This window comes from Nonomuraea sp. KM88, from assembly GCF_052245635.1.
Taxonomy (GTDB): domain Bacteria; phylum Actinomycetota; class Actinomycetes; order Streptosporangiales; family Streptosporangiaceae; genus Nonomuraea.
The window spans coordinates 674,085-729,928 of sequence record NZ_JBQQCC010000001.1; the positions used below are offsets into that span (position 1 = coordinate 674,085).

The window sequence follows — 55,844 nt, forward strand, 5'->3', positions numbered from 1 at the left end:
AGGCCCTGCGCCGCGCCGGCTCCGGCGGGGCGCTGGTGCTGGTCAGCGGCACGTACGCGGCGCTGGCCGACGCGGCGGCGGTGCGGCGGCGCTTCGACCGGGTGGTGTTCGTCCGCGTCGGGGATCCGCGCGACGGCGGGCCGCCGGCCGCGGCGGGGGTGACCGTCCTCGAAGCCGGCGACCTCGACGAGCTGGCGGCCGCATGGCCACGCTGACCACCCCGCCACGGACGTCCTCCGCCCCCGACGCGGCACCGGCCCCGGCGGCCGCCGGATCGCCCGCGCGCAGGGCGGGGTCGGCGGTCGTCGTGGCGCTGCTCGTGGCGACGGCCGGGCTGGCGTTCGACGGGGTGTTCCCGCCGGCCGCGCTGCTCCCCGTCGTCGCCCTGGCCGCCGTGGCGCCGTGCATGCTGTCGCTGCTGCTGTCCGGGCGGTTGCCGCTGTGGGGCACGATCCCGGTGAACGTGCTGGCCTGGCTGGTGGCCGTGTCGGCGACGCTCTACCGGGCGGAGGCGTGGCTCGGGGTCGTGCCCGGCCCGGCCGGTGCGCGGGCCGCGCTGCTCGGCGTGCGCGACGCGACCGGCTGGCTGCTGACCACCATCCTTCCCGCCGCCCCGGACAGCCCGGCGATCGTGCTGGTCAGCTTCCTGGTGTGGGCGGGCACGACGGCAGGGTGCGAGCTCGCGCTGCGGTCCGGGGCCGTCCTGCTGCCCGCCGTGGCCGCGCTGCCCGTGCTCGCCGTCGCCGTCGTGCTCGGCGTCGCGGGGACCGGCTCCGTGGTGCCGTACGCGGCCGTGTTCGCCGGGGTCGCGCTGCTGCTCGCGTTGGTCAGGGCGGGCCGGCCGGCGTGGACCTGCGCGGTGGGCGTGCTGCTGGTGGCCTGCCTGGTGCCGGCCGCCGTCGTGACGGCGCCCGTCCTGCCCATGGCGGATCGCCCGTACGACGTGCGCCGGCTCGTCGAACAGCCCCCGCCGCGCCCGATCTCCGGCGTGAGCGCCCTCGACCAGGTGTCGGCGTGGCTGCAGCACCCCCAGCGCGAGCTGTTCACCGTCAGCACCGACTCCGACGCCAACCTGCGGCTGGCCGTCCTCGACACGTTCGACGGCGTCACCTGGGCGTCGAACGCCGGGTTCGTCCCCACGGGCGGGCGCGTGCCCGGCCAGGACGGCGCCCGCGACACCGTACGCCAGCGGCTCACCCTGCAGCGGCTGCCCGGCCCGTGGTTGCCCGCGGCCGACCGTCCCCTGCTGGCCAAGGGGGCCGGCATCGTGGTCGACCCGGCCACCGGCATGCTGGCCAGCGCGCAGGCGGGGGAGGGCATGACGTACGAGGTGACGTCGGGGGTCCGCCGCTACGTCTCCGGCGAGCTGCGGAACGTGACCCCGCTCGCCGACCCCGCCCTGGTCAGCCTGCCGGACGGCCCCGGCGGAAGCACGCCACCGCAGCGCGCACGGTTCGCCGAGATCGCCCACCGCGCCACGGCCGGGGCGCAGGGCCCGGCCCAGCAGGCCGCGCGGCTGGCGACCTACCTGCGCGAGCACGCCGAGAACGACGTCACCGCGCCGCCCGGGCACGGTTACCGGGCCATCGAGTTCTTCCTGACCGAGTCGCGCAGGGGGACGACCGAGCAGTTCGCCGCGTCGTTCGCGCTGCTGGCCCGCTCGATCGGCCTGCCCAGCAGGATCGTCGTCGGCTTCCGCCCCGGCAGGGCCGCCGAGGGCGGCGTGCGGCAGGTGCGCGGCGGGGACGTGCTCGCCTGGGCCGAGGTCGGGTTCGAGGGGATCGGATGGGTGCCGTTCTACCCGACGCCCTCGCGTACGCGCTCGGGCCAGGGCGGCGACGTGGCGGAGGGCACGCCGAAGCAGGCCAAGGAGATCGAGCAGGCGATCAACAGCGACGCCTCGGAACCCGAGCCGACGCCGACGGCGGCCGGACGGCCCACCCCGGCGCCGACCCCGGAGCCCGCGGAGCGGGACTCCCCGGCCGGGCCGCTCGTCTGGGTGGCGGTGGCGGCAGGCGTGGTACTTGCGTACCTGCTGGCCGTCGCCGTCGTACCGCCTCTGCGGCGGATGCGCCGCCGCCGCGGCTCCTCACCCGCGGCCCGGGTGACTGGCGCGTGGCGGGAAACCGTGTTCCGGCTGCGCGGAGCCGGGATCCCGCGCTCCGGCGCGTTGACGGCGCGCGAGGTGGCCGTACGGGCCGAGTCCGTGCTGGGGGAGCCGGCGCGGGAGCCGCTGACGGCGCTCGCCGACCTGGCGAACCTCGCGACGTTCGGTGACGCGCCCGTGGACGAAGCCGACGCCGACCTGGCCTGGCGGCACTGCGCGGAGGTCGACCGGCTGGTCAGGAAGCGGCCCTGGCTGCCGGGCCGGCTCGCCCGCCGCCTGTCTCCCCGATCCCTGCTCGGCTGAGGCTGCCGGCGGGGCGGTGGAGCGCCGTCAGGATGGGGGCGGGGTGGCCGGGGGGAGCACGATGGGAGGCTGGGTCTCGTCGTCATGCCCGCGCGGGTCCGCCTCCGTGGCCCCGCGGATGCACAGCGCCGGCGACCAGGCGACGGACGAGGGCTGGCCGAGGGCGACCACGGCGCCGACCTTGAAGCAGTAGCCGGTGGCCGGGTCGAGGCCGCCGACGGTGTACGTGCCGGCGTCGCCGGTCGCCGACATCAGGCGATCGCCAGGGGCCTGCTGCACGACCGTGGGGTAGCCGCTCTTGCGCACCGCCCTCCAGGCCAGCGTCACCGTGGTGCCGTTGTCGGCGACCACCTTGAGGCTTTTCGGACGATACCTGGCGGCGTCCTTCGGGTCGGTGACCGGCCGGTCGGCGGGCGGCGACGTCGCCGGGCGTGACCGCGCGCGCGACTCCTCCGGCTGCGAGGTCCGGCCCGGCTGTGCGTCCGGATGGGAGGTCTGCGGGACGGCCGACGGTTGCCGGTCGGCCCGAGGCGGGGTGACGGGGTCCGGGTCGCCGGGGGCGGTGGCGGCCACGCGCTGCCGCTGCTGCACCTCGGTGCCGGAGCCGCCGCTCATGGCCAGGGCCACGCTGCCCACGCCCACGAGCACGGCCAGCGCCGACGCGCCCGCCACGAACAGCGGAGCCCTCCTGCCGGCGGGCTGCTCCTGCGGGGGCGCCTCCTCCGAGGGGACGTCGGGAGGCGGCGGCAGGAAAGGCTGAGGACCGGCGGGCGGCCTCACCTGCGAGCGGTCGTGGTCCACCGTCCAGACCAGCTCGCGGGGGGCCGAGCGCTCGAACCTCTCCGGGGCCTCCTCACCATCCGCCGCCACGGCGTACGGCCGGTCGGCGGGGCGGCGGGGCAGCGGCAGGTCCAGCCCCGGACCGGACGGGCCCCCGCTGAGCGGCGCCCCGGCACCTCCGGCGGGCGCGGGCGGAGGGCCGGGGGCCGGGGCGGACGCGGGCGCTCGTCCCGTGGCGCCGACGGTGAAGGCGGCCAGGTCCGTGGCGGCCGGGCGGGCGGCGGGGTCCTTGGACATCGCCTTGGCCAGGAGATCCGCCAGCTCGCGCGGCACCCCGGCGGGAAGCGGCGCAGGGCTCTCCGTCAGCACCCCGAGCGTGAACTTGGCCGTGCTCGCCGGCCCGTCCAGCGGGAACGCGGGCCGCCCCGCGAGCAGCTCGTACACCATCGACCCGAGCGCGTACACGTCGGACGCGGGCGAAGGCGCGCGGCCCTCGAGCTCCTCCGGCGAAGCGTGCACCGAGGGCACGGTCCCGTCGGGCAGCTCCACGATGGACATCAGCGCGGACATGGCGAACCCCGTGAGTGCCACCCCGCCGGGTGTCACGATGACGTTCTCCTGCTTGACGCGCCCGTGCACGCCGCCCACCGCGTGGGTGGCCGCGAGCGCGCCCGCCACCGACCGCAGCAGCCCCGCCGCCTGGGCGGGCGGCATCGGCAGGCTCCGTCCGGGCCGCTCGGCCAGCGTGAGACCCTCGTGCACCGGCGTCACGAGGTACGGCCGCCCGTCCCCGGTCGCCCCGACCTCCAGCACCGGGATGACGCCCGCGTGGGCGGCCAGCGCCTCGGGGAAGCCGAATCCGCGGACGATCCGCTTGAGCGCCCGCCTGTCCACCCGATGGCAGGCGAGCGTCCTGACCAGCACGTCGGCCCCGGCCGCCGCGGGCCGCGCCAGGTGCACGGCCCAGGGGCCGTCCTGGCCGGCCCGCTCCAGCAGCCGGTAGCCGCGGACGCGCTCGGTGATCACCGTCATGCGATCACGGACGGGCCGCCCATGTCATCGGTCTCGAAGGCCTCGTCCTCCACCAGCGGGAACGTGGCGCGTTCCCGATCCCGCCCCTGGCCGCCCTGCCCGGCGCCGCCCATCATGGGCGGGATCATGCCCATCGGCATGCCGGCCGCCCCGGCCCGCCCGCCGGCCGGGGGCGGCGCCGTCGTGCTCCCGAGCTGCGTGGCGGGGGCGCTGCCGGAGGGCGCGCTCGGCCCCGTGGCGGGGGTGCTCCCGAGGTTCTGGGGCGAGGTCTGCGGTACCGCGGACAGGTCCGTCGGGGAGGGGGTCTGGGGCAGGTCCGGCGACCTGATCTCGGGGGTCTTCAGGTCCGGAGTCCTGAGGTCGGGGTTCCGGGCGGCGTCCTGCAGTGACGGGTCCTGCAGTGACGGGTCCTTGAGCGACGGATCCTGCTGTGACGGATCCTGCTGTGACGGATCCTGCTGTGACGGATCCTGCAGGGACGGATCCTGCAGGGACGGGTCCTTGAGCGACGGGTCCCGCAGGGACGGGTCGTCGAGGCCGGGGACGTCCGGGCCGCCCAGCCCGGGCGTGCCGCCGAGACCGGGCGACTCGTACGGCGAGCCCAGACCCGAGTACGGGCCCCCGATCGACCCCAGGCCCGGCTGCTGGCCGAACGGGCCGTACTCGCCGGTCATGCCGGTCTGCGGCGCCCTGGACCGCTGCTCGACGTAATCGCCCATGGCGTTGTACGCCTCGCCCATGAAGCGGTTGAGCTGCCGCAGGTGGTGCCGGGCGAGGGCGTGGGCGTTGGTGTCGGTGCCGAAGAAGTCGCCGACCGAGTCGTCGAGCCCGACGCCCCCCGTCCTCGGCACGTTGTCGTGGAACCAGGGGAGCACCTCCTCGCCGTACCAGCGGAGGGGCTCGCCGACGGACCGGGCGGCGAAGGCGATGCGCGCGAGGTCCTTCTGCAGCTCGCCGACGGTCTTGAAGACCTGCTCCAGGGTCTCGCCGCCGAGCGTCTCCGCGATGGACCCGGCCTGCTTGTGCAGCAGTTCCACGGACTCCTCGCACATGTCGGCGATCGCCTTGTACTGCCGGCCCGCCTCGGCGACCCGGTCCGGCTCGGTGCTCTGGATGAGCGCGGAGACACCGTCGCTGCTCTCCGCGTCGCCGTTGCCGTCGCCGCCGACGGGCATCGTGTCCTCGATCTGCGGCGCCCTGGTGTCCTTGAGCGGTTCGACGTAGTAGTCGGTCATCGTCCCCTCGTCGCTGCGCGGGATCAGCCGCCGGTGGCGGCCTGGTCGGCGTTCTTGGCGGTCTTGACGGTCTCGTCGAGCGCCTGCAGCACGGCGGCGTACACCGAGTAGACGCGCTCGACGGCCGAGCCCAGCGTGAGCTGCGCCCTGTCGGTGGTCGCCTTGAAGTCGGCGGCGGCCTGCCAGGCGCCGAGGTCGCGCTCGCTGAGCGCGGCGAGGGTGAGGCGCACCTTGAGGCTCTGCCCGCCCGTCTCGCCCTGCAGGCGTTCGAGATCGCGCCGGAGCTGTTCCACCGGGGAGGTCGGCAGCGTCCTCCCGGAGGCGGGGTCCTCGTAGGCGCCGACCTCGATGAAGAGCTCGTCCTTCGCCGTGCCCGGGTCGATGCGGTTGCGGGCGAGCAGGTCGGCGTACTCCTGCTGGGCCGGAGGGGCGGGCGGCTCGGCGGGGTAGTCGCCGTTGCGGCGGAAGTGGATGTGGTCGGCGTACGCCTCCTCGACGTTGCCGGGGCCCTCGGTCCGCTCCGTGGTGAGCCCGGTTTTGGGGGAGGTGTAGCTGTGCACGTCACGCTGCTCGGCCGACAGGCCCAGGCCCGCCCTGGGGTCGCCGTGCGCGTCGCCGCCCTCGGCCTGAGGTGTCCCCACTGTTCACTCTCCACGTCGACGAACCTGCCGACACCTGCCTATCCCGGGCCCGACCTGGCAAGGCCTTATTTCAAGATATTTATAAGAGAGTGACCACAAAACGGAAATATCGCCAGACTCCGTACTGTGCCATTTCCCTGGACCGGCGCCACGGCCATCGGCCTGGCACTCGCCCTCAGCCCCACCCCCTCGCCCGCCCCCACCCCCGCGACCACTCCCGTCGTGCGCTGCGAACCCGAGCCAGGCGTGGCGGAGGTCACCGGCGAGCCGTGGCCGCAGCAGCGGCTGCGGTTCGAGCGGGTGTGGCGGCTCACCAGGGGCGAAGGCGTGACGGTGGCCGTGGTCGACAGCGGCGTGGACGCCACGCACCCCCAGCTGTCCGGAGTGGTCGTCCGGCAGGAGGATCTCACCGGCACCGACAGGCGCGACTGCGTCGGCCACGGCACGGCCGTCGCCGGGATCATCGCCGGACGTGACCTCACCTCGCGCGGCGTGCCCGTGATGGGGGTCGCGCCCGACGCGAGAATCCTGTCGATCAAGCAGACGGAGGGACGCTCCGGCGACGTGGCGAGGCTGGCCAGGGGCATCCGGCGGGCCGCCGACCTCGGCGCCGACGTGATCAACGTGTCCGTGCAGGCCCAGGACCACCCGGACCTGAAGGCGGCCGTGACGTACGCGCAGGACAAAGACGCGGTGATCGTGGCGGCCGCGGGCAACGTCAAGCAGGACGACGGCGCCGTCGCGGCGGCCTACCCGGCGGAGTATCCCGGAGTGATCGCGGTTGGCTCGGCCTCGCCCGACGGCGCGAAGTCGGAGTTCTCCAACGGCGTGACCCGCATCTCGGTCACCGCCCCGGGAGCCGGGATCACCAGCGCCTGGACCGGCGGCGGCTACCGTACGGAACTGGACGGCACCAGCTTCGCCGCCCCGTTCGTGTCCGGCGTGGTCGCGCTGGTCAGAGCCAGGTACCCCGAACTCGACCACTGGCAGATCAAGCGCAGGCTGGAGCGCACGGCCGAGGGCGGAGGCGCGGCGGGCACCGGAGCCGGCCTGATCAACCCGCTGCTGGCGGTCACCTCGGTGACCCCGCCCACCGGGGAAAGGGCCGCCGCGCCGCCGATCGTGCTGGCCAGAGCGCCGGTGCCGGACGCCCGCAAGCAGGCCATCGCCATCGGGATCGCCGCGAGCGCGCTCGGCGCCACCACGCTGGTGGTCTTCCTGGCGCTGATGCTGCCCAGAGCCCGTCGCCGGGGCTGGCGCGCGGGGAACGCGCGGGGAGCACAGTGACACTTACAGGAAAGTTGAAAGGGTGGCCCGCCTCGTCCGCCCCAACTTACGTTGATCGGAAAGTACGGGAACCCGGTCGATTTCCGGGCCACGAGACCGAGAGGTGCACGTGCCAGAGCCCACACGTTATGAGGCGGGCAGCCAGCACAGCGCCGCAGAACGCGCGCTGATCGCCCACCAGAACATCATGCAGATCCACAACCGGCTCACCCAGATCCCGGCGACGCTCGGCGGCGCCTGGCAGGGCCAGTCGGCGACCGTTTTCACGCAGGTGCTCAACGAGTGGAACCCGCAGTTCAAGAGGGTCATCGACGCGCTGCACACGATCGCGGAGAACCTGAAGGGCTCGGGCATCCAGTACGACGAGGCCAACACCAACGCGAGCGACGTCGCAGCCCGGCTCAAGGCCGCGCTGAGCGCCGGCCAAGTCTGACGAACGGAGAATCACCATGACCGGTGGCGGAGAGATCATCCTCGCGAACTTCGACGAGATGGATGAGATCGCGGCGGAGCTGGGCCGGGCCTACGCGAACCTGACCGGCGAGCTGACCGACCTGGAAAGCGACCTGAAGATCCTGGAGACCTGGGACGGCGCCGCCAAGGACGTCTACCTGGCGGCCAAGAGCGAGTGGAACAGCGCGGTGGTGTCCATGGGAGACACCATGCAGCGTTTCAGTCCCGCGCTGCAGGACGCGACGCAGATCATGCGGGACGCCGAGCACGCCAACATGCGCCGCTGGGGCACCTGAGCCACGGTGGACGAGCCGCTCATCGACCCGGCCACCGCGGGTGACACGGTGAGGTGCAAGCCTGAGGTGCTCCTCGACGTGGCCGGCAAACTGACCAGGGAGCTGCTGCCCCGGCTGGAGGCGGCCAAGCACCAGGTGCCCGATCTCTCCCCGGCGGCTCCCGGCGACTGGGACATCGCCCAGGGGTACGCCGGCACGGTGGTCCGGGCCAGGGTGGCCACCTGCGACTCGCTCGACTTCGTCATGGAGCAGGTCCAGCGGGTCGTCGACGACCTGGCGGAGACCGCTGGCACCGTGCTGGACGCCGACCAGCGGGCCGGCGCGGCGCCGGGCAAGGAATAGAGGAAACGCGTTGCCGGAACCGAAGCCGATCAGGAACGGCTGCCTCCAGGGCGGGAACGTCCACGGGTACGGCGGGCGCGAGGAGATCCGGCGGATGGTCATGGGGACCAGGCCGGAGGAGTTCGGGCCCGTCGCGGACGCCTACAGGGCGGCCTCCGAGCTGCTCACCACCACGATCACGACGCTGGGAGACAGCGCGGCCCGCCTGGTGGCCGACGGCAGCTGGGGCGGGGAGTCGGCCAGGGCCATGCTCGCCCGGATGAAGCGGCTCCAGACGTACCTGCAGGCGCTGCGGGACGGCGTCGACGGCGTGCCGCCCTCGCTCGATCTGGTGAGCCGCGAGCTGGTCTCGGCCAAGGAACGCTACGACCAGGCCACGGAGCAGCGCACGTACTGGGTGGAGGCCAGTGGCATGGGGGCGGGGCAGTCGATGCCGGCCAACGATCCCGACGCCGACGCGCGGGAGTTCATGACGAAGCTGAACGGCGCCTACCACCAGGCGCACACGGCTCTGCCGGAGCGGCTGCCCTGGGACGCCGAACTGGCTTCGCCGGCGCCGTACCTGCCGCCTTCCCAGCAGGTGGCGACGCCGTTGCGGAGCGGTGACCACGGGGTCCCGCCGTACGAGGGCGCGGGGCGGGCCGCCACCGACCTGGCCGCGACGCCGGGCTCCCGGCCCGCGCCCGCCGGTTCGCCGGCGGGCCACCCGGGCGGCGGGCCGGTGCCGGGCAGCACCGGTGGCGGGCCGCCGGCGAACGCGGGCGCGCCGTACGCCGCCCCCACCACGACGGCGGCCTGGGCGGGCGCCGCGCGGCCGGGCACGGCGGCTCCGGCGGTCGCCCGCCAGGACGGACGCCAGGCGGGACACCCGCCCGCGTTCGGCACGCCCCCGCCCGTCACGGCCTCCGTGCCCGCGCTCAGGCGCGACGGCGGGCCGTCCCCTGCCACGGGCCACGATCCGTCCGCCACCGGGGACCCGGCGCGGGCCAGGAGCGTCGCGGCCGAGACCGGCCCCTCCGTGCGGCCGGGCACCGTGCCGGTCGTGGGCGCCACCCCGCCGGCGATCCGGGCACCCGTGGCCGGAGGCGAGGCGGGCGTCACGGCGGGCGGCGGAGTGCCGTTCATGCCCATGGGCGGAGCGGTCCCGCAGGACGGGCGGGCCGGCCGCCGCTCGCTCGCGCCGAAGGGCGACGACGACTTCTTCCGGCCGGCGATCGACGGCGGCCCTCCGGTGGTGGGGTGAGAGCATGAGCCAGGACTCGGTCGCGGCCCAGGTGGAGTCCATCCGCGCGATGGGCCGGAACATGGCCGCCGCGCCCATGCACGACCTGGAGGAGATGAGCCGGGCCATCGGGCAGGTCGAGCTCACCTCCGGGGCGTACGGCGCCTTCGGGCTGCTCGGCGGGTCGCTCGGGCAGGCCCTGGACGACGTCAAGGCGGCCGCGCGCGGATACCTGTCGGCCAAGCGCGACCAGGTGGCCGACATCCACGACAAGGCGTACAGCACCGCCAACGGCTACACGGACGGCGACGCGAGCGCCGCCCGGCTGGCCGCCGGCATGCCGGCCGGCCCGCGATCCCAGACCCAGCCCGGCACCCAGGCGTGAAAGCGAGACCCCGTGCTTGAACAACCGTGGTCGGTCATCGAGGGCTCGGCCATGGCGATGACCGGCTCGACGCTCCTGGGCTGGAACCGCGCCCGCCACGCCACGCTGATCCTGCCCCTCATGTACGGCGACACCGCCCAGCAGCAGGCGGCGGCCGACGGGTGGGAGCGGCTGGCCGCGGCGCTGGAGCGGCACCCCGGCGTGGTGGACTCCTCCACCCGCGGCGTCGAGTGGTCCGCCCGCAGCGCCGAGCTGTACAAGAACACCGTGCTGGCCTACTCCGACGACGCCGCCCAGAAGGTCGCCTCGCCGAGGGCGACGGCCGACACCCTGCGCGTCACCGCCAACGTGTACGACGTCCTCGGCAAGGCCGTCTTCGCCACTGGCGCGGGCATCCTCGCGGCGGGCGTGATGCACAGGGTCGCCACGGTGAACCCGTTCACCAGGGTGGCCGCCGAGGTGGCCGCCACCGGGTTCGGCCGCAGGGCGGACCACCAGGCCGCGACGATCGCGGCCAGGGCGAGAACGTTCGCCGAGGGCGGCAAGGGCGTGCTCGGCAAGGTGGCGCAGAAGCTGGCGGGGATGTCTCCGGCCAAGCAGGCGCTGGTGGGCGGCACGGTCGCGGTGACCGCCGGGACGATGGGGCAGTCGGCGGTCGCGGGCCGGCTCAGCGACACCCGGCTGGAGACCTCACCGCAGGTGACCACGGGCCTGCCCGGATCCGCGGAAACCGCGGGTCTGCCCGGGTTCACGGGGACGGGTCTGCCTGGATCTACGGGGAGCGCGGGTCTGCCCGGATCCGGGACTGAGCATCAGACCGGGCCCGCGGAGAGCGCATGATGGCACGGGAAAGGATGACGGGGTGATGGCGGCGTTCGACGAGGAGGCCATCGACCGGCTGGTGGCGGAGGCGCAGCGGCCCGCCGCCGAGATGGACGAGCTCTACCAGCAGGTGCTCGCCGTCAAGGGCATCGCGCGCGACCAGGCCAAGCTGGTGACGGTCGAGTGCTCCGCGCGGGGCGTCACGGGCCTCGACATCGACCCGCGCGCCATGCGGTGGGGCTCGCAGCGGCTCTCCGAGACGATCCTGGCCCTGATCGCCGAGGCGCTGGCCGACATGGAGGCCAGATCGGCCGAGCTGCTCGGCGACGTCCTGGGGGAGGGCCCGCTCGACCTGGCCGCCGAGGCCAACCCCGCCGACCTGCGCATGAGGGAGGCGCGGGAGGCGTACGAGGCCGCAATGGACCAGGCGACGGCCGAGCTGGCCCGCATCCAGCGCGATCTCGACGGCTGAGCCCTAGCGGACACCGAGCCTCCGAGCCCTCAGGGGATCCCTCAGCCCAGGTAGGCGGTCTGGATGAGTTTCTCGCCCGACCGCCGGTCCACGTAGAGGCCGCGCCCCACCGGGAGCTTGCGCGGCCGTACGTTGCCGAACAGCTGGCCCTCGTCCCTGGGCCCCGACAGCAGCACGGCCGGCGAGTTCATCTCCTTCAGCCGCCGCACGACCGGGTCGAGCATGCTGCGTCCCGCCCCGCCCATGGCCCGTGCCAGCACCACGTGCAGGCCGATGTCCCTGGCCTGGGGCAGCAGGTCGCCGAGCACGGTGAGCGGGTTGCCGGAGGTGGCCACGAGGTCGTAGTCGTCCACGATCACGTACAGGTCCTGCCCGGTCCACCAGCTGCGCGTCCGCAGCTGCTCCGAGGTGAGGTCCGGCGGCGGCAGGCGCGTCTGCAGCACCTCCTGCACGCCTTTCAGCAGGGTGGCGGCGGCGGTGCTGGAGGCGGCGTAGCCGATGCGGTGCTCGGTGTCGGTGGCGTCGAGGAGCGTGCGCCGGTAGTCGATGACGACGAACCGCGCCCGCATGGGTGTGTGCGTGCTCGCGATGCCGCCGGCGATCAGGCGCAGCAGGTTGGTCTTGCCGCTCTCGGTGTCGCCGAACACCACGAAGTGCGGGTCGGCGTCGAAGTCCAGCGACACCGGCGCCAGGGCGGCCTCGTCGATCCCGATCGGCACGCGGGCTCCGTCCGCGGCCGGGTCTCCGGTGCCGCGCGGGAGCGTGTGCGCGGGCAGCAGGGAGGGCAGCAGGCGCACGGGCGGGGCCGGGTGGTCGTGCCAGGCGGCCGCCGCGGCCTCGACGAGGCCGCTCACCCCGTCGGACAGGTCGTCCACGGTGGAGCGGCCGTCGATGCGCGGCAGCGCGGCGAGGAAGTGCAGCGCCTCGCGGGTGAGCCCGCGCCCCGGAGCCCGCTCGGGCACGTTGGCGGCCGCCTTGCGGTCGATCTCGGAGTCGAACGTGTCGCCGAGCCGCAGCTCCAGCCGGGTGCCGAGCAGGTCGCGGACGGAGGCGCGGAACTCCATCCACCGGTTGGCGGTGCCGGCGACGTGGATGCCGAAGCCGAGACCGCGGGTGACCAGGTCGGCGAGGTCGGGTTCGAGCTGCTCGTACTCCTGGCGCACGATCGCCCAGCCGTCCACCACGAGGAACACGTCCCCCCGGCCGTCACCCTCGTAGGCGCCCGAGGCGACCATCCGCCGGTAGGTGGCCATGGAGTCGATCCCGCGCTCCACGAACAGCTGCTCGCGGCGGTCGAGCAGCGTCCTCATCTCGGCCACCGTCCTGCGCACCGCGTCGGCGTCGAGCCGGGTGGCGACGCCGCCCACGTGCGGCAGCCCGGACAGCGCCGACAGCGTGCCGCCGCCGAAGTCCAGGCAGTAGAACTGCACCTCCTTGGGCGTGTGCGTGAGCGCGAGCGAGGTGATCAGCGTGCGCAGCAGCGTGCTCTTGCCGGTCTGCGGCGCGCCGACGACGGCGACGTTGCCCGCCGCCCCCGACAGATCCAGCCAGTACGGGTCCCGCCGCTGGTCGAACGGGCTGTCCACGATGCCGGCCACGGCGTGCAGCCGCCCAGGCCGCTCCTGCCCGGTGCCCGCCGCGGTGAGCCCGTGCCCGGGGGTGGCCTGGATGGGCGGCAGCAGCCGGTCGAGCGAGGCGGGCTCCTTGAGCGGCGGCAGCCAGATCCGGTGCGCCGCGGGCCCCTGGCCGGTCAGCCGCCCGACCACGATGTCCAGCAGGCTGTCCTGCTTGCCCTGCTTCTCCGCGTCGTCCTCGGGCGGGGGCGTCTCGGCCACCGGCGGCATGGGCACCCGCTCGGGGCCGTACCAGACGATCTTCCCGCGGTGGCCGGAGCGTGCCGACACGGTCTGCCTGCGCGCCGCGTCCGCCCGGTGCGGCCCCGACACGTACGCGGCCTTGAACCGCGTCATGCCGGTGGTCTCGAACATGAGGTAGGCGTTGCCCGGCTCGGGCGGCAGCGAGTACGCGTCCGCCACCCCGAGCACGGCCCGGCTCTCGGCCGCCGAGAAGGTGCGCAACCCGATCCGGTACGACAGGTGCGTGTCCAGCCCGCGCAGCCGCCCCGCCTCCAGCCGCTGCGAGGCCAGCAGCAGGTGCACGCCCAGCGACCGGCCGAGCCGGCCGATCATCACGAACAGCTCGACGAACTCCGGTTTGGCCGTCAGCAGCTCGCTGAACTCGTCCAGCACGATGAACAACGTCGGCAGCGGCCGCAGGTCGGCGCCCTGCTCGCGGGCCTGCTCGTAGTCGCGCAGGGAGGCGTGGTTGCCGGCCGCGCGCAGCAGCTCCTGGCGGCGCACCATCTCGCCGTGGAGCGCGTCGTGCATGCGGTCGACCAGGGGCAGCTCGTCCTCCAGGTTGGTGATGACGGCCGAGACGTGCGGCAGCGCGTCGAGGCCGAGGAAGGTGGCGCCGCCCTTGAAGTCGACGAGCACGAAGTTCAGCGTCTCGGACGAGTGCGTGATCGCCAGCGCCAGCACCAGCGTGCGCAGCAGCTCCGACTTGCCCGAGCCGGTCGCGCCGACCACCAGCCCGTGCGGTCCCATGCCGCCCTGGGCGGCCTCCTTGATGTCGAGCTCGACCGGCCGCCCGTCGGCGCCGAGCCCGATCGGGACCCGCAGCCTGTTCCTGACCGGCCGGGGCTGCCAGGTGGACGCGGGCGACAACCGCCACGCGTCGCCGATCCTGAGCAGGTCGGTGAGGGTCGTGTTCGTGGCGAACACGTCCTGCTGCTCCTCCTTGCCGGCGGAGCCCGCGCGCATCGGCGCGAGCTGCCTGACCAGGGCGGCGAACGCGGGCCGCGCCATCCGGTCGGGCCGGCCGAGCCCCGACCGGAGCTCCTTGCCGAGCTCGTCCTCGACGACCCTGACCACCTCGTCGGGGCCGACCTCGAGGTGCAGGGTGAGCTGCGCGGGCGCTTGCGGGGCCGCCCCGCCGAGGTCGATGACGGTGACGCCCTCGATGACGTCCAGGGCGAGCTGGCTGCCCGCGGGCACCGTGCCGCCGTCCACCACCACGACGTGGTAGGGCAGCGCGTCCGGCGCGAGCCCCTTGCTGAACCGGGGCCGGTCCTTCAGCTCGAACCCCAGCAGGGCGTCCAGCTCGCCGAGGTCGCGCACGACCAGCCGTACCGGGCCGGCGCCGTCCTCCTCGGTCGGGTGCAGGGCGTGCGGCAGCCACTTGACCGGCTCCCATTCGGTGGCCCGTTCCCCTCCGGCGCACACCGAGATCCGCAGCTCTTCTGGCGAGTGCAGGGCGGCGGCCTGCGCCAGCGCGGCGCGGACGAGGTCGCGCCCGGCATCCGGATCCCCGCTGATCGTGATCCTGGCGAACGAGTGCAGCGCCAGCGCGACGGGCAGCCCCGGCACGGTGGCGTGCGTGCGCACGAAGCGGCGCAGCGCTCCCGCCGTCATCGGGTCGAGGTCCTCGATCGGCTTGGTCTCGGGCGGGATCATCGGCAGCGTCAGCCGCTGCGCCGAGGTGGCGATCCTGATCTGGGCGAAGTCGTCGTCGCGGGGCCGCCGCTCCCACAACCGGCTGGTCATCACCAGAGACCAGAGCGCCGCGGGGTCGGGGTGGTTCCAGGTCATGGCCCGGTGCTGCTGCGCGGCGGCGCCGCGGACCCGTTTCCTGACCTGCTCCAGGTAGCGGTAGTAGTCGCGGCGCTGGCCGTTGAGCTGGTTCTTGCGCTCACCGGCGTTGCGCATCATCTGGCCCACGGTCATGCCGATCATGGAGACCGCGAACAGGCCGCTGGACACCATCATGATCGGGTTTCCGGTGCCGCCGCCGGTGACCATCAGCGCCATCGCCCCGGCCCCCGCGATCATGGGCAGGTACGTCAGCAGTTGCGTCAGCCCGCCGCCGGTGATGGTTTCCGGGATTTCGGGGGGCGATTCAAGCAGCACCTCGCCGCCAGGAGGCTCGGGCGGCGTGCGCCGCTCGGGTCTGCGAACCACGATCAGGCTGCCACTCATCAGAGCCCATAAAAGCCGCCGACAAAGCGTTATATGCGATATTTCAAAATTCCTCGATGTTTTTAGCGCGCCGCGTGCGATGTCCGATCCATAAACTCGTCCGGGTGAGTGCCACCGGAACCGACCTGTGCCGGGTCACCGTCGTGACCCCGCGCGGATTCCTGGACCTGGGCCTGCCGCCTGACATGCCGCTCGGCAACCTGCTGCCCACCCTCCTGCGCATCGCGGGGGAGGGGCTCGCCGAGGCGGGCCTGGCCCATGGCGGCTGGGTGCTCCAGCGGCTCGGCGGCCCGCCGTTCGACCTGAACGCCACGCTGTCCGAGCTGGTCGTACGCGACGGCGAGCTGCTGCACCTGCGCCCGCGCGGGCACGAGCTGCCGGAGATCGTCTTCGACGACGTGGCCGACGCCGTGGCGACGGGCGTGCTGGAGCGCACCGGCCGTTGGCAGCCGGCCACCACCAGGTCCTACGGGCTGCGCGCCGCCGCCGCCCTGCTCGGCACGGGCGCCGCCGCGCTGCTCGCGACCGGACCGCCCTGGGCGCCCGCGGCCCTGGTGGCGGGGGTGGTCGCGCTGGTCCTGCTGATGGTCGCGGCGGCGCTGTCGCGGGCACTCGGCGACGCGCGGTCGGGCGCGGTCATCGGCTACGCGGCCCTCCCGTACGGGTTCGTCGCCGGGCTGCTCGGACCGGCCACGGACGGCGCCATCCTCCAGCCCGCCAACCTGCTGTCCGCCTCCGGCGTGGTGCTGATGCTGGCCACGGCGACCGGGTTCGCCGTCGCCGACGGTCTGCCGGCGTTCCTGGGCGTGGCCGCCGCCGCGCTCTGCGGGCTGCTCGCCTCGGGGCTGGTCATGGGCTTCGACCTGGCCGCGGCCGGGGTGGCTGCGGTGCTGGCCGCCCTCGTGGTGGGGCTGACGACGGCGATCCCGTCCCTGTCGTTCCGGCTGGCGGGCATGCCGCTGCCCGCCCTGCCGACGACGGCGGAGGAGCTGCGGCGCGAGGGCGGTGACCTGGACGGCGAGCTGGTGATCGACAAGACGGTGGCCGCCGACCGGTTCTGCGGCGGGCTGCTCGGCGGAGTGGCGCTCGTCGTGCTCGGCGCCCAGGTGCTGCTGGTCCTTGACGGCTCCTGGGCCGCGATCGCGCTGAGCGTGGTGTTGCCGACGTCGATGGTCATGCGGGCCCGCGTCTTCGAGGGCCGCGGCCAGCGGAGCCGGCTGCTGACCACGGCCGTGCTCGGCGTGGCGCTGGCCGCCTCGGGAGCCGTGCTCGGGGCGGCGGACGAGGTGGTGCGCTACGGGATCGTCCCCGGGCTGGTGGTGCTCGCCCTGGGCGTGGCGGGCACGGCGCTGTGGCTCACGGCCGGGAAGCCGTCCCCGTTCTGGGGCCGGGTGGGCGACATCGCCGACATCCTGCTGATGATCGCGCTGATCCCGCTGGCGCTGGCCGTGCTCGACCTGTACGAGACCATCCGCGGCCTGGTCGGCTAGTTCCTGTCGCCGACCACGTCGTCCAGGCTCATGTCGCCGCCGGGCGTCCTGACCCGCCAGTCGAAGGACCGCGTGGCCTCCGGCAGCGGCTCGCCCTGCTCGGGCCGGGTGAACGTGCCCGCCTTCGCCGTGTCGATCGCCGCCTCGGTGAAGTCGATCGCCGCGCCGCCGTCCGGCCGCATGAACGCGAGCTGCACGGCGGCCGAGCCACCGATCCCCGCCGCGACACCGCTCAGCACGTCCTTGAGCCCGAGCGAGCCGAGGAAACGCTGGAGCTGCCCGGTCGACGCGGCCAGCGCGGCGCTCGCCTGGGCGCCCGTCCTGCGCGTCGCGATCCTGGCCGCCACCCGGGTCTGCGGGGCCAGGGCGAGCACCTGCAGCGCGGCCAGCCGCAGGTACGTCTCCTGCGCGATCTTGAGCGCCGCTCCCCAGTAGACGAGGAAACCGTCGCCGATGTCGTCGACGTGCCCGGCCACCCACTGCACGTTGGTGCGGAAGGCGTCGAGGTGCGTCCGCAGCACGGCGGCCGCGTCGGCGAACGCCTTCTGGTCCTCGGCGATCCACTTCTGCCCCGAGGCGTTGATCACGCCGGTGAGCGCATTGTTGGCGCCCTTGTCGAGCCGGCCGCCCACGCCCGTCTGGAGGTTGGCGGCGGCCGTCCAGATGGCCGGCACGTTCGCCACGGCCGGGGCGGTGGCCAGCAGGCCGATGAGGACGGACGGCTCCAGCCGGGCGGACCTGCGCAGGACGGCCCGCACGGTCTCGGGGTCGGGCGGTTCCTTGCGCGAGGGGCGCAGCGGGGAGCCGTCCCTGGCCAGGCCGGCGACCCTGCGGGTCACGGCCGGCTCGCCCGCCGGACGGCGAGTTCCTCGGCGACCCGCCAGTTGTCCTCGGCGAAGCGCAGGTGCTCGCCCTCCCACGTCCTCAGCACGCCGAGCGCCGCTTCCGTGTCACGGACGAACGCGTCGATGAGCGAGCGGTAGAGGGCGCCGGCCGTCCACTCGCCCAGCGCCCCCCAGCCGGGGAGGTCCAGCGCCCTGTTCTCCTCGAGGATCTGGCGGATCTCCGCGAAGAGCGGCAGCAGGTCCTCCCTGAGGTCGCGCCGGACTTCGCCGATCGCGTCGGGAGTGATGAAGACGGTGTGCTGATTCACGATCATTATCCTGTGCCGCCATCGGCGGATGTGGCGGGGACGTCACGAAATGGTCCGGCATTGTTCGCTTCTGCGATACCGTGCGGCTTCGCATCTTTTATCCCTATAAATTGGGTTTGGTGAGGACTAGTGGGAAGTAAGGGGCGTTAGTGCACAACCAGCGCGACCTTTACCAGGCGTACCGCCTCACCATCCAGCGCATCGGCCTCGCCCTGCTGCGCGCCCAGCCCAACCAGCCCGAGTGGCCGCTGCGCCGGCAGAACATCGGGTTCCTGGCCGGGATCATGGTGGCGGTCCTGCTGTGCGTCGGCTTCGCCGTCTTCGGCCTGCTGCGCCCCGGCGGCACGAAGTCGATCGAGGAGCCGGGGACCCTCGTCATCGAGCGCGAGACGGGCGCCCGATACGTCTACAGCCACGACCAGCGCAGGCTCATCCCCGTCGCCAACTACGCCTCAGCCCGCCTCGTGCTCGCCTCGGCGCAGATCAAGGAGCGGGTCGTGGCACGCGAGGCCCTGGCCGGGTACGAGCGCGGCGCGCCCATCGGCATTCCCGGCGCCCCCGACTCCCTGCCCGGCCCCGCCAACCTGGCCAAGGGCCCCTGGGCGGTCTGCGTGCAGGAGCGCGCCGAGCCGACCGGGCGCAAACCGTACGTGACGCTGGTCGCCGGCCGTAAGGTCGGCGGCACGCCGGTCGCGGAGGGTGACGCGCTCCTCGTCGACGTGGGCGGCCGGCAGTGGGCCGTCTGGCGCGGCACCCGCATGCGCGTGGCGGGCGGCATCGCCCGCGGGCTCACCTCCACCACGCCCGCCCCGGTGCCGGTCGCCTGGCTCAACGCCCTGCCGGAGGGGCCTGATTTGGCCGCGCCGGCCATCAGCGGCCGCGGCAGGCCGGTCACCGGCCCCGGGGGCAAGGCCGCCGCCGTGGGCCAGGTGTTCCGCGCGGACGGCGTGGCCGGCGGCGAGGCCCGCTGGTACGTCATGCTGTCCGACGGCCTCGCCCCCGTCACCCAGGGCCAGGCCACGCTCCTGCTCAGCGACCCCGACAGCAGGCAGGCCTACGGCGGCGGCGCGGTGAAGGAGATCGCCGTCGACGCGGCCACCGCCAACGCCGCGCGCCGCTCGCGGACCGCGATCCCCGCCGACGGCCTGCCTCCCGTCATGCCGCGCATGACCGCCTACGACCCGGCCAGCCCGCTCTGCGCCGTCTACGCCGACACGGGAACCGGATCCACCCGCGCCCGCCTCACCACCGGCGCCACGCTGCCCGAGCCGCACGGGGACGCCACCGACCTCGTACGCCTGCCGCCCGGCAAGGCCGTGCTGGCCGGCGTCCTGCCCGGCGACGGCCAGCTCAAGGCGGTCCAGGCCTACTACCTGGTCACCGCCGACGGCCGCCGCTACGCCGTGCCGGGCGCCGACGTGCTGGGCAAGCTCGGCTACGACGCGAGCCAGGCCACCCCCGTGCCGGCGAACGTGCTCCAGCTCATCCCCGAGGGCCCCGTGCTCGACCCCGCGCGGGCGGCCAGGCCCGCGATCGAGCAGGATCAGTAACCGCGGTAGCCGCTGCCGGTCTTCATGCCGACCACGCCGGGCACGTTCGAGACCGAGCCGTAGCGGTCGACGGCGTAGCGCACGCCCGCGATGATGTTGTCGACCGGGTCGTAGATGTTGCCGTGTCCCGGCAGCTTGTGGGCGTCGAACGTCGGGTCGATGGTCTGCATCAGCCCTTTGGAGGGTGTGCCCTTCGCCGCGTTGGAGTCCCAGTTGTTGATGGCGTGCGGGTTCCCGCCCGACTCATGCTTGATGATCATCCAGATGTCGTTCGCGTTCATCTGCTCCGGGGTGTAGCCGTGCCTCCTGAGAATGGCGATCGCCTGGTTGATCCAGCCGGCGACCTGGCCCTGTGGGGCCGGGTCGCCTCCGGCCGGCGGCGGTCCGCTGGAGCCGTACCCGCCGAAGCCTCCCGAAGCGCCGCCCGAGGAGCCTGACGGCGTCGACGCGGCCAGCGCGGTCGTGCGTGACTCCGCCTCCGCCGGGGACCAGTCGAGCCTTCTGCCCGGCGCGGGTGCGAAGGGCTGGGCGTCCGGCTCCGGGAGCTCTTTGGCGATGTCCGGGATCGTGCCGAGCGCGCTCTGGAGCCTCCCCGCGGTGTCGGCGAGCGCCTTGCCGGTGTCGGCGACCAGCTTCTGCAGCGCCGAGCGGGCCTCGCCGAGCGCGGGCCGCATGCTCTGCGCCACCTGCTCCTCGGCGGGCCTGGGCGTACGGCCGCGCAACTCCTGGGCGGCGGAGGCGTACCCCTGGCAGATCTCCAGCGCCTGCGTCTCGGCGGAGCTCAGCGTGCTCGCGGCCGCGTCGAGGTGGCCCGCGCAGTCCTGCAGCGCCTGCCGGAACCGGTCACCGCAGCCCGCGAGCCTGCCCATGTAACCGGCGAACGCGTCCGCGCCCGACCCCTGCCAGGCCTGGTCCACGTCGGACACCGCGGTGCGCAGCGCGCCGGTGTGCCGCCCGCCGGTTCCCGCGGCGGCGCGCCAGGCCTGCGCCGCCGCGGTGATCGCCTCGGGCGCGCCGGCCACCCGGGCCGCCAGGTCGGCCAGCTCGCCGCCGCCAGGCGCGGCCCTGACGTCGTCGAGCGCGCTCACCGCCGGACCGCGGCGCCGTCGGCGGCGACTACCGTGCGCTCGACGCCGTCGAGGGTGCGCTCGACCGCCTCCAGGCGGCCGCCCAGGGTCCTGGCCGCCTGCTCGGCGACCCGCAGCAGGTCGCCCGCCGCCGTCGCCATGGCCGCCGACCCGGACACGTTCCCGAAGGCCGCCGCGTCCGGCGCCTGGCCCGTCATGCCCGCGAAGGCTCCCGACGCCGACCTGGCCGCGGCCGCGCACGCCTCCAGCGCGCCGCGGTGGAACGTGAGCACCACGCTCGCCCTCCTTCCCCTCCTCAGCGCCGGAAGAGCTCCAGCAGCTCCTCCGCCCGACGGGTGCGGGCGATCCACATCTCGCGCCCGCGACGTTCCCGCGTGATCAACCGCCCGGCACGCAGCCGGTCGCAGTGGTACGTGAGGCCGCTGGGGGCGATCTTCATGTCCGTCGCCAGCATGGACATGGTCATGGGCTGGTCGAGCGCGCAGAGCAGGTCGGCCCGGATCGGACCGACGAGCGCGGACAGCTCGTCCACCGCCGGCCTGACCGGCTTGCGCCACAGCGAGTCGGCGCCGCGGACCGGATAGGCGATCCACACCGCCTCGGGGTCGTCCAGGCTGACGATCACGGAGTCCTTGCCGGCCAGCGTCGGCACCAGAACGATCCTGCGGTCGCCCAGGTCGTGCCCGATGGGTTCCGGGTCGGAGATGAGCAGGCCGCGCTCGGTGCAGACGATGCGGTCGCTGAGCGAGCCGAACAGCAGCTCGGGGCGGCCACGCACGGCCGCCACCCCCACCCGCTCGATCTCCCTGTCCAGCAGCGGGCGGGCCCGCTTCCACAGGGGTTCCGTGGTGTTCCAGACGTCGGTCACGGCGCCGGCGTAGCCGCGCAGCCAGCGGCGCGGCTGCTCGGCGGCCGCACGCCAGTGCGCGGGCGGCGTCCCCGGCCCGAACGCCTGCTCCATGTCCTTGAGCAGGGCGTCCGGCGCGATGTCCTGGAGCGCGCTGATCTGGCTCTGCATGGTGACGTCCCCGTCGACGGGGGATCTGGCCACGAGACTGTCGGGCGCGACCGTGCGGCCGGGCGCGGCCAGCGGGCGTACGGCCTCGTGCCCGTACGGGCGGACACGCGCGCTGATCGCCCTCCGCCAGAGCTCGGGCAGGCCGCGACGGCGCCCCGCGAGCGCGTCGGCGATCATGGCGAGTACGGTCAGGTTCGGCGCGATGGAGATCGAGATCTGTGGCGTGGAGCTGAAACGCAGCTCGCTCCACGCCTCGGTGCTGATTACGTGAGCCCCCACGGGTTGGACTGTAGGCAGCGCAGTCATCGCTGGAGCAATGCTTCAAGGAAGCTGGAAACATCCATAGGTCGAGCGATCCAGCCCTACGTGATGCGAACACTCCGGACGGGCGCGTGGTTGTCCGTCTGCTTCGGGGTCACCTGCATGACATGTCCTCTGTGTCGGGTCGTGTCGTGATTGGGTTCGTTAACGTACGCTCCTCCGCTAACTTCTCACTTAAAAAGTCTCCATGGCCGCCTGACCAGCGAAAACATGCTGGCGCGCAGCCCTGCACCGACGTGACTCCAGGCGGGAGTCCCGTCAGCGCGGTGCGGTGTGGACCGCCTCGCGCCGGAAGTCGCGAGGCGACACTCCGTAGGCCCGGCGGAAGGCCCGGCTGAAGTCGGCGGCGTGCGAGAAACCCCACCTGGCCGCGATGCTGTGGATCGGCACCTCTCGCAGCGCGGGATCGGCCAGATCGCGCCGGGCGCGGTCGAGCCGCTGCGCCCTGATGTAGCCGCCGACCGTGCTGCCCTCCTTCTGGAAGAGCCGGTGCAGGTAGCTGGTGGAGATGTGGTGCTCTGCGGCCAGCGCCCGCGGCCCCAGGTCGGGGTCGCGCAGGTGCTCATGGACGAACGCCTGGACACGCAGGATGAGCGCCTCACGGTTGGAGGGCGGGACGACGGGGCTGGTCTCGATGGCGTGCGCGAGGAGCGCGGAGACCAGGTCGAGCACCACCATGCCGAGCCGCGCGCCGTCGGCGGGCCGGTAGGCGCCTTGGTCCTCCGCCAGGCCGGTGATGAAGCTCGCCAGCAGGGCGCCGATGCCGTCGGTGGCCGACATCCTGCTGCCCAGCATCGCGTCCACCTGGTGCGTGGGCAGGGAGACCAGAGACCGGGGCACGGTCACCATGGCGGCCTCGAACCGCGGGCCCTGCCGCGGTGCCCGGAAACGCGCGGCCAGGACCCGCGTCATGTCGTGCACCAGCAGGTCGCCGACCCCCGACGTCGCGTGGCCGTCGGCCCAGATGACCTGCAGCGACCCGGCCAGGGGCACCAGCAGCTGGCAGGTCTCCTCCAGTTCGGGCTCCTCGGGGTGCTCCTCCGCCCGCCACAGGCGCTGCGGCTCGAAGCTCCGCCTCGCCACGGTCACGGCCCCGAACTGCGCGCTGGTGTCGCGCGCCTCGACCGCCGGCTCGCACAAGGGCTCGCCGTCCCTGACGCGGTCTTCGTCCCATGGCTCGGCCAACGGCATACTGGCAAGCCTATGCCGATCGGGCGCGGCGCGAGTGGCCCCCGGGGCCGGCCGGGGTGAGCTCAGCGCACGCCTGGCCTGCTCGGCTCAACGTGCCCGCGCAGGGGCGCGCACACGAGCGATGGCCCGGGCGGGGAGGACATCTTTGCACCGGGACCCAAAGATCGAAGCCCGCGAGTGGGATTTCCCATCCACGCTCGACCCGGCGCCGGTGGCCGGTGCGACCACTCGGATGGAAGGCTTCCCCGCAGCCGCCCCGGTCCTCCTGCGAACGGATGGCCGGGGCGGAATCTCCGCAGACGAGTGAAAGGAGTGCTGCAGATGACGTACGACGCCGGCCGCGTCGCGGCGAAGCGGATCAATGATCACGTGGAGGTCATCCACGTCGACCACCCGGGCACGGTGCTGGAGGTGCCCCGCCGCGACTGGGAATCCTTCACCGCGGCCGTCAAGGCGGGTGCGTTCGACCTCGAAACCCTCGAGCGGGCGCGGGAAGAGAACGTGGCCTGACCGCAGCACGACGGCGCCCGCCCGCCCGCCGGCGAGCGGGCGCCTCCACGTGTCCCGGGGCTCTGCCTCCCTGTGCCCCCGGCGACTGCCCGCGTCCCCGCAAACGTTCAGGGGAGGCGCAACTCGGCGAAGACGCCGCGGTGGTCGGTGCCCGGCACGTCGAAGATCTCCACCCGGCGCACGCTCACCCTCCGGTCGGCCAGGATGTGGTCGATGGAGATGATGGGCGGGAACTTCCGAAAGCTCGGCCAGGTCGGCACCAGGCCCTTGCCCACCTGGTCGGCGGCGTCCACGTAGCCGCGGTCGAGCAGGTCGCGCATGGCCCGGTGGTCGAGGCTGGCGTTGAAGTCGCCGGCCAGCACCCGGATCGTCGAGGAGGTGGCCGGGGGAAAGGCGCTCAGGGCGGCGTTCCACTCCTCCGTCTTGCGGCCGAGCGGCGGGTTGGGATGCACCGCCACGAACTCGACCGTGCCCCCGCCCGGCAGCGTCACGGTCGCGGCCGGCATGTTGTGCCCGACCGGGGTGAACAGGCCCGTCAGCTCCTTCGCCGGATGTTTGGAGAAGATGCCGCTGCCGGTGGCGCCGAAGGAGGGCTGCAGCACGCGGTGCGGCAGGAGCCGCGCGAGCCCGGCCGCGTCCAGCCGCTCCACCTCGGCGTAGCTGAGCTCCAGGGCGCTGAACACGTCGACGTCGTGCTCGCGCACCAGATCGACCACGGTCTCGGCGTCGGCCCGGGTGAACAGGTTGATCGCCAGCACCCGCAGCGGCGCGCCCTGCGCCGGAGGCTGCTCGGCGGCGAACGCGCGCGGCGCCACGATGGAGGCCATCACCACGCACACCACGGCGGCGGCGAGCGCGGCCGGGCGGTTGCGCCGCAGCAGCGACAGCAGGGCGGTCAGTGCCGCGAGCCCCGCCCCGATGGGCGTCACCGTCATGAGCTGGGTGAGGAAGGAGCCCTGCTCCAGGCCACCGGCGCGGATGACGGCCCAGACGGCCAGCAGCGTGACGACCGTCCAGGACAGCCAGCGCCTGCGACGTCTCTTCCGGGAAGGCGGCGGATCATCCGTCGTGGCCCGGTCGACGCCGACTGCCGCGCTCACTTCGCCATCCTGTCCCCGACACGCTTCACAGGTTGAACCTTAAACGGCTGGAACGGCACGCCGCGACGCGGACGGTTCCGACGATCGGCGTGCCGCCGCATCCCGGCGCCGCGGGCGGGCGCCTTTGCTAACACCGGGGAAACGTGACCGCGTGTTGGGTGATCGCAGGCGAGGCAGGACGATCGGGCTCCGGAGAGTCGCGCGAGCGATGCCGGATCCCGGCAGCCCGCCCGCCTCCACCGGCGTTTCCCCATCACGCTCCGTGCCGGTGGCGACCGTCATGAGGTCATGTGCTGAAGGGATGGTGTAGTTCAGTGGGTACGTGCAGACGGAGAGCAACGCTCTCGCTCGCCACCGCGGCGCTGCTTGCCGGGTCCGTGGCGGTCAGCGGCCCGGCGCATGCGGCGTCGTCCCCGATCGAGGCATGCGGTGGTGGTAGTTACCACGTCATAGACAAGGAGGACTTAGGAGCGGTAGCCACCGTCTACCTGCTGTACAACGGCACATCCAATTGCGTGATCACGTGGAAGAAGGACGCGCACGCGGGAACCAAGACGTGGATGATGGCCTCCATCGCGAAGCAGAACAGCGACGGCGGCTTCTCCGACTACAAGACCGACAGCGGAAACTATGCGTACTACGCCGGCCCGCGGAAGGTGAAGGCGCCCCATACGTGCGTCGACTGGGGAGGCGGCGTACCGATCAACGGGGTCGAAACCTCCTGGTTCTCCCCTCGCTCGCGGTGGCACTGCGACTGATCCGTCGGGCTCACGCGGTGACCACGTCGGCGATGATCACCGTGGCGTCGCCCTCCGGCTCCAGGGCGGACATCTCGTCGTACAGGCGGTCCAGGCAGGCGGCAGGTGACGTGCCGCTCGCGAGCAGCGCCTTCAGCCGGGCGGCGCCGAGGGCGCGGGTCACGCCGTCCGTGACGATGGCCACGCGGTCGCCTGAGCGCAGGGGCAGCGTCCCGGTCTCCGGGGTGGGCGCCGCCGGCAGGCCGGACCCGCGCGTCGTCAGGCCGCCGTCGGAACCGTGGGCCGTCGTGAGCGGACGCGGCTCCGCACCCTTCGCACAGTGCCAGATGGCGCCGTCGCCGACGTGGGCGTAGCGCAGGCGCGGTTGCTGATCCTGGTCGAGGACGACCAGATCCAGCGAGCTGACCGGACCCGGTCCGCCGGAGCCGGCCGGGGTGGACCCCGATGCGGTGGGGCCGGTGGCGTGGGGCAGGCCAGTGGCGCGTGCTGCGCGGTGGGCCGCTCGGGCGCACTCGCCGAGGTCCTTCTCCCGAGTCCCCGCGCGCTGCGGCCGGGCGGCCACCACCGATGCCAGGGCGAGGGCCGCGGCGGTGTGGGCGTCGCCCGTGCCGCCGGTGCCGCCCGCGTCGCCCGCGTCGCCCGCGTCGCCCGTGCCGTGTGCCGCCGCGATGAGCCGTTCCTGGATGACGTACGCGTCCGACGGCCGGCCGCGCGAGCCGTCGTACGTGCCGCCCGCCGCCACCAGCCTCGGCCGCGCCACCGGCAGGCCGGCCGGCCAGCTTTCCCTGCGGCCGCGGACCGTCATGACGGACACGCAGCCCACCAGGATGGGGATCACCACGAAGAACATCAGGTTCCCTCTCTCTGTCGCGTTCCCAGCGGCCCGCGCATCAGTACACGCGTGTACAAGGAGACACGACTGACGGCTGTTCGGCCGTCGTGGGGATGACGGCCGATCAGCCGTCATGCCGCGGGGGGAGCCGCGGATCAGGGTCGGGGGAGGACGGTGATCGACCGCAGCAGTGCCGGCCCGAGGAAACGACCATGCGAGCCATCTCCCCATCAGCCGCCACGGCTGGCGCGATCTTCCCGCCCACCCCTGCGGCGTGCGTTAGTCTGAGATCCGTCTTGTGCTCTCACTGCGAGCGGGCGGCGCATGTCTCACCGCGGTTCCACGAGGTACGACTCGGCGGCCAGGCAACTGGAGCAGGCCGCCGCGCGCATCGGGGCCGGTTCCCGGGCCGTGATCGGCCTGGTGGCGGTCGTCGCGGCGGTCCTCGGCGCCGTGCCGCCCGTCTCGGTGTGGTGGCTGGCGCCCGCCCTGGCGGTCCACCTGCTCTGGACCGTTCTCTTCCTGCGGGTGGCCTGGCGCAGGAAGCCGCTGCCGCCCTGGCTGGCGGCCGGTGATGTCGCCGTCACCGTCATGCTCTGCCTCGCGCAGCGCCACCTCGTGGCGGTGGACGCGCTCGCCGCGAACGCGAGCTGGATCTCCGGGCTGGTCACCATGAGCGTGGTCGTCGCCGGCGTCGCCTGGCGGCCTGCGATCGCCGTGCCAGCCGGGCTGGCCGTGGCGGCGTCGTACCTGGTGGGGGCCCGGTTCGCGGTGCCGCATCAGAACGTCGTGAGCACCCTGGCGATCCACCTCATGCAGATCCTGGCCATCGCGCTGCTGATGACGCTGCTGCGCCGCTCCGCCGCCTCGGCCGACGCCTTCCTGCGCCGCAGCGCGCGCGCCGAGGTCACGCTCATGGTCGAGCGGCTGCGCCGCGAGGACGAGCTGCGCCAGGTCGGCAGCGTCCACGAGACGTCGCTGCACACGCTGACCATGGTCGGACTGGGCACCTACGACCGGCCGTCGGACACGCTGCGCCGCCAGGCCGAGACCGACCTGGCGGCGCTGGAACGGCTGCGCGACAGGCCGCACGCGGGCACCGCGGCCATCGCTCTCGACGCCCTGCTCGACGAGGTGGCCGGCCGGGCCACGAGCCTGGAGGTACGCAGGAGCCTGACGCCGGAGACGGTGCCGGGAGAGGTGGCCGAGCGGTTCGCCCGAGCCGTCAACGAGGCGCTGGCGAACGTCGCCCGGCACGCCGGCGTGCGCCAGGCCGAGCTGGTCTCCAGCACCCGCGACGGTGAGATCAGGGTGGAGGTCGCCGACACGGGCGCCGGCTTCGACGTCGAACGGGTGCCGCCCGACCGGTTCGGCGTGCGCGGCTCGATCCTCGGCACGATGCGCTCCCTGCCGAACGCCGGCGCCGACATCAGCTCGGGGACCGGCGGCACCCGGGTGAGCCTGTGGTGGCGGCCATGACCGGCGACATCGAGGAGGTGGCGCACCGCTACACGCTCTACACCGCGATCGGCGCCATCGTGATCGCCGCGGTCTGGCACACGGGCTACGACCTCACCGTCACCATCACCGGCTGGGAGTCCTTCCGCTGGCCCCTTCTCGCGGCCGCCGCCTGGATCGCCTACACCGCGATCGGCGTCGTCGCCGCCCTGTCGCTGTTACGCACGTTCACCGGCCCGGCCAGGGCTCGCGAGTCGGCCGTCGCCGTGCTCGTCCTGGACGTCGCGGTGATCGTGGCCTGCCGGCCGCAGGACCTGATCGGCCCCATCGACTGGGGATGGGGGTCGGTGGGCTGGCTCGGCGTCATGCTGTTGTGGAACCGGCCGCGCTGGCGGGCCGAGGCCATCGCGTTCCTGTCGGCCAACGCCGGCATCATGCTGGTGGCGATGATCGCCACGGGCACGGTCGACCGCGTCTCCCTCGCCAAATACCTGATGGTCATCGTCGGCAGCGTCACGCTCCAGCTCGGCTACATGGCGGGCTGCCACACCCTGCGCGTACGCGCCGAGGACGCGGCGCTGCTGGCTCGCCGGCTGGCCGCCGACGACGCGTGGCGCGAGTCCGCGCAGCGCATCCACGCCGACCGGCTCCGCCGCTACGAAGCCATCCGCGAGGTGGCGGAGTCGATGCTCAAGCAGCTCGCCGACGGCGCTGACCCCGGCGATTCACGGGTGCGCGACGACTGCACGGCGGGCGCCATGCGGCTGCGGCGGCTCATCACGGAGCGCGAGGAGGTGCCGGACGAACTGGTGTCGGCGCTGCGCGAGCACATCGACGCGGCCGAGCGGCGGCAGGTCCTGGTGACGGCGCCGCCGTTCGGCGAGCGCCTGCCCGCGCTGCCCGACGGCGTGCGCGAGGACCTCCTCAGGGCACCCGTCGCGGCCCTGGACGGGGCCAGGACGAGGGCCAGGGTGACCGTGTCCGCGATGTCGGCCATGGTGAGCGTTGCGGTCGTCGCCGACAACGACGACCTGCCGGTCAACCCCGCTCCGGTGCGAGAGCCCAGCGGGGTCGTCGTCACCTATCAGCGGCAGGGAGGCGAGGTATGGGTCAACAGCATCTGGCAGGCCCCGTGACAGGACCCGTGACGGTCGCGCTGGTGGAGGACCATCAGGTCGTGGTGGACGGCGTGCGCTCGTGGTTCTGGCCGCACAGCCAGGTGGAGCTGGTCGCTCAGGGGCCCACCATCGAGTCGGTCCGGGGCACGCCCGCCGACGTGCTGCTGCTCGACCTCAACCTCAACGGCACCATGGTCATCGACCGGGTCGCGGAGTTGTGCGCGGGCGGGCAGCGGGTCATCGTCTTCTCCGAGCACGAGGAGCCCGAGACGGTGCGCGCGGTGCTGGACGCGGGCGCCTCGGCCTTCATCGGCAAGGGACGGGCGACCCGTGACTCGTGTCTGGAGACGATCCTGGAGGTGGCCGCCGACCGGCCGAGCATGACACCGCCGATGGCCCAGGCCATCGCCACGGACGAGGGGCCGCACCGGCCGCAGCTGTCCGACAAGGAGCGGGCGGCGCTGCTGTTCTGGTTCCAGTCGATGTCGAAGGCCTCGGTGGCGGCACGGATGGGGATCAAGGAACGGACCGTGCGGCAGTACATCGACCGGGCCAGGGTCAAGTACGCGGCGGCCGGGCGGCCCGCGCCCACCAAGGAGAAGCTGCTCATCTGCGCCATCCAGGACGGTCTGCTGCAGCCCGACGAGGTGACCGTCTACACGTCGCTGGCGGCTCGCACACCACCCGATCGGGGATGACGCCTGGCCTCGGTCCTCCTGGCAGGAGGGGGCCGGCAGGGCCGAGGACCAGGTCAAGGCGGGCGAGCGCCCAGCGCCGCCCGCGAACGAGCTCGGCGGGAGGTGAAACTTTCACCCCGCGCCCCTGTGACGGGAAAGCCCTTTCCGCTGCTCACCGCGCCCGCCGCGACAAGGCGGTGAAGGCTGGAGAGATCTTGACATGTCCCATTATTTGTATGACCTTCCCCGGTCAGATACCGTCCCGGCGGGAGCGCTCCCAAACCATCGGACCCCCGACCGGAACACGGAGACCGCCATGCCCCGAGTCCGACCTCACCCCGCGGCGCGACGCGCCCTCGCGCTGTTGCTGTCCGTGGTGACGATCTGCGCCATCGCCCTGTACGGCCCCATGACCGGTACGGCCTCCGCGCACGGCTCGGTCATCGACCCGGCGTCCCGCAACTACGGTTGCTGGCTGCGCTGGGGCAGCGACTTCCAGAACCCCGCCATGCAGCAGCAGGACCCGATGTGCTGGCAGGCCTGGCAGGACAACACGAACGCCATGTGGAACTGGAACGGACTCTACCGCGACAACGTCGGCGGCAACCACCAGGCCGCGATCCCTGACGGCCAGCTCTGCAGCGCCGGCCGGACGCAGGACGGCCGCTACCGCTCCATGGACACCCCTGGAGCGTGGACCATGGCCAACCTGGGCGGCACCTTCGACATCAGGCTGCACGACCAGGCCCGCCACGGCGCCGACTACATCAGGGTCTACATCACCCGTCAGGGCTACAACGCCACCACCACGCCGCTGGGCTGGAACCACCTGGAGCTCGTCCGGGAGACCTCTCGTTACGCGCCCGCAGAGACGTACATGATCAACGGCGTCGGCAAGGGTTCGCGCACCGGCCGTCACGTGGTCTACACGATCTGGAAGGCCTCGCACATGGACCAGACGTACTACATCTGCAGCGACGTCAACTTCAGCTGAGCCGGGCACACGCGCCGGGGAGCCCGCGCCCGGCGCGTCACCGGCTGGTCGAGATGCGTACGGCCGGCCCTGACCGGTTCCGCGCGCTGCTGCACGGGGTGGTGGCGCTCCGGGCGCGCGTGCGTACGGAACAGAGCGTGTTCAAGAGGGACGGCCCTGAGAGACAGCCCTGAGAGACAGCCCTGAGAGACAGCCCTGAGGGACGGCACTGAGGGACAGCACCGGGAGACGCGCCCTGGGAGATGGCCCTGCGAGACGGCGCTGGTGGACAGGACGGACGGAAAGGGCTGAGGGTCGAGTCATGACATTTCCGACTTTCACGTCCAGCCAGAGTGAACCCCGAGCCCGGGGCGAGGAGCTCGGCTCCCACCGCCGCGCGGCCATCGCCGCCAACCTCGCCGGCTACACCGACCTGTTCAGGGTCGCCGGCGCCACCCCCGCGCAGGTCCGCGCGTGGGGCGAGCAGGCGCTCGACCGCAGCGCCGCCTGGGCTCCCCGGCTGGCCGACGAGATCGCCGGGATCGCGTCCGGGGCCGGGCTGGAGCCGTGGCAGGTCGCCGTGGTCAACGCCAGGACCGAGATCCTGGCCGCCCTCCACGCGAGCGGCGAGGGGGAGTGCTCGACGTCCGTCGTGCTGCCGGGCCCCGGCCTCCCGCCGCGTACGGTGCAGACCTGGGACTGGCACGACCACCTGCGCGATGCCCCCATGTTGTGGGAGCTGGCGCCCCGCCCCGGGCACGTCGTGCGTACGTTCACCGAGTCGGGGGCGCTGGCCAAGATCGGGGTGAACACGGCGGGCCTGGGCGTGCACTTCAACATCCTGCGCCACGACGCCGACACCGCCGAGGTCGGCGTGCCCGTGCACCTGATCGCCCGCCGCATCCTGGACGAGGCGGCCACCGTCGAGGAGGCCGCCGGCATCGCCCGCTCGGCCACGGTCTCGGCCTCCACCGTCATCACCGTCGTGACCGCGGGCGGCGCGGGCTCGATCGAGATCTCCCCGGCCGGCGTGGCCGTCATCCCGCCCGATCCCGGCGGCGTCCTGATGCACTGCAACCACTTCCTCGACCCCGCGCTGGCCGCGGGGGAGCGGCACGCCACCGAGCGGCCCGGCACGTACGCCCGCCTGCGGCACCTGCGCGACCACGCCGGCGAGCTCGGCGGCGACGACCTGACGAAACGCGCGCTCGCCCTGCTCAGCCACGGCCCCGACGAGGCGCCCGTGTGCGCCCACCCTGACCTGTCGCAGCCGATCCACCAGAGGTGGGAGACGCTGGCCACGGTCGGGCTCGACGTGCGGGCCGGGCGCCTTCGAGTGCACCAGGGCGGGCCCTGCAGGGTCACCGAGGCGACCTGGCAGACGTTCTGATCGGCGGCCCGTCAGCTGAACGCGCCGATCCCCGTGAGCGCCTTGCCCAGCACCAGCGTGTGGATCTCCGACGTCCCCTCGTAGGTCAGCACGGACTCCAGGTTCACGGAGTGCCTGATCACCGGGTATTCCAGGGTGACGCCGCTCGCGCCGAGCAGCGTGCGGCACTTCCTGGCGATCTCCAGGGCCTCGCGCACGTTGTTCAGCTTGCCGGCGCTCACCTGCTCGGGGGTGATCGTGCCGGCCTCCTTCAGCCGCCCGAGGTGCACCGCGAGCAGCAGGCCCTTGCCCAGCTCCAGCGCCATGTCGGCGAGCTTCTCCTGGGTGAGCTGGTAGGAGGCGAGCGGCCTGGCGAACACCTGGCGGTCGCCCGCGTACGCGATCGCGGTCTCCAGGCAGTCGAGCGCCGCCCCCATCGACCCGAACACGATCCCGAACCGCGCCTCGTTGAGGCAGCCCAGCGGCCCGGACAGGCCCCTGGCGCCCGGCAACATCGCCGCGCCGGGCAGCCGCACCCCGTCGAGCACCAGCTCGCTGGTCACGCTGGCGCGCAGCGAGATCTTGTGCTTGACGTCGTTCACGGTGAAGCCGGGCGTGCCCGCGGGGACCAGGAAACCCCTGACGCCCTCGTCCGTGCGGGCCCAGACCACCGCGACGTCCGACACCGAGCCGTTGGTGATCCACATCTTGGTGCCGTTCAGCACCCAGTCGCCGCCCTCGCGCTTGGCCGTGGTGCGCATGCCCCCGGGATCGGAGCCGAAGTCGGGCTCGGTCAGGCCGAAGCAGCCGATGCGCTCGCCGGCCGCCATCGGGGGCAGCCACTCCTGCTTCTGCTCCTCGCTGCCGTACTTCCAGATGGCGTACATGGCCAGCGACCCCTGCACCGACACCAGGCTGCGCAGCCCGGAGTCGGCCGCCTCCAGTTCCAGGCAGGCCAGCCCGTACGAGACCGCGCCCATGCCCGCGCAGCCGTAGCCGTCGAGGTGCATGCCGAGCACGCCGACCGAGCCGAGCGTGCGGGCCAGCTCGCGCGCGGGCAGCTCGCCGTCCTCGAACCAGCGGGCGACGTGCGGCCGGATCTCCCGGTCGCAGACGCGCCTGACCGTGGTCCTGATCTCGCGCTCCTCCTCGGTCAGCAGCGTGTCGAGGGCGAACAGCGCGGTGGGTGCGATCATGACTCTCCATATATTGGATCCAATATTGAAAATCCAATATGCCACGGCTAGGGTGCGGTGACCATGGACGTTCTCACGCTCACCGCCGCCGGCCTCGTGGACGCCGAGCCGGCCCCCGAGACCGCCTGCATCGGGGCGCCGGCGTGAGCGGCGGGGCGCTGTCCGGGCTGCTGGTGGCCGACTTCAGCCGGGTGCTGGCCGGGCCCTACGCCACGATGCTGCTGGCCGACCTGGGCGCGGAGGTCGTCAAGGTGGAGCGGCCGGGCACGGGGGACGACACCCGCGCCTGGGGGCCGCCGTACGCGCCCGGCGGGCAGGCCACCTACTTTCTCGGCGTCAACCGCAACAAGCGCTCGATCGCCCTCGACCTCGGCGACGAGGCGGACCTGGAGGTCGCGCGGGCGCTGGCCACGCGGGCCGACGTGCTGGTGGAGAACTTCAGGCCGGGCACGATGGACCGGCTCGGGCTCGGCCACGACACGCTGCGCGTGCTCAATCCGGGGCTGGTGTACTGCTCGATCACCGGGTTCGGGTCCGGCGCCGGGGCGGGGCTGCCCGGGTACGACCTGATCGTGCAGGCCGTGGGCGGCTTGATGAGCGTCACGGGCGAGCCGGACGGTCCAGGCACCAAGGCGGGCGTGGCTCTCGTGGACGTCATCACCGGCCTGCACGCCGCCCTCGGCATCCTCGCCGCGCTCCGCCACCGCGACCACACCGGCGAAGGCGGCCACCTCACCGGAACCGGCCGGCCGGGTGCGGGCGGGACGCGACCCGAGGACGCCACGTCGAAGCCGGACGTCCGCGAGCACGAGGGCGGTGCGCGGGAACCAGGGGCGGGGCAGCGGGTCGAGGTGTCGTTGCTCTCCTCCCTCCTGTCGGCGCTGACCAACCACTCCTCCGCCTACGCCGCCGCCGGCGTGGTGCCGAGGGCCATGGGCAACCGGCATCCCAGCATCGTCCCGTACGAGGTGTTCCACGCGGCCGACCGCCCGCTGGTGATCGCTGCCGGGAACGACCGCCAGTTCCAGGCCCTCTGCGCGGTGCTCGACCGGCCGGATCTCGCCACGGACGACCGGTACGCCACCAACGCGGGCAGGGTCGCCGCCCGCGACGTGCTCGTCGCCGCGCTCGACGACGCCCTGCGGGAACGCCCGGCGGACGAGTGGTTCGGACGGCTCACCGCCGCCGGGGTGCCCTGCGGCCCGATCAACGACCTGGCCGCCGCGTTCGCGCTCGCCGAGGAGCTCGGCCTGGAGCCGTCCGTACGGCTCGACGGGGTCGGGCAGGTCACCGCCCCCGTACGCCTCAGCGCCACCCCGCCCTCCTACCGCCGTCCGCCGCCCGAGCTCGGGCAGGACGACGCCTGGGTTCGTGAGATATTGGGGCCGTGAATCCGGACGGGGCAGGGCGCAGGCCGCCGACGGCCCAGCAGTTCGTGCTGGCCGAGCTGCGCCGCGCCATCACGACCGGCCGCCTGCGCCCCGGCGCCCCCATCCGGCAGGACGCGTTGGCGGAGGAGCTCCAGGTCAGCCGGGTGCCGCTGCGCGAGGCGCTCAAGACGCTCGAAGGCGAGGGGCTGGTCACCCACCAGGCGCACAAGGGCTACTGCGTCGTGACGCTCTCGCTCGACGACCTGCGCGAGGTTTACCGCATCCGCGAGTTGCTGGAGGAGGAGGCCGTGCGCCGGGCCGTGCCCCTCCTCACCGACGCCGACCTCGACCGGCTGGAGGCCGCGCAGCGCGACGTCGAGCGGGCCGCCGCGGCGGGCGACGTGCTCGCCATGGCCACGGCCAATCGGACGTTCCACATGACGCTGTTCGACTGCGCGGGCATGCCCCGGCTGGCCCGGCTGATCAGGACCTTGTGGGACACGACGGACGCCTACCGGTCGATGTACTACGGCGACGGGGGCAACCGCGAGCGGGTCGTCAAGGAGCACCGGGCCACCCTCGACGCGCTCCACCGCCGCGCCGCCGACGAGGCCGTCGCCATCCTCGACGTGCACCGCGACCACGCGGTCACCGAGCTGCGGTCCCTGCTCCCCGCTTCACCCTGAGCAGGCGCGCGCCGTCCACGCGGGCCCGTTGACGGCAGCCCTCGCGGCTCACGGCGGCGCGAGGCTCGCGGGTCAGGACACCACCCTCTCGGGTCAGGGTGAGAGGCCTGCGGCGACGCCGTCGAGAACCAGTTGCAGCTTGCGGTCGAACCACGTCGCGGCCGGGTCCGTGAGCGCCTGCCGCATGAGCGGAGCGAGCTCCGCGCCCACCGCCTCGGCCCAGGCGTCGGCCGTGCTGTCGCGGACGACGCTCTCGCCGGCCGGCGCGTCGAGCTGCTTGCCCCTGCTGAACACGTCGATCGTCAGGTCGAAGACGGTGTCGACGGCGAGGAAGGCGTTCTCGGCCGTGAAGCCGTAGCCGATCAGGCTGCGCACCGACGCGCCGAAGCGGCGCATCACCTCCTCCGGGAAGCGGGTGAGCCTGAGGAACTCCTTGACCAGCCCCGGATGCCGTTCCAGCACGTGCCAGACCGCGGCGGCCTGCGCCTCCAGGTCGGAGCGCCACTCGCCGGCCGGCTCCGGCCACGGGGCGGCGGCGACGGCCCGGTCGATCGCCACCATGACCAGCTCCTCGCGGTCGGCGACGTGGCGGTAGAGCGCCGAGTGGGCGACCTGGAGCCGGTCGGCGACGGTGGCCAGGGTGAGGTTGTCGAAGCCGACCGCGAGGGCGGCGTCGGCGATGGCGGGCCGGGTGATGCGCGGGGGACGGCCGCGCGGGCGGCCGCGCACCCGCCACTCGCGCCCGGGACCTCCGGGGACCGCCTGCTCGCCGCCCATCACGCTCCCCGATCCCCGCTCACGCGCCCGCCTCTCGCCCGAGCACGTCGCGGCGGGGGCGGCTCGCCGGACTCATGCCGGCTGGGTCAATCGCCAGCCGCGGGCTCGCGTTCGTTCCGTCCAGAACGCAGCGTACCGGCCGTCGAGGTCGAGCAGCTCCCGGTGGGTGCCGCGCTCCACGACGGCGCCGTCCTCCAGCATGACGATCTGGTCGGCGGCGGCGATCGTGGTCAGCCGGTGCGCGATGACGAGCAGGGTGCGGTCGCGGGCGAGCGTGGCGAGCGCGTCGATCAGGGCGGACTCGTTCTCCGGGTCGAGCGCGGCGGTGGCCTCGTCGAGCAGCACGATCGGGGCGTCCTTGAGCATCGCTCGGGCGATGGACACCCGCTGCCGCTCGCCGCCCGACAGCGTGGCGCCGGCCTCGCCGATCCTCGCCTGCCAGCCGCCGGGCAGGCGCTCGGCGATCTCGTCGACCCGGGCCAGCCGGCCCGCCTCGCGCACCTCCTCGCCGGTGGCCTCGGGACGGCCGATCCTGATGTTGTCCTCCAGGGTGCCCTCGAACAGGTAGACGTCCTGGAACACGATCGACAGCTGCGCCATCAGGTCCTCCGGCGCGTAGTCGCGCACGTCGTTCCCCGACACCCGCACCACACCCGAGTCCGCGTCCCAGAAGCGGGCGATGAGCCGGGTGAGCGTGGTCTTGCCGGAGCCCGACGGCCCGACCAGGGCGGTCACGGTGCGGGGGGCGACGGTGAAGCTCACGTCACGCAGCACCGGCCGCTCGGCGTAGGCGAAGCCGACGCCGTCCAGCTCGATCGACGGCTCGCCCGCCCGCGCCCTGTCGGTCGCCGGGCCGGTCGCCGGGCCGGTCGCCGGGCCGGTGACCGGCAGCGGCGGGGTGTCGAGCACCGCCTTGATGCGGCGCAGGCTGCCGCGCGCCATGCGCAGCTCGCCGCCGACGTCGGCGGCGGCGAGCAGCGGCTCGGTGAACCGCACGGCCAGCACCAGCACCCCGACCAGCTCCGGTACGTCCACCGCGCCGCCGAGCGCCAGCGCGCAGCCGGCGATCAGGATCGCGGTGAAGGCGAGCTGTACGGTCAGCGCGACCGTGCCAAGCCCCGGCAGCGTGGTGCGCAGCAGCCGCCGCAGCGTGCTGCGCTGCCGCACCAGCGCGTCGTCGAGCAGGTCGTAGCCGTCGGCGGTGCGCCCGAACGCCCGCAGCGAGGGCTGCTGCCTGGCGAACTCCACCACCCGGTCGGCCCCCTCGGCGCCGGCGTCGTCCATCGCGGTGTCGCTCCGCTGCACCAGGCTCTGCGTCCACCGGAACGCCAGCCACAGGAACGGCGCCGTGAGCAGGGCAGCCAGCCCGAGCCGCCAGTCGAAGACGAACATGCACACCAGCACGGTCGCCGGCGCCGCCACCGCGCTCACCACGACCTGCAGCAGGTGGGCGGGCACGCTCATCACGTCCATGACGCCCTTGCCGACGAGCTGCCCGAGCCGCCCCACGCGGTCGGCGCTGAACCAGCCGACCGGCAGCCCGGCCACGTGGTCGCCGAGCCGGTGGTAGAGGGTGCGCAGGGCGGCCAGGCCGACCGCGTAACCGTACTGGGCCTGCACGTAGGAGGCGACGGCGGTGGCCGCGACCACGGCGGCGAACGCGGCCAGCCACGGACAGACCGCCTCGCCCGACAGCAGCGCCCGCAGCACCGGCACCAGCAGGGCGAACGACAGGCCCTGCAGCACGCCGTACACGGCCATCGCGAGCAGGCTGCGGCGCAGGCGCGCGCCGTGTTCGGGACCGAGCACGGCCCCCAGCTCTCCGATCATCTTCCCGTCCAATCCCGCTCGTCGTCGCGTACGTGCGCCGCCCACATCCGGGCGTAGAGCCCGCCCGCCGCGAGCAGCTCGTCGTGGGTGCCGCGTTCGGTGATCCGGCCGCCGTCGAGAACGGCGATCTGGTCGGCGCCGGTGATCGTGCTCAGCCGGTGCGCGATGACCAGCAGCGTGCGCCCGACCACCAGCGTGGACAGCGCGTCCTGGATGGCCGACTCCGACTCGGGGTCGGCGAAGGCCGTGGCCTCGTCCAGCACCAGGATCGGCGTGTCGGCCAGCAGGGCGCGGGCGATCGCGACGCGCTGCGCCTCGCCGCCGGACAGGTGGGCGTCCTCGCCGACCACCGAGTCGTAGCCGCGCGGCAACTCCGCGATCCGGTCGTGGATCTGCGCGGCGCGCGCCATGCGCTCGATCTCCTCGCGGCCCGCGTCGGGGCGGCCGAGCGCGATGTTGTCCGCCACGGACGTGCGCAGCAGCTGCACGTCCTGCAGGACGAAGCCGACATGGTGGTACAGCTCGGCGGAGCCGATGGCGCGCACGCCGGCCCCGCCGACCGTGATCTCCCCCGCGTCGGGGTCGTAGAAGCGGGGCAGCAGCTTGGCCAGCGTGGACTTGCCGGAGCCCGACGGCCCGACGAGCGCGGTGACGGTGCCGGGCTCCAGCGAGAGGCTCACCCCGCGCAGCACAGGCGTCGTGCCGTCGTAGGAGAACGACACGTCGCGGAAGTCGACCGCGTGGCCGACCGGGCGCACAGGGGTCTCGGGCTCGGGCAGCGGCGGCGTGTCGAGCAGCGCGGCCACCCGTCCGGCGGACTCGGCCGCGCTCCTCAGCCGCATCGAGCCCATGTCGAGGGCCAGGAAGGGCGCCGTCAGCGCCACGCCTACCAGCACGAACGGCAGCACGTCGACCGGCTCGATCCAGCCGTTCGCGGCGAACAGCGCGCCCCCGGCCGCGGACACCAGCAGCATGGCGGGCGGTGAGATGAACGCCATGGACAGGCCGCTGAGCCGGAGCATGGGGCGCACCCAGGCGCCGAAGAAGCCGGCGAAGTCGTCGGCCGCCTCGGCGAAGCGCCGGTAGGAACGCCGGGTCTGGCCGAACGCCTTGATCACGGCGATGCCCTGCACGAACTCGACCACGGCCGAGCTGATCCGGCTGTTCGCCTCGCTCCAGCGCCGCATCTGCTCGTCGTAGCCGCGCATCATGATCGCGAACGCGGCGGCGAACAGCGGCACCGGGATGAGCACGACGAGCGTGAGCCGCCAGTCGACGTACAGCAGGTAGGCCAGCGCGGCCAGCGGGGTCACCACGGCCGCGAGCAGGTCGAGCGCCGCGTGCGCGACCAGGTGGTGCATCTCCCTGACGTCGTCCTGGAGCACCTTCTTGACGTGGCCGGAGTTGCGCTCGCCGAACCAGCCCAGCGGCACCCGCGACAGGTGCGCGGCCATCCGGCGACGCAGGTGGAGCTGCAGGTCGGCGTCCGCGAAGTGGGTGATCGCGCCGGCCACCCCGAAGGAGACGAACCTGACCAGCAGGCCCGCGACGGCGAGTGCGGCGATCGGCCAGACCCGGCCGGGGCCACCGGCTCCGGGGCTGAGCAGCACGCGGGCCAGCTCCGCCACGCACACGAAGGGCACGAGCGCCGCGATCGCGTACACGACCTGGAACGCGGTGGCGGCGATGAGCCGTGGCCTGATGGGGGCGAGCAGCGCGATGAGCGCGGCGCGGCCGGGGGCGGGCGTGTCGTCGCCGTCCGGCGCGGGCGCCACGGGGACGGCCGCCTCGGCGGTGATGGTCATGGGATGGGCCTCCAGCGGTTCGCGGGGTGCCCTCTATTTTGTTACAAGCTGTCTTGAATAGGCAAGGGTCGCCTAACCATGGTCGGGGTGGTCAGGGGTGGGGGCGTCCAGCGCCTAGTGATCATGCGCTGACCAGGCGTGACCTGTGGTCGGTTGCCGCGTTCCATTTCGCGGATTCGCCGCGAGGCGTTCACTTCTCGCCCTACCTTGTCGATCGCCTTGTGACACGAACCCCAGAGGAGGGTCATGTTCACCCAGCATCGACGGGTGGGATTCACCGCGGTGATCGCCGTCGCCCTTTCACTCGGCGCGACGGTCGCGGCGGCGCCCGCGTCCGCGCGCCCCTTACCCGCGCGTCCCTTACCCGCGCATACGTCGTCGACCGCGTTGTCCGCGGAGACCGTCACCATCCCCGCCACGGACGACATGTTCGTCAGCCAGGCCGAGCCGTCCAAGAGCTTCGGCACCGCGACGTGGATGTCCGTGTGCGGCGCCACCTGCGGTGGCAAGACCTCCGCGCAGCGGCTCGCGCTCACCCGTTTCCAGGTCTCCGGCATCCCCGGCAACGCCACGAACGTCAAGGCCACCCTTGAGGTCACCTCCGCCAGGACGACGAGCACGAAGGTGTCCGCCCGCACGGTGACCGGCGACTGGACGGAGAGCACGACCGTCTGGAAGGACCGTCCGGAGACCGGCGGCGTGACCGCCTCGCACAGCGGCTTCACCGAGGGCCGGAAGGCCGAGCTGGACGTCTCGTCCGCCGTCACCGGCAACGGCGTCTACTCCTTCGCGCTCACCGGGACCGACGAGACGACGACGGTCCTGTTCTCCTCCCGCGAGACGGGCGACCGCGGCCCCAAGCTGACCGTCACCTACACCACCGGCACGTCCGCGCCCTGCGCCGCGCTGCCCTTCGACAAGCCCTCGGTCGCCGCGCTGCGCTCCTCCGCCAAGAAGGCGTTCGCGTTCTACTTCCCGCCCTTCCCCCTGTCGATCGACAACAAGGACCCCGCGAAGGACCAGTACGCCTCCTGGCTCGACCCTGACGGCTCCGGCGGCGCCTACAAGGACAGGGGCGGCTACCTCAGGGACCGCCCGGTGACCCGCTCCGTGCGGCCGGAGTCGCACTGGCGCCGGCTCGACTTCGAGATGGAGGTACGCCAGGCGATCGCACAAGGGCTGGACGGGTTCATCTACGAGCACCACACCTCCAGCGACCAGCGCTGGAACCACCTGCCGGAGCTGCTGGACGCGGCCAGGAACGTGGACCCCGGCTTCAAGATCGTGCTGAGCCCGGACTTCCCGACCGAGTCGGGCGCCTCCGTCGCGAAGGTGGTCTCCGACGTCCTGCTGGTCAAGGGGCATCCGTCGCTGTACACGCTGCCCGACGGCAGCGTGCTGCTCGCGCCGTACCACGGCGACCGCCAGCCGCCCGCCTGGTGGCAGAAGGTGCGGGACGACCTGTCCGCCGAGGGCATGAAGACGTCGCTGCTGATGATGTTCAACTACTGGAGCGGCAGCGGCAAGACCGAGTGGGACGACCACGTCCACGGCTACTCCTCCTGGGGGGCCAACCGGCCCGAGGTGACGGACGCGTTCCGTCGCGCCTCCGAGGCCACGCATGCGCGCGGCCTGGAATACATGGCTCCGATCGGGTTCGAGGACACAAGGTCCAAGGAGCTGCACTACTGGGAGGCGCAGAACAGCAGCACCCTGCGCGGCTCGTGGAAGGCCGCGATCGACGGCAAGGCCGACTGGGTGCAGCTCGTCACCTGGAACGACTACGGCGAGACGCAGCAGGCGCCGTCCAAGGTGCGCGGCAAGGTGCTCGCCGACGTGAACACGTACTACACGACGTGGTTCAAGACGGGCAAGGCTCCTGAGATCGTCCGCGACGGTCTCTACTACTTCCACCGCAGCCACAAGGCGAGCGCCCCCTACGACACGAGCAAGCAGACGGCCGGCAAGTTCACCATCCCGGCGGGTCCCGGGCCGGTCGACGACGTGGAGCTGCTGGCCTTCGTCAAGGAGCCGGGCACGCTGGTCATCAAGCAGGGCTCCGACGTGAAGACCAAGGAGGTCACCAGCGCGGGCGTGGTGTCGTTCAAGGCGCCGATGGTGCCGGGCACGACGCCGGTCTTCGAGCTCCGGCGTGACGGCGGGACCGTCCAGACCCTGACGAGCAGGACGCCGATCAAGGCGAGCGTCACGTACCAGGACATGATCTATCACGCGGGTGGCGGCACCGCCTGCTCCGGCTAGGCGCGCGGTGGTCCTGCCGCGCCAGGACTACCGCCGCCGGACCTGTCCGGCCAGGTCCACCACGGCGCCGATCAGCTCCTGGCCGGACAGCAGGGCCAGGTCGTTGTGGCCGGCTCCGGGCACCTCGACGGTCCTGACGTCCCCTGCCGCCGCATCGGCGACGGCCTTGCTCAGGCGGGGTGGCACGATCGTGTCGGCCGTGCCGTACACGACCACGACGGGCGCCCGCACGCCCGCGATGTGCTCCGCGACCGGGAAACGGTCCCGCAGCAGCGCCCTGACCGGCAGGAACGGATAGGCCTCCTGGCCGGCCGCGGCCAGGTCGGTGAACGGCGAGCGCAGCACCAGCCCCGCGGGCCGGCGCTCGCGCGCCAGCCGGGTCACCACCCCCGCGCCCAGGCTCTCACCGAAGTAGACCACCCGCGCGTCGCCCAGGAAGGCCCGCGCGGCGAGCGCGTCGAGGCGCAGGCCCTCCTCCGTGGGCGTGCCCGGGTTGCCGCCGTAGCCGCGGTAGTCCATCAGCAGCACCGGCAGGCCCCGCGCCGCCAGCGCCCTGGCCAGCGGCGCCCGGTGCAGCCGGTTGCCCGCGTTGCCGCCGGCGACCAGCACGGTCACGTCGTGGTCGCCGGGCACGTACCAGGCTCCGAGCGTGAGCCCGTCGCCCGTCGTGAACGAGACGTCGTGCGCCCCGGGGATGACCTGGCCCGCGGGCGGCACCCGCGTGCCGTCCGGCAGGTAGATCAGCCGCCGCTGGAAGATCCAGAGCAGCCCGAGGAGCAGGACCAGCACCGCGACGATCACCAGAGCGGTGCGCGCCATCGTCGTCACCCTGCCCACGGTACGCACCCGGCGCCGGGTCAGGCGATCGTGCCCGCCTGCACGACGTGGCGGATGTGCTCCGGGCCGGCCAGCACGCCGGCGTCGCCGAGCGGGTCGCCGTCGAGCACCAGCAGGTCGGCGTGCGCCCCCACGTCCAGCGTGCCGACCTCGCCCGCCATGCCGGCCAGCTCGGCCGCGACCGTCGTGGCCGAGCGCAGCACGTCGATCGGCTGCTGCACCTCGCAGCGCAGCCGGAACTCGTGGTTCTGGTGCCGGTGCATGCCGCCCAGCAGATCGGTGCCGTAGACCAGGCGCACGCCGCCGCGGGCGGCGCGCTCCAGCGCGGCCAGTCCCGCGCCGAGCACCTCGTCCACCTTGCGCACGCTCGCTTCTGGCAGCCCGAACGCGTGGCCCTCCTCCTTGAGCGCCCAGTACGTCACCAGCGTCGGCACGAGGAACGCGTCGTGCCGCAGGAACAGCTCGACACTGCCGTCGTCGATCAGGTTGCCGTGCTCGACGGAGCGGATGCCCGCCTCCAGCGCCCGGTTGACGGCCCGCGCCGTGTAGGCGTGGGCGGCGACGTACCGGTTGGCGGCCTCGGCCTCCTCGACGGCCGCGCGCAGCTCGTCCATGGAGTACTGGGTCGAGTCGATCCTGTCGGTGGGGGAGGCCACGCCGCCGGAGGCCATGACCTTGATGTGGTGCGCGCCCTTGCGCAGCTCGTCGCGGGCGGCCGTGCGCACCGCGTCGACGCCGTCGGCGACCCGGCCGAGGCCGGCGCAGCACGGATGGTCGTCGTGCAGGTGCTCGCCAGGGCCGCGGAAGTCGGCGTGGCCTCCGGTCTGGCTCAGCCCTTTGCCGCCGAACAGCAGCCTGGGGCCGCGGATCAGCCCCTCCGCCTGGGCGGCGGCCAGCCCGAAGTCCGCGCCGGACGCGTCGCGGACCGTGGTGAAGCCGCGGTCCAGCATGCCGCTCATGATGCGGGCGCTGTGCGCGGCCACGTACGACGGCGCCATGGAGCCGATGGCGCCGAGGTCGGCGGTCAGGGCGGTGACGTGCACGTGCGCGTCGATGAGGCCGGGCACGACGTGCGCGCCCGCGAGATCGAGCACGCGGGTGCCGTCGGGCGCGCTCAGCCTGCGGCCGGTCTCGACGATGCGGCCGCCGGCGCAGCGCAGGTCGGCCTCGGTGTACGCGCCGGTCGTCACGTCGAGCAGCAGGCCGTCGCGGAGCAGCAGGCTCATGCGCCACCTCCCTGGACGGCCGCGCGCAGGGCGGGCACGGCCGCGGGCGCGAGCGACCGGGCGGCGGCCACCGACGCCTCGTCGTACCGGCCTTCCGCGTCGAGCAGGTTGAGCACGCCGAGCACCCGGCCGTCGTCGGTCACGGGCACGTTGATGACCGCCCCGCACCCCAGGCTCTCGATCAGCTCGTGGTCGGCGAAGATCTCACGCACGGTGGCCCGGTCCGCGCCGAGGTACGGCTGCCCGCCCTCGATGCACCGGGCCAGCCAGCCCTGGGCGACCTCCACGCTCTTCTCGCCTCCCACCGGGTACTGCTGGGGGTGGCTGCTGTGGACGCGGCGCAGCGTGCGCCGTTTGGGGATCCAGGCGAGCACCGTGAAGAGCCGCACGCCCACCTCTCGCCGCACGCGCTCCTCCACCTCGGGAAGTCCGGTCATCGGGTCGCCTCCTTGGCAGGTTCCGTCAGTTCTTCCAGTGACCGGCCGGCTGTGGCCAGTCCGAACACGACCACGCAGATCACTCCGGCCGCCAGCACCGCCGTGGTCAGGCCGAACACGCCGCCGAAGCCCAGGGTCGCGGCCGACAGACCGATGATCGTCGGGGCGAGGATGCTGCCGACCCGCCCGAACGCGCTCGACAGGCCCGTGCCCGTGGCCCTGATCCAGGTGGGGAACACTTCGGGAGTGTAGGAGTAGACGCCCGCGTACGTGCCGTTGAGGAAGAACGACAACACCGCGCCGGCGAGCGTGATGGTGACGGGGCTGTCCATCTGCGACAACCAGAACGCGCTGACCGCCGAGCCGGAGAGGTAGAGCGCGATGGTGTTCTTGCGGTCGAGCCGCTCCGACAGCCAGGCCGCGGAGAAGTAGCCGGGGATCTGCGCCAGGTAGATGATGATCGAGAATTCGAAGCTCTTGGTCACCGTGATGCCGCGCTGCACGAGCAGCGTGGGGATCCAGGAGAAGAACCCGTAGTACGAGAACGTGATCACGAACCAGACCAGCCAGATGATCCCGGTGCGCCTGGCCATGGCCGGGCTCCACAGGAACGCGAGCGCGCTCCACAGGTTGACCTTGGGCGTCTCCGCGGCGGGCGCCGTGACGGCCTCGGGCACCGGCGGGAGCGGGTGGCCGGTGGCGTGCTCGACGCGGCGCTCCAGGTCGGCGACCACGGCTTCGGCCTCGTCGGCTCGGCCCTGCTGGAGCAGGAAGCGCGGTGACTCGGGCAACGAGCGCCGCCACCACAACAACATCACGATGGGCACCGCCGTGATCACCTGCGCGACCCGCCAGCCCTCGTCGACGGTCGGCACGACGAACCGCCCGATCAGGGCTGCCATCACGAACCCGAACGAGAAGAACCCGGCCAGCGCGCCGATGAACCACCCGCGCCGCTTGGCGGGCACGAACTCGGACAGGAACGGCGCGATGATCGCGCTCTCCGCCCCGGCGCCCGCTCCGGCCAGCACCCGAGCGCCGAGGAACACCTCATAGTTGGGGGCGAACGCGGCGATCACCGAGAAGACGGCGTAGAAGGCAAGGGCATACATCATCACCTTCTTGCGGCCGATCCGGTCGCCGAGCAGGCCCGCGACCGTCGCGCCGAAGAGGAACCCGAACGGGGTCGCGGACCCGATGATGCCGAGCTGCCCGTTGGACAGTCCCCAGGCCTCCTGAGCGCTCGGCAGCAGGAACGCGACCACGGCGCTGTCCATGCCGTCGAAGGTGTAGCCGAGCCCGCCGATCAGGAGGAGCAGGTAGTGCGGGCGGCTCAGCGGGAGCCGGTCCAGCCGGGCCAGCAAGGTCATGGGGCACGCCTCTCCCAGGTCGTGGCCGAGTAGGTCGAACGCGAAGCAACATATAGTGCGAAATGCCGAAATTGCAATAGTCTTTGCATAGCGACCCGGGCGCCCGGAATCTGGCCGAGCTGGTCTTCTCGCTCCCGTCCGTCGTGAGCACGTAGCATGATTCCGGCTAAGTGAGGATCACGTGGAAGAGCGCGCTACGGACAGCTTCGAGGACTGGCTGCGCTCGCGCCTGTCCGAGCGCGGGCTGCGGGGCAAGGCGGCCGCAGTGCTCGAGGTGCTGCTCTCGCAACCACGCCGGGCGTCGTTCGGGTCGGCCAGCGAGCTGGCCCAGCTGGCCGGGGTCAACGTGGCGACCGTGACGCGCACGGCGCAGGCGCTCGGCTTCACCGGCTGGCCCGCGCTCCAGCAGGAGCTGCGCGCCCGCTACCTGTCCTCGCTCAGCGCCGGCCAGGTCGCCGCCGAGCACAGCGGCAACGGCTCGCCCAGCGCCCGGTCGCTCCGCCGCGACCTCGACAGCCTCGCGCTGCTCAACCGGCGCATGGACGAGGGCGTGCTGCTCACGATCGCCGAGGCCGTCGCCGCCGCCCGCCGTACGGTGATCGTCGCCGACGGCAGCTACGCCGCCGTCGGGCTGGCGCTCGCGCACAACGCCCGGCTGGCGGGCTATCCCGTCACGGCCGTGACGCTGGGCGACGCGGAGCTGGCCAACACCGTCGCCGCTCTCGGGCACGGGGACGTGCTGGTGGCGATCAGTTTCTGGCGGCTGTACGAGAGCACGGTCCTGGCGGCGAACCTGGCGCGCTCGCGCGGCGTGCGGGTGTTCGCGGTGACGGACGCGGCCAGCCCCGCCCTGGCCGAGGCGGCCGAGGAGGTGGTGATGGTGCCCGCGGAGGGGGAGGCGTTCTTTCCCTCGCTGACGGCCGGGATGGCGGTGGCGCAGGCGCTGGTGACCCAGCTCGCCGCCGTCGACCCGGCGCGTACGGGGGCCTCCATCGAGGCGGCGGAGGCCATGTGGGGCAGGTTCGGCCTCCTGCACCGCCGCCCCATCGCGGGCGATCATCCCTGACCGCCCGCGCGGTGACGTCCTACAGCCAGCTGGCGCGGACGCTGGTCGCCGGTTCCGTGCCGGGCGGGGTGCCGAGCCGGCCGGCACGCACGCCGTCGAGCATCCGGCCGACCGTCTCCACGATCTCCGGCGCCCGCTCGCGCAACCCGGCCACGTCCGCGGGGCTCGCCTCGTCCCGGGCGGCGCCGGCCTGGTCGAGGACGTCTCCGAGGTCGGCGAGGCGCTCGGCCAGCCACTTCAGCGGCTCGGCGGACAGTTGCCGGTCGAACACCCGCTCCCCGGGCTCCCACCCGCTGGTGCCGGGGTGGTGGTGGGTGCGGTCGAAGCTGCCGGGCGTGCCGTCGACCGACTCCAGCAGGTCGACCCGCCAGATCGGCCGGTCGATGGTGATGGGCCTGGCGGAGTAGATCGACCCCTGCAGCTCGCCTGATTCGAGCCTGCGCAGCTCCAGGCGCACGCCGCGCTCGGCTCCCTCCTGGCCTTTCATGGGGTTGGGGTCGACGAAGTAGATGTCGCTCACGGCCACGCCGATCCGATCGAAGCCGAAGAGGTAGAGCACGGGGAACCACATCCTCACACGTGTTCTGAGGGCTCTCCGGTCACCGTACCCGCCGGAGGTGGAGGCTAGCCGTCGTGGAAGCTCAGGTGCTTCTCGGCCCATTCGGAGATCAGGTGCAGCGCGGGCATGAGCGCCTTGCCGCACTCGGTCAGCTCGTAGGAGACCGAGACGGGCGGGCCCTCGTCGACCTTGCGCGCGATCAGGCCCTCCTTGGTCAGCTCGGACAGCCGGTCGGACAGCACCGAGTCGCTGAGGCCGTCGATCGCCCGTGAGAGCTCGCGGAACCCGGCGGGGCCGCTGCGCAGGCTGCCGAGCACGACGGCGCTCCATCGTTTGCCGAGGATCGTGAACGCGCGGGTCAGCGCGGCGTCGCTGCGGACGCACGCCTGCGTGTCATGCGTAGATGCCGTCCCCATACCTCCAAACTAGCGCACGCAATGCCGCTTTGATTTTCCTAGCAAGTATGTTTACTGTAGCGACAGCTCGATTCAGAGTAACTCTCAAGCAAGGAGATGTCATGGTGGAGAGTGCCGTCACGCGCCCGAGCGTCGTGATCCTCGGCGGTGGTTACGGCGGCCACAAGGTGGCCAAGCTGCTCGACGACGTGGCCGACGTGACCCTGGTCGACCCGTCGGAGTCGTTCGTGCACAACGTCGCGTCATGGCGGGCGCTGGTCGAGCCGCAGTGGCTGGACGAGATCTTCATGCCCTACAGCCGCCTGCTGGCGCACGGGCGACACCTGCGTGATCGCGCCGTGGCGGCGGACGGCCGCCGGGTGACGCTCGCCTCGGGCCGCACCCTTGAGCCCGACTACCTGGTCCTCGCGACGGGCTCGTCGTACCCGTTCCCCGCCAAGATGGAGGAACCCGACACGGAGGCGGCCAAGACCCGGGTGCGCGACGCGCACGAGGCCCTGCGCGGCGCGGAGCGGGTGCTGCTGATCGGCGCGGGACCGGCCGGTCTCGAACTCGCCGGGGAGATCAAGGCGTTCTTCCCCGGCAAGCACGTGACCCTCGCCGACGCGGCGCCCGACATCCTGCCGGGTCCGTTCGGCCAGGAGCTCCGCGACGAGCTGCGCAGGCAGCTGGACGCCCTCGGCATCGAGCTCAGGCTCGGAAGCAGGCTGCGCGAGCTCCCGGACGTGGCCCCCGCCACCGCCGCGCCCGTCGCGATCGCCACGGAGGCGGGTAACAAGATGACCGCCGACATCTGGTTCCGCTGCTTCGGCGCGACGCCGCGCACGGACTACCTGCGCGGCTCACTCGCGCTCGCCCTTGACGGGCGTGGACAGGTGCGGGTGGACGAGCACCTGCGCGTCCAGGGCCACGACCGGGTCTTCGCGATCGGCGACATCTCCGACGCCGACCGCGACATGGCCGCGTTCGCCGGAGCCCAGGGCGAGCTCCTCGCGGCGAACCTCCGTACGCTGATCACCGGTGAGGGCGAGCCGGCCGCCTACGAGAAGCAGCCGACGGTGATCCTCGTCCCGCTCGGGCCCGAGGGCGGCGCCGGGCAGCTGCCCGGGCAGGACGGCATCGTCGGCCCCGAGACGGCCTCCGAGATCAAGGGGCGCAGCATGCTGGTCGAGCGGGCCGCCGCGCTGTTCGACGCCCGCCCCGCCTGACGCGCGCCGATCGCCGGCGCCCGCCCCGCGCGGCCGGCCTCACGGCTCGACGAGGCCGGCCCTGATGGCGTAGCGGGTCAGGTCGAGCCGGTCGCGCATGCCGAGCTTCTGCAGGATGTTCGCGCGGTGCCGGTCGACGGTCTTCACGCTGATGACCAGCGTCTCGGCGATGTCCTTCGCCGAATTGCCCTCGGCGATCAGCTTGACGATCTCCTCCTCCCTGGGCGTCAGGATGCTCTCGGGCATGCGCTCGCCCTCGCGGTCACGCTGCAGGTAGTCGCGGATGAGCGCGGTGACCGCACCGGGGTAGAGGAACGGCTCGCCGCGCATCGTGGCCCGGCAGGCCTCCAGGAGGTCCTGGTCGGCGGCCGACTTGAGCACGTAGCCCGAGGCGCCGACCTTGAGCGCCTCGAAGAAGTACTGCTCGTTGTCGTACATCGACAGGATGAGGATGCGGATGCCGGGCGCGCGCCTGGAGATCTCGCGGGCCGCCTGCAGGCCCGTCATGCGCGGCATCGCGATGTCGAGAATGGCCAGGTCGACCGCGTCGTCCGAGGCCGCGGCGACCGCTTCGGCGCCGTCGGCGGCCTCGGCGACCACCTCCAGGTCGGGCTCGGCGTTGAGGATCAGCCGCAGTCCCTGACGGACCAGGGAGTGGTCATCGGCCAGCAGGATCCGGGTCTTGTTCACGGGTGGAGGCTCCGATTCACGATGTCCGGGACGACCAGGCGCACGCACGTGCCATCGCCTGGCGGGGAGTCGATGACGAGACGGGCGCCTATGAGCAGGGCACGCTCGCGCATGCCCCGGATCCCGGCACCCTCCCGGGACACGCCTCCCCGGCCATTGTCGGTGATGCGTAGGGCCAGCCTGCGACCGTCCGTGGTCAGGGAGAGCTCGGCGCGGGTGGCACCGGCGTGCCTGGCGATGTTCGTGAGGCTCTCCTGGGCGATCCGGTAGAGCACGAGCTCCACGTCAGCCCCCAGATCGGGCAGATCCGGATCGATCGTGCGGGTCACCCTGATGCCGCTCCTCTGCGAGAGGTCGCTGCTCAACGCGCTCAGCGCGGCGTGCAGGCCGAGGTCCTCCAGCACGCCGGGACGCAGCCTGCGGGCGACCTGGCGCACCTCGTCGAGGCTGGCGCGCACGCTCTCCTGGACGTCGCGCAGCTCGTCCTTGAGCCCGGCGGGGGCGCGGTCGACCACCCGCTTGAGGCCCAGCAGCACCACGGTCAGGCTCTGGCCGATCTCGTCGTGCAACTCGCGGGCGATGCGCTGGCGCTCGCCCTCCTGGGCGGCCAGCGCGTGCGCGCTGCTCGCGCTGCGCTCCGCCTCCAGCCGGTCGAGCATCGCGTTGAACGTGTCGATCAGGTGAGCCAGGTCGCTGTTGCCGCTGCCGGCCAGCCGGTCGCCGGTGCGCAGCAGGTCGACCCGCTTCATGAGCGTCGTCAGCGCGTCGAGCGGCTCCAGGCTGCGGCGCAGCAGGAGCCCGTTGGCGGCCAGCATCAGGGCCAGCCCCACCAGCAGCACCGGCACCTCGGCCAGCACGACAGGCGACGACACCGTGGCCGGCGAGACCGCCAGTACCAGTGTCCCCACCGCGTAGACCAGCCCGTTGATCACGAACAGCCGTCGGAACAGCGCCTGCGCAGGCGGACGTGGCGCGGCCATGGCCGCCTGCCGGTCGGTACGCTCGGTCATCTTCCCAGCCTCGCACTGACGAGGCTCGGCTCGGCATGGTGGTCCATCCCGTCAGGTTGCTTGCCCCGGGTGCCAATGTCCATCCGGCCCGCCTCCCAATTGTCAGGGCCGCTGCTACACGTTCTACCCCGGCTCATATGGGTGCCAGACCCGATGGTGGCGGGAGGCGCCCGGCCACAAGACTGAGGTGAAGCCGGATTGGAGTCAGCGACATGCACCACACCACGCCCGGCATTGACGCCGTGACCCCACCGGGAACGCCCGGTCACGCCCCCGAACCGGAAGATGCCATGCGAGCCAGTACCATCGCCGTGAACCTGCCGACCGTCACGGTCCGCGACCCGGTGACGAAAGCCGTGCGGCTCATGGCGTTGGGGCGGATGCCCGGCCTGATCGTCGTCGACGACGCCGGCCGACCCTGGAGCGTGCTTCCCGGCACGCAGGTTCTGCGGCTCGCGGTACCCGGCGCGTACCAGGAGGATCCCGCGCTCTGCCGGACGGTGGACGAGGCCCACGCCGACCTGTTCTGGGGCGAGCTGGGAGATATGACGGTGGGTGACTGCCTGCCGGTGCGACCAGCCGTCCCCGCGACCGTGCCACAGGACGCGACGCTGCTCGAGATGGCCGCCCTCATGGCCAGGCTGCGCAGCCCGATCATCGCGGTCGTCGCCGCCGACGGCACGCTCAGCGGGGCCATCACTTTGGAACGGCTGCTCACCAGCCTCGCGCTCTCCGACCCGGACGACTGACCGCCCGAACCGACCGAACCGCTCCCCACTCGGGCGTGTGCCACCGGCCACGTCCCGCTGCCGCGTGTTCACCTTTCCATTGCCCCTTCTCGTGCCCGCTTTTTCCGCCTCGTTTTCCGCGCTCCCTTCGGAGGCCATCACCATGTTCTGCCGGCAACCCTTGACGCCGTCATGTTCCGCGCCCGCACCCTTCGCCTGCGACCAGGCCGTGCCGCCAGGGCATGACGGATGAGCGCCTTCTTCGCGCTCGGGATCTTCACTGTGGCGTTCTTCTTCATCGCCACCGAGAAGGTCGACAAGGTCAAGGTGGTGCTCATCGCCGCCGGGCTGATGGCCGTGACCGGCCTCATCCCCGGCGCCGAGGTGTTCTTCTCCGAACACGAGGGCATCGACTGGAACGTCATCTTCCTGCTCTTCGGCATGATGGTCATCGTCGGGATCATCAAGCAGACGGGGCTCTTCGACTATCTCGCGATCTGGGCCGCCAAACGATCGCGCGGCCGGCCCTACCGGCTGATGGTCATGCTGATGATCATCACCGCGGTGGCCTCGCCCTTCCTGGACAACGTCACCACCATCATGCTGGTCGCGCCGGTCACCGTGGTGGTGTGCAACCGGCTGAACATTCCCGCGCAGCCGTACCTCATCGCCGAGGTCCTCGCCTCCAACATCGGCGGCGCGGCGACGCTCATCGGCGACCCGCCCAACATCATCATCGGCAGCCGCGCCGGCCTGACCTTCAACGACTTCCTCATGCACATGGCGCCCATCGTGGTGATCATCTTCGTGGTGTTCGTGCTGTTCACCCGGGTGCTGTTCCGCAACTCGTTCCAGTACCACGAGGAGCACGTCGCCGCGGTCATGGCGCTGCAGGAGCGGCGGGCCATCACCGACCCGCGGCTGCTCGTCCGGTGCCTGGTCGTGCTCGCCGGCGTCGTCGTCGCGTTCGGGCTGCACGCCGTGGTGCACATCGAGCCGTCGATCGTCGCCCTGGTGGGAGCGGGAGTGATGCTGCTGGTGTCCCGCTCGAACGTGCACGACACGCTGAGCGAGGTCGAGTGGCCCACGCTGGTGTTCTTCATGGGCCTGTTCGTCATGGTCGCGGGCCTCGGCCACACCGGGGTGATCGAGGCGATCGGCACCTGGGCCGTGGACGTGCTGGGCGACAACTACTTCCTCGCCGCCACGTCCCTGCTGTTCGGCTCCAGCGCGCTGGGCGCGTTCTTCGACAACATCCCGTACGTCGCCACGATGGCCCCCATCGTGGAGGGCGTCGTCGCGCAGGTCCCCGACCCGCAGACCGGCCAGGCCCTGTGGTGGGCGTTCGCCCTGGGCGCCGACTTCGGCGGCAACGGCACCGCGGTCGCCGCCAGCGCCAACGTGGTCGCCATCGGCATCGCCGCCCGCACCGGACACAAGATCAGCTTCTGGCAGTTCACCCGGTACGGGATCGTCGTCACCGTCCTCAGCACGGCGATGGCCTGGCTGTACGTCTGGCTGCGCTACTTCACCTGAGCCCGTCCCCGAGGACGGGCCAGGGTGAAATCAGGGACGATCACTGATGGGCCGGCCAGGCGCGAAAGGGCATCGTGATCCCCATGAACCCTGCGAACCGCCTGACCCAGGCGTCCTTCACCGTCGGGCCGGCCGCCCTGCTCGGCGGCTGGCTCCTCATGCGCCCCATCGACGGCGACCTCGTGCCAGGCCCCTGGTGGACGGCCGCTCACGCGGTCTGGCTGGTCGGCTTCGCGATGTTCGGCGTCATGGCGCCGGCGCTGCGCGGCGTGGCCGGGCCCCTGACGGGCGGGCGGCGCGCGGCGGTGGACGTCGCCGTGGCGGCGGCCCTGCTCAGCGTCGCCGCCAACGTCGTCCAGCTGGCCATCGACCTGTACGCGGGCTTCACCGCCGTGGACGGAGCGGCCATGCGGGCGGTTCTCGAGCAGGTGAAGGGCTACCCAGGGGTCGAGGCGCTGGTCTACTCGCCGGGCGCGCAGCTGTTCTACGCCGCCCTCGTGGCGCTGGCCGTCATCCTGGCCGCGCTGCGCCGGGTCACCCCCGTGGGCGCCGGCGTCACCGTCGTCGGGGTGGCCGTGATGGCGGTGGCGACGTTCCAGACGGGCCGCGACTCGGCGCTGGTGGCGGTGGGCATGGCGCTCATCTGGCTCGGCGTGCTGCTCCTCGGCCGCGGCCCCTCCACGGGCCTGACCGCGGGTCCGGCCGCGGGTCCGTCCACCGGCCTCGGGACGGGCTCCACGGGAATCACCGGCCCGAGGGCCACATGAGCAGGGGCGTGCCCCGCTCATGCGGCCCCCGCCGCTAGACGCGCCTGCCGTTGACCCACACGTTCCGCAGCACCAGGCCCGTCACGTCGGTCACCACGTCGTCCTCCGCCATCTCCTCGAACACGCTGTTCGTCACCCGCAAGCCCTTGATCGGGTTGCCCGGGTTGCCGATGAGGGAGAACGCCCGGGGCGCCCGCCCGGCCCGAAGCCGCCGGATGTCGATCCTGCCGACGTCGGGGAAGTAGGGGCCGGTGTGCTTGTTCTCGTAGTTGAGCGCCACCTCGATGACCGCGTCGGCCGCCTGGCCCACGGTGATGTCCTTGACGTAGACGTCCCTGACGTACCCGCCGCGCTCGGGGTTGGTCTTGATGCGCACCGCCCGCTCCAGGCGGGCGCTGCTCATCGTGCAGTTCCACGCGAACACCCAGCTCACCCCGCCGGTGGTCTCGCTGCCGATGGTCACCCCGCCGTTGCCGTCGCGCATCACGCACGAGTCCACGAGCACGTTCGTGGACGGCGCGTCCACCTGGCGGCCGTCGGCGTTCTTGCCCGCCTTGATCGCCACGCAGTCGTCGCCCGTGTTGAACTCGCACCGCTCGATGAGCACGTCCACGCAGGACTCGGGGTCACAACCGTCGTTGTTCGGGCCGTGCGGGCTGTCCACGGTGACGTCGCGGACGGTCACGTTCGTGCACAGGACCGGGTGGATGTTCCACATCGGGGAGTCCTTGACGGTGACGCCCTCGATGAGCACGTTGCGGCACTGGTAGAGCTGGATCAGGTTCGGCCGCAGGTGGTGGCCCTCGCCGAACACCCGCTCCGCGACCGGCACGCCCTCCTCGGCCATGCTCGCGAGCAGCTTCTTGTCCGGGCCCTCCGTGGGGGGCGGGTCGCTCGACCAGTCCCACCAGTGCTCGGCGTCTGCCTGGCCGTCGATGACGCCGTCGCCGGTGATCGCGACGTTGGTCCTGCCGTGGGCGTAGATGAACGGGGAGTAGTTCATCAGCTCGATGCCCTCGTACCGGGTGTGCACGACGGGCAGGTAGTCGGCGGGGTCACGGCTGAATTTGATCGTCGCCCCCGCCTCCAGGTGCAGCTCGACGTCGTCGGCCAGGTGGATCGCGCCCGTCAGGTACGTGCCCGCCGGCACCAGCACACGCCCCCCGCCCGCCGCCGAGCAGGCCGCGATCGCGTCACGGAAGGCCTGGGTGCACGTGGTGTCCCCATCGCCGGCGGCCCCGTGGTCGGTGATCGGGAAGGTGCGGCGGGGGAAGCGCGGCGGCTTGATGCGCCGCCTGATCCGCGGCACCCGGCTCCACGCCGCGGCGGCCGGGTCGGCGCCGGTGGCCAGGGCGGCGTCCGCGCGGCCGGCCACCCCGGCGGCCAGCACGCCGCCCACGGCGCCGGCCAGCAACCTTCTGCGTAACTGGTCCATCGAAGTCCTCCGTCTGCTTCTCATCGTCTTTCCACTAGCCGCGGGCCATCGAGATGCCCCGCCTCTCCACCTGCGTGTGCTCGCCGACCTGGTACGGCTCGCAGCGCCGCGCCGCCGTGTAGAAGTGGTACGGCTGGCCGTCCCGCGAGACGACGGCGGGTTTGTGCGCGTACGTCTCGTCCACCGACCCGGCCGGGCCCACGTCGACGAGGATCTCGCCGCTCTTGTGCCAGCTGCGCAGGTCGCGGGAGACCGCGTAGCTCTCGCGGGCGTGCCCGTCGAAGGAGAGCCCGAAGTAGAACATCACCCACCAGTCGCCGTCGCGCAGCACGCACGGGTCGGAGGCGAACCGTTCGTCGAAGGCTCCCTCGCCGCCGTGCGGCACGACCGGCTCGGGGCTGGGCCGCTCCCAGCGTTCGAGGTCGGGGGAGACGGCGTAGCCGATCTGCTCGCGCCAGCCGCCGTAGGTGCGGTTCTTGGCGTTGTAGAAGCAGTAGTAGAGGCCGTCGTGGCGCAGCAGCCACGACTTGTACAGGCCGCCGCGCTCCCAGGCGCCGCCGTCCTGCGGGCGCAGCACCGCGCCGGTGTCCTTCCAGGTACGCAGGTCGTCGCT

At 72.8% G+C, this 55,844-nt stretch carries 53 protein-coding genes (2 of these 53 cut by a window edge); 27 read left to right on the forward strand and 26 right to left on the reverse strand.

From position 1 onward, the window contains the following. On the forward strand, positions 1-215 hold the 3' end of the coding sequence (locus ACTWPV_RS03160) for a DUF58 domain-containing protein (RefSeq protein ID WP_443150513.1). The gene continues 910 nt to the left of window position 1, outside the view; 215 of the gene's 1,125 nt are visible here — the last part of the coding sequence; its start codon lies off the left edge, out of view; its stop codon occupies positions 213-215. Next, positions 203-2,410, forward strand: a complete 2,208-nt coding sequence (locus ACTWPV_RS03165; protein WP_443150514.1) for a DUF3488 and transglutaminase-like domain-containing protein — start codon at positions 203-205, stop codon at positions 2,408-2,410. The genes ACTWPV_RS03160 and ACTWPV_RS03165 overlap by 13 nt, the downstream gene beginning before the upstream one ends. A gap of 27 nt (positions 2,411-2,437) precedes the next feature. On the opposite strand, the gene ACTWPV_RS03170 is transcribed toward ACTWPV_RS03165, so the two are convergent. The 3 genes from ACTWPV_RS03170 to ACTWPV_RS03180 are packed head-to-tail and all read right to left on the reverse strand — an operon-like array spanning position 2,438 to position 6,098. Beyond that, positions 2,438-4,222 carry a protein kinase domain-containing protein gene (locus tag ACTWPV_RS03170; RefSeq protein WP_443150515.1) on the reverse strand — a complete coding sequence of 595 codons (1,785 nt, stop codon included), beginning with the start codon at positions 4,220-4,222 and terminating at the stop codon, positions 2,438-2,440. After that, the gene (locus ACTWPV_RS03175; RefSeq protein ID WP_443150516.1) at positions 4,219-5,457 is read right to left on the reverse strand and encodes a hypothetical protein; all 1,239 of its coding nucleotides are present in this window, start codon (positions 5,455-5,457) and stop codon (positions 4,219-4,221) included. Before ACTWPV_RS03175 ends, ACTWPV_RS03170 begins: the two co-directional genes overlap by 4 nt. A gap of 23 nt (positions 5,458-5,480) precedes the next feature. After that, complete coding sequence (locus tag ACTWPV_RS03180) at positions 5,481-6,098, reverse strand: hypothetical protein (RefSeq protein WP_347641975.1); 618 nt, start codon at positions 6,096-6,098, stop codon at positions 5,481-5,483. Between the two features lie 126 nt (positions 6,099-6,224). Here ACTWPV_RS03180 and mycP point away from each other — a divergent pair, with 126 nt between their 5' ends. From mycP to ACTWPV_RS03220, 8 genes are all read left to right on the forward strand, one after another. Next, the gene (gene mycP / locus ACTWPV_RS03185; protein ID WP_443150517.1) at positions 6,225-7,385 is read left to right on the forward strand and encodes a type VII secretion-associated serine protease mycosin; all 1,161 of its coding nucleotides are present in this window, start codon (positions 6,225-6,227) and stop codon (positions 7,383-7,385) included. Positions 7,386-7,494: 109 nt separating this feature from the next. Then, positions 7,495-7,818, forward strand: coding sequence for a WXG100 family type VII secretion target (locus ACTWPV_RS03190; RefSeq protein ID WP_347641977.1), 324 nt, complete (start codon positions 7,495-7,497; stop codon positions 7,816-7,818). Positions 7,819-7,834: 16 nt separating this feature from the next. Continuing rightward, the gene (locus tag ACTWPV_RS03195) at positions 7,835-8,134 is read left to right on the forward strand and encodes a WXG100 family type VII secretion target (RefSeq protein ID WP_347622416.1); all 300 of its coding nucleotides are present in this window, start codon (positions 7,835-7,837) and stop codon (positions 8,132-8,134) included. Between the two features lie 6 nt (positions 8,135-8,140). Further along, entirely contained in the window at positions 8,141-8,476 is a 336-nt protein-coding gene (locus tag ACTWPV_RS03200) for a hypothetical protein (RefSeq protein WP_347641978.1), read from the forward strand. Positions 8,477-8,486: 10 nt separating this feature from the next. Continuing rightward, entirely contained in the window at positions 8,487-9,719 is a 1,233-nt protein-coding gene (locus ACTWPV_RS03205; RefSeq protein WP_443150518.1) for a hypothetical protein, read from the forward strand. Positions 9,720-9,723: 4 nt separating this feature from the next. Beyond that, a complete protein-coding gene (locus ACTWPV_RS03210; RefSeq protein ID WP_347641980.1) occupies positions 9,724-10,083 on the forward strand; it encodes a hypothetical protein in 360 nt (119 codons plus the stop codon). Between the two features lie 12 nt (positions 10,084-10,095). Then, positions 10,096-10,923: a hypothetical protein gene (locus ACTWPV_RS03215; RefSeq protein ID WP_443150519.1), complete on the forward strand. Its 828-nt coding sequence runs from the start codon at positions 10,096-10,098 to the stop codon at positions 10,921-10,923. Between the two features lie 25 nt (positions 10,924-10,948). Beyond that, positions 10,949-11,377 carry a YbaB/EbfC family nucleoid-associated protein gene (locus ACTWPV_RS03220; RefSeq protein ID WP_347641982.1) on the forward strand — a complete coding sequence of 143 codons (429 nt, stop codon included), beginning with the start codon at positions 10,949-10,951 and terminating at the stop codon, positions 11,375-11,377. A gap of 41 nt (positions 11,378-11,418) precedes the next feature. Here ACTWPV_RS03220 and eccCa read toward each other — a convergent pair whose 3' ends face one another. Continuing rightward, positions 11,419-15,414 (reverse strand): type VII secretion protein EccCa, encoded by a 3,996-nt coding sequence (gene eccCa / locus ACTWPV_RS03225; RefSeq protein ID WP_443150520.1) that lies wholly within the window; start codon positions 15,412-15,414, stop codon positions 11,419-11,421. Between the two features lie 104 nt (positions 15,415-15,518). Here eccCa and eccD point away from each other — a divergent pair, with 104 nt between their 5' ends. Then, positions 15,519-16,904: a type VII secretion integral membrane protein EccD gene (gene eccD, locus ACTWPV_RS03230; RefSeq protein WP_443150521.1), complete on the forward strand. Its 1,386-nt coding sequence runs from the start codon at positions 15,519-15,521 to the stop codon at positions 16,902-16,904. Here the strand turns inward: eccD and ACTWPV_RS03235 are convergent. Then, positions 16,901-17,743: a hypothetical protein gene (locus tag ACTWPV_RS03235; RefSeq protein WP_443150522.1), complete on the reverse strand. Its 843-nt coding sequence runs from the start codon at positions 17,741-17,743 to the stop codon at positions 16,901-16,903. The genes eccD and ACTWPV_RS03235 overlap by 4 nt on opposite strands. Beyond that, positions 17,740-18,057, reverse strand: a complete 318-nt coding sequence (locus tag ACTWPV_RS03240; protein ID WP_443150523.1) for a hypothetical protein — start codon at positions 18,055-18,057, stop codon at positions 17,740-17,742. The genes ACTWPV_RS03235 and ACTWPV_RS03240 overlap by 4 nt, the downstream gene beginning before the upstream one ends. A 149-nt stretch (positions 18,058-18,206) precedes the next feature. On the opposite strand from ACTWPV_RS03240, the gene eccB reads away from it, so the two are divergent. After that, complete coding sequence (gene eccB, locus ACTWPV_RS03245) at positions 18,207-19,607, forward strand: type VII secretion protein EccB (protein ID WP_443150524.1); 1,401 nt, start codon at positions 18,207-18,209, stop codon at positions 19,605-19,607. Here the strand turns inward: eccB and ACTWPV_RS03250 are convergent. From ACTWPV_RS03250 to ACTWPV_RS03265, 4 genes are all read right to left on the reverse strand, one after another. Then, positions 19,601-20,695, reverse strand: a complete 1,095-nt coding sequence (locus ACTWPV_RS03250) for a transglycosylase SLT domain-containing protein (RefSeq protein WP_443150525.1) — start codon at positions 20,693-20,695, stop codon at positions 19,601-19,603. The genes eccB and ACTWPV_RS03250 overlap by 7 nt on opposite strands. After that, positions 20,692-20,970 (reverse strand): hypothetical protein, encoded by a 279-nt coding sequence (locus ACTWPV_RS03255; protein ID WP_347641989.1) that lies wholly within the window; start codon positions 20,968-20,970, stop codon positions 20,692-20,694. The genes ACTWPV_RS03250 and ACTWPV_RS03255 overlap by 4 nt, the downstream gene beginning before the upstream one ends. Before the next feature lie 20 nt (positions 20,971-20,990). Continuing rightward, positions 20,991-21,992 (reverse strand): ArsR/SmtB family transcription factor, encoded by a 1,002-nt coding sequence (locus ACTWPV_RS03260; protein WP_347641990.1) that lies wholly within the window; start codon positions 21,990-21,992, stop codon positions 20,991-20,993. Positions 21,993-22,292: 300 nt separating this feature from the next. Continuing rightward, positions 22,293-23,225 (reverse strand): helix-turn-helix domain-containing protein, encoded by a 933-nt coding sequence (locus ACTWPV_RS03265; protein ID WP_443150526.1) that lies wholly within the window; start codon positions 23,223-23,225, stop codon positions 22,293-22,295. A gap of 321 nt (positions 23,226-23,546) precedes the next feature. On the opposite strand from ACTWPV_RS03265, the gene ACTWPV_RS03270 reads away from it, so the two are divergent. Beyond that, the gene (locus tag ACTWPV_RS03270) at positions 23,547-23,735 is read left to right on the forward strand and encodes a hypothetical protein (protein ID WP_443150527.1); all 189 of its coding nucleotides are present in this window, start codon (positions 23,547-23,549) and stop codon (positions 23,733-23,735) included. A 107-nt stretch (positions 23,736-23,842) separates the two neighbouring features. Here the strand turns inward: ACTWPV_RS03270 and ACTWPV_RS03275 are convergent, their stop codons facing one another. Next, a complete protein-coding gene (locus ACTWPV_RS03275; protein ID WP_443150528.1) occupies positions 23,843-24,835 on the reverse strand; it encodes an endonuclease/exonuclease/phosphatase family protein in 993 nt (330 codons plus the stop codon). A gap of 314 nt (positions 24,836-25,149) precedes the next feature. On the opposite strand from ACTWPV_RS03275, the gene ACTWPV_RS03280 reads away from it, so the two are divergent. Next, on the forward strand, positions 25,150-25,593 hold the full coding sequence (locus tag ACTWPV_RS03280) for a hypothetical protein (protein ID WP_443150529.1): 444 nt from the start codon (positions 25,150-25,152) through the stop codon (positions 25,591-25,593). 10 nt (positions 25,594-25,603) lie between these two features. Here the strand turns inward: ACTWPV_RS03280 and ACTWPV_RS03285 are convergent, their stop codons facing one another. Then, entirely contained in the window at positions 25,604-26,443 is an 840-nt protein-coding gene (locus ACTWPV_RS03285; protein WP_443150530.1) for a SpoIIE family protein phosphatase, read from the reverse strand. Between the two features lie 306 nt (positions 26,444-26,749). Between ACTWPV_RS03285 and ACTWPV_RS03290 the strand changes: the two genes are divergently transcribed. The 5 genes from ACTWPV_RS03290 to ACTWPV_RS03310 all read left to right on the forward strand — a co-directional run bounded on the left by ACTWPV_RS03290 (position 26,750) and on the right by ACTWPV_RS03310 (position 32,041). After that, complete coding sequence (locus ACTWPV_RS03290) at positions 26,750-27,904, forward strand: sensor histidine kinase (protein ID WP_347641996.1); 1,155 nt, start codon at positions 26,750-26,752, stop codon at positions 27,902-27,904. Further along, positions 27,901-29,019: a hypothetical protein gene (locus ACTWPV_RS03295; RefSeq protein WP_443150531.1), complete on the forward strand. Its 1,119-nt coding sequence runs from the start codon at positions 27,901-27,903 to the stop codon at positions 29,017-29,019. The genes ACTWPV_RS03290 and ACTWPV_RS03295 overlap by 4 nt, the downstream gene beginning before the upstream one ends. Next, complete coding sequence (locus ACTWPV_RS03300) at positions 29,016-29,699, forward strand: response regulator (RefSeq protein WP_443150532.1); 684 nt, start codon at positions 29,016-29,018, stop codon at positions 29,697-29,699. Before ACTWPV_RS03295 ends, ACTWPV_RS03300 begins: the two co-directional genes overlap by 4 nt. A gap of 295 nt (positions 29,700-29,994) precedes the next feature. Continuing rightward, entirely contained in the window at positions 29,995-30,672 is a 678-nt protein-coding gene (locus tag ACTWPV_RS03305) for a lytic polysaccharide monooxygenase auxiliary activity family 9 protein (RefSeq protein WP_443150533.1), read from the forward strand. A 301-nt stretch (positions 30,673-30,973) separates the two neighbouring features. Then, entirely contained in the window at positions 30,974-32,041 is a 1,068-nt protein-coding gene (locus ACTWPV_RS03310) for a C45 family autoproteolytic acyltransferase/hydolase (RefSeq protein ID WP_443150534.1), read from the forward strand. An 11-nt stretch (positions 32,042-32,052) separates the two neighbouring features. Here ACTWPV_RS03310 and ACTWPV_RS03315 read toward each other — a convergent pair whose 3' ends face one another. Further along, positions 32,053-33,216 carry an acyl-CoA dehydrogenase family protein gene (locus tag ACTWPV_RS03315; protein WP_443150535.1) on the reverse strand — a complete coding sequence of 388 codons (1,164 nt, stop codon included), beginning with the start codon at positions 33,214-33,216 and terminating at the stop codon, positions 32,053-32,055. Between the two features lie 143 nt (positions 33,217-33,359). On the opposite strand from ACTWPV_RS03315, the gene ACTWPV_RS03320 reads away from it, so the two are divergent. Together ACTWPV_RS03320 and ACTWPV_RS03325 are read left to right on the forward strand one after the other, a co-directional pair. Further along, positions 33,360-34,607, forward strand: a complete 1,248-nt coding sequence (locus ACTWPV_RS03320) for a CaiB/BaiF CoA transferase family protein (RefSeq protein ID WP_443150536.1) — start codon at positions 33,360-33,362, stop codon at positions 34,605-34,607. Beyond that, the gene (locus ACTWPV_RS03325; protein ID WP_443150537.1) at positions 34,604-35,272 is read left to right on the forward strand and encodes a GntR family transcriptional regulator; all 669 of its coding nucleotides are present in this window, start codon (positions 34,604-34,606) and stop codon (positions 35,270-35,272) included. Before ACTWPV_RS03320 ends, ACTWPV_RS03325 begins: the two co-directional genes overlap by 4 nt. A gap of 93 nt (positions 35,273-35,365) precedes the next feature. Here the strand turns inward: ACTWPV_RS03325 and ACTWPV_RS03330 are convergent, their stop codons facing one another. The 3 genes from ACTWPV_RS03330 to ACTWPV_RS03340 all read right to left on the reverse strand — a co-directional run bounded on the left by ACTWPV_RS03330 (position 35,366) and on the right by ACTWPV_RS03340 (position 39,684). Next, on the reverse strand, positions 35,366-36,049 hold the full coding sequence (locus tag ACTWPV_RS03330; RefSeq protein ID WP_347642007.1) for a TetR/AcrR family transcriptional regulator: 684 nt from the start codon (positions 36,047-36,049) through the stop codon (positions 35,366-35,368). A gap of 72 nt (positions 36,050-36,121) precedes the next feature. Then, positions 36,122-37,879 carry an ABC transporter ATP-binding protein gene (locus tag ACTWPV_RS03335; protein ID WP_443150538.1) on the reverse strand — a complete coding sequence of 586 codons (1,758 nt, stop codon included), beginning with the start codon at positions 37,877-37,879 and terminating at the stop codon, positions 36,122-36,124. Continuing rightward, on the reverse strand, positions 37,876-39,684 hold the full coding sequence (locus ACTWPV_RS03340; protein ID WP_443150539.1) for an ABC transporter ATP-binding protein: 1,809 nt from the start codon (positions 39,682-39,684) through the stop codon (positions 37,876-37,878). Before ACTWPV_RS03340 ends, ACTWPV_RS03335 begins: the two co-directional genes overlap by 4 nt. A gap of 246 nt (positions 39,685-39,930) precedes the next feature. On the opposite strand from ACTWPV_RS03340, the gene ACTWPV_RS03345 reads away from it, so the two are divergent. After that, positions 39,931-41,946 (forward strand): endo-1,3-alpha-glucanase family glycosylhydrolase, encoded by a 2,016-nt coding sequence (locus tag ACTWPV_RS03345; RefSeq protein WP_443150540.1) that lies wholly within the window; start codon positions 39,931-39,933, stop codon positions 41,944-41,946. A 27-nt stretch (positions 41,947-41,973) separates the two neighbouring features. On the opposite strand, the gene ACTWPV_RS03350 is transcribed toward ACTWPV_RS03345, so the two are convergent. The 4 genes from ACTWPV_RS03350 to ACTWPV_RS03365 are packed head-to-tail and all read right to left on the reverse strand — an operon-like array spanning position 41,974 to position 45,816. Then, positions 41,974-42,765 (reverse strand): alpha/beta hydrolase, encoded by a 792-nt coding sequence (locus ACTWPV_RS03350; RefSeq protein WP_443150888.1) that lies wholly within the window; start codon positions 42,763-42,765, stop codon positions 41,974-41,976. Between the two features lie 38 nt (positions 42,766-42,803). Next, positions 42,804-44,009: an amidohydrolase family protein gene (locus ACTWPV_RS03355; protein ID WP_443150541.1), complete on the reverse strand. Its 1,206-nt coding sequence runs from the start codon at positions 44,007-44,009 to the stop codon at positions 42,804-42,806. Beyond that, positions 44,006-44,446, reverse strand: a complete 441-nt coding sequence (locus tag ACTWPV_RS03360; RefSeq protein WP_443150542.1) for a GAF domain-containing protein — start codon at positions 44,444-44,446, stop codon at positions 44,006-44,008. Before ACTWPV_RS03360 ends, ACTWPV_RS03355 begins: the two co-directional genes overlap by 4 nt. Continuing rightward, complete coding sequence (locus ACTWPV_RS03365) at positions 44,443-45,816, reverse strand: MFS transporter (protein ID WP_347642013.1); 1,374 nt, start codon at positions 45,814-45,816, stop codon at positions 44,443-44,445. The genes ACTWPV_RS03360 and ACTWPV_RS03365 overlap by 4 nt, the downstream gene beginning before the upstream one ends. A gap of 181 nt (positions 45,817-45,997) precedes the next feature. Between ACTWPV_RS03365 and ACTWPV_RS03370 the strand changes: the two genes are divergently transcribed. After that, positions 45,998-46,882, forward strand: coding sequence for a MurR/RpiR family transcriptional regulator (locus ACTWPV_RS03370; RefSeq protein WP_443150543.1), 885 nt, complete (start codon positions 45,998-46,000; stop codon positions 46,880-46,882). Positions 46,883-46,901: 19 nt separating this feature from the next. On the opposite strand, the gene ACTWPV_RS03375 is transcribed toward ACTWPV_RS03370, so the two are convergent. Continuing rightward, positions 46,902-47,453, reverse strand: a complete 552-nt coding sequence (locus ACTWPV_RS03375; protein WP_443150889.1) for a hypothetical protein — start codon at positions 47,451-47,453, stop codon at positions 46,902-46,904. Between the two features lie 53 nt (positions 47,454-47,506). After that, entirely contained in the window at positions 47,507-47,857 is a 351-nt protein-coding gene (locus tag ACTWPV_RS03380; protein WP_347642015.1) for a winged helix-turn-helix transcriptional regulator, read from the reverse strand. A 101-nt stretch (positions 47,858-47,958) separates the two neighbouring features. Here ACTWPV_RS03380 and ACTWPV_RS03385 point away from each other — a divergent pair, with 101 nt between their 5' ends. Next, complete coding sequence (locus ACTWPV_RS03385; RefSeq protein WP_443150544.1) at positions 47,959-49,065, forward strand: NAD(P)/FAD-dependent oxidoreductase; 1,107 nt, start codon at positions 47,959-47,961, stop codon at positions 49,063-49,065. Between the two features lie 39 nt (positions 49,066-49,104). Here ACTWPV_RS03385 and ACTWPV_RS03390 read toward each other — a convergent pair whose 3' ends face one another. Beyond that, positions 49,105-49,755: a response regulator transcription factor gene (locus ACTWPV_RS03390; protein ID WP_347642017.1), complete on the reverse strand. Its 651-nt coding sequence runs from the start codon at positions 49,753-49,755 to the stop codon at positions 49,105-49,107. Further along, on the reverse strand, positions 49,752-50,765 hold the full coding sequence (locus ACTWPV_RS03395; RefSeq protein ID WP_443150545.1) for a histidine kinase: 1,014 nt from the start codon (positions 50,763-50,765) through the stop codon (positions 49,752-49,754). Before ACTWPV_RS03395 ends, ACTWPV_RS03390 begins: the two co-directional genes overlap by 4 nt. Before the next feature lie 290 nt (positions 50,766-51,055). On the opposite strand from ACTWPV_RS03395, the gene ACTWPV_RS03400 reads away from it, so the two are divergent. The 3 genes from ACTWPV_RS03400 (at position 51,056) to ACTWPV_RS03410 (ending at position 53,796) form a co-directional block, all read left to right on the forward strand. Continuing rightward, entirely contained in the window at positions 51,056-51,514 is a 459-nt protein-coding gene (locus ACTWPV_RS03400) for a CBS domain-containing protein (protein ID WP_347642019.1), read from the forward strand. A 228-nt stretch (positions 51,515-51,742) separates the two neighbouring features. Then, positions 51,743-53,029 (forward strand): ArsB/NhaD family transporter, encoded by a 1,287-nt coding sequence (locus tag ACTWPV_RS03405; RefSeq protein ID WP_347642020.1) that lies wholly within the window; start codon positions 51,743-51,745, stop codon positions 53,027-53,029. 83 nt (positions 53,030-53,112) lie between these two features. Beyond that, the gene (locus tag ACTWPV_RS03410; protein WP_443150546.1) at positions 53,113-53,796 is read left to right on the forward strand and encodes a hypothetical protein; all 684 of its coding nucleotides are present in this window, start codon (positions 53,113-53,115) and stop codon (positions 53,794-53,796) included. Between the two features lie 34 nt (positions 53,797-53,830). Here the strand turns inward: ACTWPV_RS03410 and ACTWPV_RS03415 are convergent, their stop codons facing one another. Then, the gene (locus tag ACTWPV_RS03415; protein ID WP_443150547.1) at positions 53,831-55,231 is read right to left on the reverse strand and encodes a glycoside hydrolase family 28 protein; all 1,401 of its coding nucleotides are present in this window, start codon (positions 55,229-55,231) and stop codon (positions 53,831-53,833) included. A gap of 34 nt (positions 55,232-55,265) precedes the next feature. Continuing rightward, a protein-coding gene (locus ACTWPV_RS03420; RefSeq protein WP_443150548.1) for a hypothetical protein crosses the window boundary here: on the reverse strand, positions 55,266-55,844 show its 3' portion. It continues 438 nt past the right edge of the window; 579 of the gene's 1,017 nt are visible here — the last part of the coding sequence; the start codon falls outside the window, past its right edge — the gene reads right to left on this strand; it ends in the stop codon at positions 55,266-55,268.

Bases quoted from the DNA above. Each gene is read 5' to 3' on its own strand.
- ACTWPV_RS03165 (WP_443150514.1), top strand. From the start codon at position 203: ATGGCCACGCTGACCACCCCGCCACGGACGTCCTCCGCCCCCGACGCG.
- ACTWPV_RS03170 (WP_443150515.1), bottom strand. From the start codon at position 4,222: ATGACGGTGATCACCGAGCGCGTCCGCGGCTACCGGCTGCTGGAGCGG.
- ACTWPV_RS03175 (WP_443150516.1), bottom strand. From the start codon at position 5,457: ATGACCGACTACTACGTCGAACCGCTCAAGGACACCAGGGCGCCGCAG.
- ACTWPV_RS03195 (WP_347622416.1), top strand. From the start codon at position 7,835: ATGACCGGTGGCGGAGAGATCATCCTCGCGAACTTCGACGAGATGGAT.
- ACTWPV_RS03210 (WP_347641980.1), top strand. From the start codon at position 9,724: ATGAGCCAGGACTCGGTCGCGGCCCAGGTGGAGTCCATCCGCGCGATG.
- ACTWPV_RS03220 (WP_347641982.1), top strand. From the start codon at position 10,949: ATGGCGGCGTTCGACGAGGAGGCCATCGACCGGCTGGTGGCGGAGGCG.
- eccCa (WP_443150520.1), bottom strand. From the start codon at position 15,414: ATGAGTGGCAGCCTGATCGTGGTTCGCAGACCCGAGCGGCGCACGCCG.
- ACTWPV_RS03265 (WP_443150526.1), bottom strand. From the start codon at position 23,225: ATGCCGTTGGCCGAGCCATGGGACGAAGACCGCGTCAGGGACGGCGAG.
- ACTWPV_RS03270 (WP_443150527.1), top strand. From the start codon at position 23,547: ATGACGTACGACGCCGGCCGCGTCGCGGCGAAGCGGATCAATGATCAC.
- ACTWPV_RS03285 (WP_443150530.1), bottom strand. From the start codon at position 26,443: ATGTTCTTCGTGGTGATCCCCATCCTGGTGGGCTGCGTGTCCGTCATG.
- ACTWPV_RS03290 (WP_347641996.1), top strand. From the start codon at position 26,750: ATGTCTCACCGCGGTTCCACGAGGTACGACTCGGCGGCCAGGCAACTG.
- ACTWPV_RS03295 (WP_443150531.1), top strand. From the start codon at position 27,901: ATGACCGGCGACATCGAGGAGGTGGCGCACCGCTACACGCTCTACACC.
- ACTWPV_RS03305 (WP_443150533.1), top strand. From the start codon at position 29,995: ATGCCCCGAGTCCGACCTCACCCCGCGGCGCGACGCGCCCTCGCGCTG.
- ACTWPV_RS03310 (WP_443150534.1), top strand. From the start codon at position 30,974: ATGACATTTCCGACTTTCACGTCCAGCCAGAGTGAACCCCGAGCCCGG.
- ACTWPV_RS03315 (WP_443150535.1), bottom strand. From the start codon at position 33,216: ATGATCGCACCCACCGCGCTGTTCGCCCTCGACACGCTGCTGACCGAG.
- ACTWPV_RS03330 (WP_347642007.1), bottom strand. From the start codon at position 36,049: ATGGGCGGCGAGCAGGCGGTCCCCGGAGGTCCCGGGCGCGAGTGGCGG.
- ACTWPV_RS03335 (WP_443150538.1), bottom strand. From the start codon at position 37,879: ATGATCGGAGAGCTGGGGGCCGTGCTCGGTCCCGAACACGGCGCGCGC.
- ACTWPV_RS03340 (WP_443150539.1), bottom strand. From the start codon at position 39,684: ATGACCATCACCGCCGAGGCGGCCGTCCCCGTGGCGCCCGCGCCGGAC.
- ACTWPV_RS03345 (WP_443150540.1), top strand. From the start codon at position 39,931: ATGTTCACCCAGCATCGACGGGTGGGATTCACCGCGGTGATCGCCGTC.
- ACTWPV_RS03350 (WP_443150888.1), bottom strand. From the start codon at position 42,765: ATGGCGCGCACCGCTCTGGTGATCGTCGCGGTGCTGGTCCTGCTCCTC.
- ACTWPV_RS03355 (WP_443150541.1), bottom strand. From the start codon at position 44,009: ATGAGCCTGCTGCTCCGCGACGGCCTGCTGCTCGACGTGACGACCGGC.
- ACTWPV_RS03360 (WP_443150542.1), bottom strand. From the start codon at position 44,446: ATGACCGGACTTCCCGAGGTGGAGGAGCGCGTGCGGCGAGAGGTGGGC.
- ACTWPV_RS03365 (WP_347642013.1), bottom strand. From the start codon at position 45,816: ATGACCTTGCTGGCCCGGCTGGACCGGCTCCCGCTGAGCCGCCCGCAC.
- ACTWPV_RS03375 (WP_443150889.1), bottom strand. From the start codon at position 47,453: ATGTGGTTCCCCGTGCTCTACCTCTTCGGCTTCGATCGGATCGGCGTG.
- ACTWPV_RS03380 (WP_347642015.1), bottom strand. From the start codon at position 47,857: ATGGGGACGGCATCTACGCATGACACGCAGGCGTGCGTCCGCAGCGAC.
- ACTWPV_RS03385 (WP_443150544.1), top strand. From the start codon at position 47,959: ATGGTGGAGAGTGCCGTCACGCGCCCGAGCGTCGTGATCCTCGGCGGT.
- ACTWPV_RS03395 (WP_443150545.1), bottom strand. From the start codon at position 50,765: ATGACCGAGCGTACCGACCGGCAGGCGGCCATGGCCGCGCCACGTCCG.
- ACTWPV_RS03400 (WP_347642019.1), top strand. From the start codon at position 51,056: ATGCGAGCCAGTACCATCGCCGTGAACCTGCCGACCGTCACGGTCCGC.
- ACTWPV_RS03405 (WP_347642020.1), top strand. From the start codon at position 51,743: ATGAGCGCCTTCTTCGCGCTCGGGATCTTCACTGTGGCGTTCTTCTTC.
- ACTWPV_RS03410 (WP_443150546.1), top strand. From the start codon at position 53,113: ATGAACCCTGCGAACCGCCTGACCCAGGCGTCCTTCACCGTCGGGCCG.
- ACTWPV_RS03415 (WP_443150547.1), bottom strand. From the start codon at position 55,231: ATGGACCAGTTACGCAGAAGGTTGCTGGCCGGCGCCGTGGGCGGCGTG.